Source organism: Bifidobacterium ruminantium DSM 6489 (assembly GCF_000770925.1).
Taxonomy (GTDB): domain Bacteria; phylum Actinomycetota; class Actinomycetes; order Actinomycetales; family Bifidobacteriaceae; genus Bifidobacterium; species Bifidobacterium ruminantium.
Genome location: NZ_JDTK01000008.1, coordinates 1 through 57,671 on the forward strand (window position 1 = coordinate 1; position 57,671 = coordinate 57,671).

Genomic DNA, 57,671 nt, shown 5'->3' on the forward strand with positions numbered 1-57,671 from the left:
CAGGTCCACGCTGTAATCCGACTGATCAATCCTCACAGACTTGGTCGGGGTGACCACGCAATTGCGGGCTTCCCAAGTGCCGGAGGAGGTATTGCCGTTCCAAGCGTAGTTGCCGTCGATCGAAAGACCGGCCGCATCCTCGCCATCGGTGGTGTCGGCAGGATACTTCTTGGTGTTGGTGGCGTTGCCGTCGTTGAAGATGATACGGGCGTTGTCGCCGACGAGATCGTCAGGAATCTCATACTTGTATTCGCCGTCCTGACCGCAGGTGTCGGACGCGGCGACCTTCGTCATCGGTTCGCCCGGCCACTTGGCGTTCTCCTGCAGGGTGGTGGCGTCAGGATCGTCCACATACACGTATGCATACAGGTTGCTCCACGCGTTTGGCTTCTTTGCATAAGCCGTGCTGGTAGCGTTCGGATCCTTCTTTGTACAAGTGAATTCACCGGAAACCGTCTGGCCATCCGCATCCTTGCCCTGTACCTTCACGGTAACAGTGCCACCGACAGCGGTGGAAGCGCCGACGGTGATGGTGTCGCCGTCCTTATAGGAGCCGGATTTGCCTTCGGAAGTGGTATAGGTGGTGTTCGTAGCGTTGCTCGCGTTCAAGGTGACGGTGGTGGTGTTCGTCTTGAACGACTTGGAACCGCTGGCGGAAACCGAAGCGGAGTTGTCGGTGAAGAACACGCTGATCTTGCCGGCGGGAGCGGAACCGGAGGTAATCTTGCCGCCGGAAACGGTGATCTTGCCGCCGGAGACCTGATCGGTGTAGGAACCGTCATCAAGGGTGGTGGTGGTTCCAGCCAGGTTCTGGGTGTCACCCATGTTGGTGATGGTCACACCGTCGTTCTTGGAGTTGCCATCCTTGATGTAACGCTCGACCATAAGGCAGGAGTTCGCGCCGCAATTGCGCATGTATTCCGCGGCCTTGTTGTTGTTCATGGTGTTGCGGAAGTGGTTCACGGCAACGACCTGCGGATCCTTCCAGCTTGGAGAGCCTGCATCGCCGAGCTGGCTCTTCTCCGCGAACTGCGGCTGGCTGCCGCCGGAGCCGACAGGTCGATCGAAGTACAGCGGCATGGTCTGGGAGCGGGAGCCGATTACGCCCCACCCCATAGTCATTTCCCATTCGCTCATCTTCATGGACGCGCCATAATCGTCGGGCTTGTTGGAATAGTTATCGTGCGATTCCACCCAGGAAACGAGATTGTTGCCACCTGCGGCGTTGTCCCAATTGTTGAGGTTGCCAGCATTCAGATTCTTCGAGCTCAACGCGCCGCGGAGCTTGACACCGTAGTAGGAAGCGGTCACAGCGCCACCATGACGGCTGTTGTTGGCGAACAGCTTGGCGTAATCGGCATCATGGGAAATGGAATCCTGCAGCACCTCGCCGTACTGGAATTGGGCGCCGTTGTTCAACACGATATTCCAATACTGGGAGCCGTCATATTCGTCTGGCAGCTCGATATGCTTGGCCGCGTCGAAACGGAAGCCATCCACGCCGTCGTTCACCGCCTGCACGAGGTAATCATGCATCATGTTGGCGGCCTCGGTCTTCGAGGTGTTGATGTCGTACAGGCCGAGCAGCTTGCAGTGTGTCACCTGGTAACGGTTGTTGTAGTCCTGTACGTCGCCGTCGTTGCAGTCGTGATGGTACAGGTCGGACTTCCTCCAACGATCCGCGATGGCATTCCAGGTGGCGGTCATATGGTTGGCGACCACGTCCACGATAATGCGCACGCCGTACTTGTGTGCGGTGGCGCACAGACTCTTCAGATCGGATTCGGAACCCATCACCCAGTTGCCGATGGTGGTGTCGGTCGGCTGGTACACGTAGTACCAGTTCTCGGTGAAGATCTTGCCCTTATTACCGGTGTGGATGGCGGAGATCGGCTCGGTCTGCACAGAGGTGTAGCCAGCTGCCGCGATTTCCGGAATGTGCTGTTCGATCGTCTTGAACGACCATTCCCACGCATGCAGCGTGGCGCCTTCGCTCATCTCCTTCGCCAGACCGTACTTGGCTCGTGCAGCCTGGAACGTGGAGTTCTCCACGGTGTCCGCATAGCTGTCGCGGTTCGTGGCAGCTTGTGCGGCAGTGGTGGTGACGGTGACGCCGCCGATGGCGGTGGCCACTGCAGCCAGGCTTACAGCCAACTTCTTCCAGATGGTGTTCTTCTTATGGTACGCATGGGTTCTCTCATGCGTTGCGGTATGCCAGTGCGCAGAAGAATGCATATCTTCTCCACCGCCTGGCTGATTATCTCTAGCCTTCATCGGCCCTCCCTGATAGAGGGATGCAGACACAGCGGTGGAAGTTGCTGCAAAAGCGCTTCTTCCGTAGTTGTGTTCCTTGTTGTGGCTTTACAACACGGCGCTGTGTCTGATCCCATCTCCTTTGACAACATTCGCATAGTTTTTACGCATTATCAAGAATATCATATTATCGGTTGCCGATGCGGCTTATGCTGCACACGTTTTCAGACCGTTTGTCTAATTTCTTAAAGTGTCGTGTTTCTTACCGTTATTGGCTTTGCGCGTATTGAAGCTTGGCAGGAGGCCGCGGGGTGGTAATTGGTGCTGCCAGCGAGTCGTTGCGAACGTTGCTGCTTGTTGCGATTCGTTGCAATCATATGAAATGTACAGACCGTAAAAGAAAACGTTATCAGATGTAATTCAAACAAGTTTTCCGCAGCGATGTTTGCGCCGCAAATTATGGCAAATGTTATTTGCATAACAGAACCAGAATTCGGTAGGGGGCTGCGGATGTTTTCTTGGAGACTGAATGAAAGGATTATCGTATGTCCGGTCCCGAGGAACGACAGCGTGCGGTGGAGCTGTATCCCGCCACACCGATGGCAACGGCCCAGGTGGCCGAACACCTGGGACACCCGACCAGGCAGTGCCTGGGACGCTGGCTGGCAAGGCCCCCCTGAAAGCCATATAATTACTCTAGCAAGAGAGACGCTGTCAAAGGAGAAGGCATGGGGTTCAGAATCCGCAAAAGCATCAGCTTGGGCAAGGGCGTGCGTGTCAACCTCGGCAAAAACGGCATTAGCAGCGTTACATTCGGTAAGCGCGGAGCGCCACATGTCACGGTGGGAAAGCGTGGCACATATGTCGGAACCAGCATCCCGGGAACAGGCATCAGCTACAGCCAAAAAATTTCAGGAAAGAAGAGCTCCGCATCCAAACCTGCCAAGAACAAAACGAAAGCATCGTCCCCAACGGCTACTGCACAACTGCCTATAGTCACGCAACAATTGGAAACGCCTGCCTCGCCATCCTTCTTCGACACGGGAAGCATGGTCCAAACGAACGGTTCGACCATTTTGTGTCCCGAAAGTACAAGTCCCGACTTCGTAAGTCCCAACAGGACGAACACGAGTTTCGGCGGAACGAACACCCCACCATCCGGCGGAAAACATGCGAAAACCCCGAAGCGGCCAGGAAGCTGGAAACGGTGGATTGTCATCATCCTCGTCGCTGTCGTGGCGCTTGCCGTAGGCAACATGAGCGCTGATCCAACGCAAAGCAACCAGTATAAGGAACTGCAGCAGCAGCTGACTACGCAGAAGAGGCAAAACGGCAAGCTCCAGCAGCAGGTTGATGAGCTCAACCAGAAGTTGGACGATATCCAGGATCTCAAGGACCAACTGGATCAACAGAAAGCCGAACAGGATTCGCAGCAGAAGCAGCTCGACCAACAGAAATCAGAGCAGGAGCAGAAACAACAGGAACAAGACCAGAAGCAGCAAGAACAGGATCAGCGTCAAACTCAGCTCGACGAGCGCGAGAAGAACATAGCGCAACGTGAGGAAGCTAAGAAACAGGCCCAAGAGCAACAGCTGGCGCAAGTCGCTCAGCAACAACAGTCCCAAGCTCCGGCGGCAACGTCATTTGACAGGGCGCATGGCGGCGCATTCTGTTCCACTGCGGGAGCCACAGCGCAATCAGACCGTAGTGCCTCGATACTCACATGCCGGGTGGCATCCGACGGTCGGTTGCGTTGGGGGCATTGATCGCAGGCTAAAGAATCTGCGAATTTGTGCACTGCTGTAAATATCACATGATTTCGATTTTCGACCGATTCATACATTCTCGGAAAGAAAAGTACATTCAATGCAACTATTTTTGTGCATCCATGGTTGAAAGAATGCCAAAATGTCTATTTTGAGATTTGATGATGCCAGTTTCAAGGGCTTCCGTAAGTCTATGACGAGCCAAAGATTCTGCCTGCGAATAGAGCGTTAACTTCTATAATTTCATGGTGAGTATTTGTGGTTTTCAAGGCCACTGATTATTCCCTATCAAGGCCACCGTTATTGCCGAAGGAGGCCAGTGACGGACTGGATCAAGGCCATTGGCCCCTTTATGGTCAGGATTCGAGCATGGACTGTCCGTGCCGTTGCCTCATGTTGAACTCGCCGGTGTCGATCCATACCGTGTTGTGCACGATGCGGTCGAGGATGACGTCTGCGGTGGTACCGTTGCCGAGATGGCTGTTTGATTGCCGAGTAGGTGGCGAAAGCGGTGCTGGCGTTGTCATATGTTCTTTTGTCAAATAAATCTGCGTGCCGGGGGCTGGCGGCGTTCCGCTGAATCTTGTGTAGAACTCGAAGTAACTGCATCGGTCATTGGATTACAGGGCACCGGAAGTGACGGAGACTGAGTATTATCGGAGCTTCGGTACAAGCTGCCTCACTATGAAGGCGGGACAAAAATCAGGCCATATCAATCGGATACAGAGCAGAAAGATCCTATTTTGTGATTTATCCTTATATTTCACACGTAAGCAAAATGGTGGCCGGAAGGAGAGGCAGCGACTTTTGAAGACGCCAGTTACCTTATAACCGGGAGACCAAAGAGTTCGGATCGGAACAGGAGGAGGGGAGAGGCAGTTCTACCTCGTCGCATAAATCTGCGAACCAAACGGCCACAGCGCCAGTTTGGCCATTTTGAACGACTGGATACCGAACGGAATGCCGATGATGGTAATGCAGTTCAGCAGTCCGGCGCACACGTAGCCGATCGCCATCCACACGCCGGCCAGCACGAACCACACAATGTTGACCAGCACCGAGCCCACGCCGCCTCCATAGACCACAGTCTTGCCGAACGGAGTCAACGTCAGCCCCGCCATCTTGAACGCCTGCACGCCCAGCGGGATGCCGACGATGGTGACGCACAGCACCAGTCCGATGACGGCCCAGCCGGCGGCCAGGAACAGTCCACCCAGAATCAGCCACAGAATATTGCCAAGAAGTCTCATGAAAACATGGTAACGAACGTAGGCTGATACAGGCAACATTACGCTATGTGAAAGCGGCTGTTCATGGCATTGCGCTTCATGATTATCGAGGGAATTTTATCTGTTTGCCTGTCATTGCGCGGCATCGCGAGGTTCTGAAGAAAGCCTTCTTAAAACCTCTACCGGTTATTTACGTTGGAAACTGAAAGAAATTCGAGGGGGCATACTATTCTTGGAACGGATGTTATCAACGTAAGATGGAGAAAAATTCAGTGGCTTCTGTAGAGAACGCTAATGCGCAGCAGGCCGTTGCGCCACAAGGGGTGGTTGAAGAAACGGATGACGGCATCACCCTGATGGATTTGCTGAAGATTATCCGCAAGCACCTTGTTGCCACGATCGTCGCTTTTGTAGTCGTGGTGGCGGGCGTGAGCGCCTACACATTCCTGGCGCCGCCGAAATACACCGCTACGGCACAGACCATGGCCACCTACAATGCTTCGGGTGATGGCGAAAGCATTAGCCAGCAGTCCACTGGCGGCACTTACATTTCCAACCAGATCACCTCGTATCCGACGCTGGCCACTACTTCGAAGGTGTTGAAGCCGGTCATCGAAGAGCTTGGGCTGGATAAGACCGTGGCGGATCTTGCGGATCAAGTCACGGTCACCAATCCGACTAATACCGCGTTCGTGAACATCTCCGTCGTGGATGGCGATCCGCAGCAGGCGGCTGATATCGCCAATGCGGTTGCCGGATCGTTGAAGGACGTTATTGAAAAGGACCTGTACTCCGGAACTGAATCACCGGTAAGGGTGTCCATTGTGCAGAAGGCGCAGACGCCGCAAAGCAAGTCTTCTCCGAAGACCGCGCTGTATTTGGCCGTCGGCGTGGTGCTTGGCATCATTATTGGTGTGTTCACGGCGCTTATCAAGGATCTGCTCAATACCAAGGTCGAGGAAACCTCCGAAGTGCGTGCTGTCGTGCACGCCTCCACTCTCGGTTCCGTGCCGACGGATTCCTCTCTTGATGAGAAGCGCCCGGTAGTCGTCAGCCAGCCTAATGGAGCTATCGCAGAAGAATATCGTCGTATCCATACCAATATCGAATTCCTGCAAACTGATCGTACCGAAGGTGTGGGCCAGCTGATTGTCATCACGTCCGCCCAGCCTTCTGAAGGCAAGACCACCACTTCCATCAACACCGCTGCCGCGTTGGCCGAGGATGGTGCGAAGGTGCTGCTCGTTGATGCCGATCTTCGTCATCCTTCCGTGGCGCATCATCTGGGCATCGAAGGCAATGCTGGATTGGCTCACGTGCTTTCCGGGCAGATGCGTCCGAAGGACGTGGTCCAGAGCTATTGGCGTCCGAACCTGCACATCCTGCCTGCTGGCAAGCGCCCTGCCAATGCGGGTGTGTTGCTTGGCTCCGAGACCATGAAGCTCATGGTGGAGCAGGCACTGACCCAGTACGACTACGTAATCATCGATACCGCTCCGTTGAACGTTGCGAATGATGGTGCCGTCTTTGGACGTTGGGCCAAAGGCATTGTTCTTGTTGCCGGACGCGGTGTGTGCGAGAAGAAAGCATTGCAGGAAGGCTTCGATTCGCTGGTCGATGCCAATGTGCCCGTGCTTGGCTTCATCTTCAATTACGCCGATCCGAAGAAGATGCATAATCAAAGCAATTATTACTACTATTACGAAGATGGCGCGCCACGTCGGAAGCGCGGTGGCCATAACAAGAAGCACTGAGTATTCATTCATTTGAATTGAGGGGTGGAATGACGAATAAAGAGAACGCTTCCCGATCAGTGAAAGGTGTTCCGGTGAATCCGTCCAGGGATGTTGTTGACACATCTTGGGATATTCCTCCGTTGTCCTTCCCAGGCTCGGAACCGATTCCGAAGGAATTCTATGAAGATTCCGCGGAAGGCGTTTCCTCCAGTTCCACCCCTCTGGTATCGATTCCGGAGCTTACGGATATTCCGTACGTTCCGGTTGAGAATCTATCTTTTGATGCTCCGGAAACCACGGAATCGCCCGATACGCAGGGCACGATGGTGCAGAACGGAACGGCACCATCCGATGCACCCGAAGAGACGCAGGTGGTCACGCAGACTTTGCCCCTGAACGCCGGAACTCTAACCGATGATGCTCAGGGTATGTCTGCGAGTGACGCCGATGCGTTGACTCAAGTGCTTGATTCCGCGGTCGAGCCTTCAACTGAAATAGAAGATCTTGAACAGCTGGCTGAGGAAGATCCGGAGCATGATCCACTGAAAACCGTTCCTGCTCAGCCGAAGAAAGAGCCTTCCTCGAAGAGCAAGCATACTGCCCTCGCCATTATCGCCGCGGTCGCGGCTGCTGTGATTGCCGTTACCAGCATTCTTGTGGTGCGCAACAAAATCGATACCAAAGAGAAGCGTGCCGCGGTCTCCGTTTGCCAAAAGGCGAAGGATAGATATTTCGACGCCAGCAAGAAACTGCAGGATACCGTCAAACAGGCGGCTGATCTGCAGAAAACCGCATCAAATCAGGTAGCGGATGCAACTACCATTGAGCGGCTGAATAAGGCTATCAACAAGGCTCAGAATCTCGAAGCCGCCAGTGATTGCTCGGTATTCCAATCCGAAACCGCACTGCGCACGCATGCCCGTAATATGAGCAAGCAAGTCGGAGCTATCAAGAAACAGACCAAGGCCGTCACGACTGCGGCTACGGCTGTCGCGTCCAGCAAGAAAGCCCTGAGTGTGACCAAGACGACCGTTTCATTGCAGAAAGCCATTGCCGATGCTCGGACATTGCTTGCCAATTCCGAGGGAGCGGTTGCGGATGAGTCGACGCGTGACGCGCTTGCCAAGGCCATCGATGCGGCCCAGAAGCTCATCGATGGTAAGAGCACCGATATCACTGCCATGCAGAACGCGTCGAAGACGCTTTCCTCGTCCTCTGACGCGGTGAACCAGTCGGTGAACGAGCAGGCTGCGGCCAATGCCCAAGCGAATGCGAATTCCAATTCTGACTCCAACCTGAATACTGATACTGGAACCACAAAACAGCCTGATTATTCGTACACGGGGCAGCCGGAATCTGGTGCTGGCCCGGGTGGTAATAACCCGAATGGCGGTAGCCAGGGTGGCGGCAATGGCGATGGTGGTGCCAACCAAGGTGGTAATAACCCGAATGGCGGTAGCCAGGGTGGCGGCAATGGCGATGGTGGTGCCAACCAAGGTGGTAATAACCCGAATGGCGGTAGCCAGGGTGGCGGCAATGGCGATGGTGGTGCCAACCAAGGTGGTAATAACCCGAATGGCGGTAGCCAGGGTGGCGGCAATGGCGATGGTGGTGCCAACCAAGGTGGTAATAACCCGAATGGCGGTAGCCAGGGTGGCGGCAATGGCGATGGTGGTGCCAACCAAGGTGATAACAGTGACACTGGTGGTAACTAGAACGAAGAATCCGGCGGATCTGATTCAAGTGATGCCGAAATCTCGTGACTGCTGTGCCAAAATCGCCATGACGTGAATGCGAATATCTAATATCGGGTGCGCTCCTTTTTTTTTGGGGGGGGGCTGGTAAATTCGGTATTATGCGCGGTAGAGAAGAGAAGAAGATGAGAGATGAGCATAATGATAGAAGCGACAGGCCGAATGATATGCCTGAAACCATAACGCAGGAGATTCATGTGGTTTCATCTGATTCACGTCGCCGTCGGCATTCGGATGCGCGTGATCAGTCTTCTCAACAGCAGTTCGAGCCAATAACTTTCTCCAATACGCCGTTTCAGACGGAGGAGGATGGTCATCATATCTCCAAGGCGGATGCCGCGCCTCAATGGAGATTCGCTTTTGTGGCCAGCCTCGTGTTCGTTGATTTGGCGGTGATGCTGTTTTCCTTGATCATCAGCCTGCTTATCAACGGCGCTGCGCTTGACGCTATCGGAAGAGTGATGCCGTTTTGGCTGTTCCTCGTTCTTTTCGGTTTGATTTGGCTGCTATGTTTGGTCTTCGCTGGCGCGTATCATCGTCATGTGATGGCGGAGGGATACGAACTGTATGCCAAAATCATCAACGCATCATTGCTGACCATTATTTCATATTGCAGTCTTGCCTTCTTCTTTAAACTGTCTTTGCCGCGGACGGCACTGATTCTCGCTCCGGTAATCGCGTTTTTCCTGGAGATTATTGCCCGATGGCAGATGCGCCAGGCTCTGCATCGCAATCGCAGAAAAGGTTTCTGCAAATATCGCACTGTGGTTGTCGGTTCGTCGGATGGCATCAACAAGGCTCTGCGTACCATGCAGAATTATTCCAATTGGGGATATGAGCCGGTAGCTGTGTGCCCGATTGAAGCGGTGAATACTGAAAAAGACGCGTATGCGATTACGACGTATAATCCGGATTTTGATATTGAAGGCTCGGATAAACTCAAGGTGATCCCGTTCAACTCGGCTTTCCCGCGTGTATGTGAGCATCTTGGCGCACAGGAGATATACGTGGCTGATGTGCTGTCGCGCGATTCCGAAATGCTGCACGGCATGTCTCTGGCGGTTGAATCCCTTGGCATGGAACTTGCGTTGGCCGTGTCTCTGGCCGATGTGAGCGGACATCGTCTTTATTTACGCAACACCACCGAACAGCCTGTGCTGCTTGCCTCTTTACCGCAATACTCCGGTACCGCGAATGTGGTCAAACGTGCGCTGGACATCATTGGCTCCATTTGCGCGTTGGTTATTTCCTCGCCGATTCTGCTTGGTGTGGCAATTGCCATCAAACTTGACGATGGCGGTCCAGTGTTCTTTTCCCAGACCCGAATCGGATTACATGGAAAACCATTCAAAATGTATAAGTTCCGGTCCATGGTCACCAATGCCGAGGAGCTGAAGCAGAAGCTCGCCAAGGAAAGTGGGCAGGAAGACCGTTTCATCTTCAAAATGAAGAACGATCCACGCATCACCAAGGTCGGTCATTTTATTCGTAAGACCTCCTTGGATGAGTTTCCGCAGTTCTACAATGTGCTGAAGGGGGACATGTCTTTGGTGGGGCCCCGTCCGGCATTGCCGGAAGAGGTGGCACGCTATGGATCCTTGTACTCGGCACGTCTGCTGGTCAAGCCAGGCATCACTGGTCCTTGGCAGGTGTCCGGGCGTTCCGATCTTTCGCAGGAACAAAGCGAGTATCTGGACGTGTCCTACATCGAGAACTGGTCAATAGCGGGCGATCTTGCGATTCTAGCCAAGACGGTGATGGTGATATTCACGGGTCGTGGATCGTACTAGATTTTATATGGCGTTTTGCCTCACGATTTCCCTCTGCTCTATGTGATGGAACAGAGGGAAATTTTGTTTAGAAATTCAAAAAAAGGGGTGCTGTGTGGCACAATGGTGCGCTGGAGCATCATATATACGTTTTTTGAAAAATGAGGAGTGAGTTGCATGGGACAGCATATGGCAAGACCTGTGGAGGCAAAGAAATCCCATGTGGTACGCAATGTGGTAATTGCGATTCTGTTGCTGCTGGTGGCATGCGCGGCGGTCGCGGGAGTGTTCGGCTATCAGCTGTACAAATCCGCCATGGCTGCCAAGACGCATGTGTACGCCGTAGTGGACGAGGCCGCCAAATTGAAATCCGGATCAGCCGCCGATATTCTGGCCAATTTGGATGGTTCAATCGCGAAAATGCAGAAAGAAGCCAAATCCGCACAGCAGGAAGTCGACAAGCCAATATGGAATATGGCAAGCAAGCTACCGATTTATGGCTCTGACATCGCATCGGTACGCACTACGGTCGGTGTGTTGAATGATTTTGCCAATGGCACTCTTCCGCAGCTGCAGCGGTCTGCTGACCAGCTGTTCAACTCCAATCTTTCCGATGGAAATGGCGGATTGAATGTGGAACCCATGATTACGGCGGCAGAAGGGCTTAACACCACGACCAAAACGATGCGTGCTCAGTCGGACACCTTGAACAAGTTGCCGGAAGCCCATCTCGGTGTGATCAACAAGGCTCTGACCGAAGGCAAGACCCAGTTCAACACTCTTGCCGACAAAGTCGATGAACTGACGGGAATCATCAATATGATGCCTTCCTTCCTTGGCGCCAATGGAACACGCAACTATGTGCTGCTGGCTCAGACCAATTCGGAAATCCGTTCTTCCGGTGGCCTGTGCGGTTCCGCCGGTTCCTTTACTGCCGATCATGGCAAGATCACGGTCGGTGAGTTCCACCCGGATGCCGAATTCCATGGATCGGCAGTCGACCAGCTGCATGACGATGACGCTTATGTGTTCTCGGACCTGTGGTTCGGACAAGTCATCCACAACATAACCTCCACGCCCAATTTCCCACAGTCCGCCCGCATGGCTTCGGAATTGTGGCAGCAGCAGTCCTTCGGGTTTCAAACCGATGGCGTGATGTCCTTGGATCCGGTGGCGTTGCAATCCATGGTTGCGGATACCCAGCCGGTGACCATGCCGGATGGCCGGGTGCTGGATGGCAGCAACACCGCCTCGTTCCTGTTGAACGGAGTGTATAAGGAAGTGGCGGTTGCCGATCAGGACAAGTATTTCTCTTCCGTGGCCGAGCAGGTGGTGAGCAATCTATTCTCGGATATGAATTCGCAGAAGCTGATGAAATTGGCCAGCACGCTGATGAAAATGGGGGAGCAGCGCCACGTTTATTTCTGGTCCTTCCATGATGAGGATCTCGCCGCTTTGCGCTCGGCAGGTGTAACGGGCGAAATCTCCTCGGACAAGACCAATCCGGTGACCGGTCTTTATTTGAACGAAATGGCCGCGTCTAAGATCGATTATTATATCGATCGCAAGACCGTGGTAACCCGGACCAACGGCAATACGTATCACGTCACCACCACTTTCACCAACCGCTTGCAGCCGGGAGAAGTGGCGGCATTGCCTGAATATATCAAGGCGAATGGCAAGACGGGAATCGCCAGCAATGATCTGATGATTTATGCCCCGGCAGGCGGCTCTGTGGCGAACGTTGAGACGTCTGCCGGAACATCCTTCAGACGTTATTCTGTTGACGATCATGATGTGTATAAGACAAGCATCAGCATCGCGCCCGCATCAACAGTGACCGTTACTTGGGACGTGACCGTGGCGGATGGCGCTCAGCCACTGAAATTCGATCAGACGCCGACCATCACCGATCCGAACGTCACATACCAGTATTGACGGCGGATGTTGGAATATTTAGATTATTCCAGATTATTCAAATAAATAATGGGGGTATTCCTTCTAAAAATAGAAGGGGTGTTCCCATTTTTTTTGAGTCAAAAGAGAATACCGTGATTCGAGATTTTTGCGTAGTTGCTGTAAAGTACCTCTTGTAATTATCGTTATGTATTTAAGGGGGATGTAATGTCCATTCTTGATGGATTTGAAGCGATTGGAGAGGAAATCACGAGTAAAATAACCATGACGGTCATGGAATCATCCGTGCGCTTCTCCAAAGGGGCCGTTGAGGCGCTTGGCCGTCCCGCGTACGTGAAGCTGCTGGTTAATGACAAGCAGAAGAAAATCGCCATCCAAGTATGCGATGCAAAAGACGAGAACGCCATCAAATTCTGCGGGAACAATCGGAATAAAACTGGCAACACGAGCTCGGATATCACCAGAAAAGCCTCTTCCGTGACCATTCGCAACACGGATGTGCTGGTCGCCGTGCAGAAGTTCTTTACGTTCTCCGAGGTCGCCGACGATCAAATCGCCTATTTTGCGATGGACGGTGAATTCTATCCGGATGAGAAGGTTATTATTTTCGCCACGAACGAGGCTACGAGCGGAGTGGCAGGCAAGCGTGGCCCTCGCAAAGGTTCGAAGCACGCGACCAAGAGCGAGAAATAAATGAATTTAGTATTTGCTTTGTCTGAACAATAATCCAGCAAAGCGGATACAAACGATACGCGCTCGAATTATACGACATCAAATCAAAATGTCGTACAATTCGAGCGCGTATCGTTTAAGGCTGCATATTTCTTCTAGACGGCGTCAGTAGCGTCAGTAGGATTTGTGCGCGAGCCAGTACGCGTATGCGCCCTGGATGGAACCGTAGCGCTGGGCGCAGTAACCCCAGAACCACTTGAGCTGGGTCTGGTAGTTGGTGGCCCAATCGGCGCCTGCGCTGACCATCTTCGATCCCGGAAGCGCCTGCGGCAGACCGTATGCGCCGGAGCTCGGGTTGGTGGCCGACACGTTCCAGCCGGATTCGTGCGAGATGATGTACACGGTCGCGGTGAAGTCCTCTTCGGTGTAGCCGTTGGACAGCAGGTAATCGTGGGCCCACTGCTGCATTTCGCCGGCAGGAACGGTGGTGCCGATGGTCGCCGCAGCGGTGGACGGCGTGGTGGAACCGGTGCCCACGAGGATCACCTTGTCAGTAGGGGCTTTCTTCACGAACGAGCTGATCATATTGGAGGAGACGACCTTGCCGCCAGACTTGGTGACGAGATTCGTGGTCTCCATCACGCCTTCCTGGCCTTCGGTCTCAACCTTCTCCTGACCCTTCGGCAGGGAGGAGGTCTCCTTCTTCACCGTGTTGAACGGAATCGCGGTGTCTGTCACAGCGACGGAAGCACCAGCGCGATTGATGGTGATGACGGTTTTCTCGTTGACTTTCGTAGTCAGTGCCGGTGAGACGGTGTCTTCCGGATCCAAAGTGATATCGCCGGCATCCAGCACGGACTTCACGTCGGTGAAATCGGTGCCGGGAACCACTCGGGTCTTGCCGTTGATCTTCACGGTGACATACGAGGTGTTGCCCTTCAGCGCCTCACGCGCGTTGCCACGGGAAGCCTCGTTGGCATCGGACACGGAATACGCGGAAACCGATTGGGGCTTCTCTTTGCTTGCATCCGCGGTTGCGTACAGGTTATGGGACACGAAGCCGCCGGTGGCCAACAGCCCTACTGCCGCGACCGTTGCGGCAATCTTCACCAGCTGCGACTTGCTCGGCAGAGACAAGGTAGCCGGCTGGGCATGTCTTTTGTGGTTAGCCATTCTGCTCCTACATAGCTTACAGTTCCTCGGCGGATTCAAACGCTTTTCGAACGCGTGCGCGCGGCCACATGGGCTCCGCCGGAAAACGCACAACTACATATAGTCTAGCGCATTCCAAGGAATTCGATCGCCGAACGAGGAAAACGTTGTCATTCCGCGGAAACACCGGAGGGGGTATCTGGGCCATCGTCCGAAGCGCTCATGTCGAGCGCCTTGGCCTGTTTGATAAGCGCGTCCAGATCGGAGGCACGCAACGCTCCGGCCTGCTGGAACACGATCTGCTGGTTCTTGACGACCATCAGCGTCGGCACCGCCTGCACCTTGGCAGCGGAGGCCAGATCGGGATTCTGGTCGATGTCCACCTTGGCGAAGTAGACATCCGGATTCTCCTCGCTCGCCTTCTCGAACGTCGGGCCGAACGCGCGGCACGGACCGCACCATGTCGCCCAGAAATCGACGAACACCAGATCGTTTGATTCGACGACCTGGTTGAAATCCTGCGAAGTGACTGCATGCGTTGCCATATCCGTTCCTGCTTTCTGACGTTCTTTTCGACGTTCCGATGTTTCGTTATCTCGACGTGCTTCGACTTTTCGATTTTTTCGATTTTCGATGCCGCGTATGCCGGCATATGCGATATGCCCGGCCGGCTCGTGACTCGAATCCCCGCCCGCGAAAAGTATATAGCCGCGCGCTGCGCCGACGCAATGCCATATTCGATTGCGCTACCGGAGGAATCGAAATCGAGTGAAATTCACATACCGTGCGCGATAATGGAACCATGCCAGTGATGAATGATGAAGTGCCCGACGAGGGCGATTTCGACGCCAACCGCCATCGCGGGGAATTCGATGACATAACACCGGAGGATTTCATCCGCGGAATGGGAAACCCACCCGGATGGCTGTCATCCGACGGGATCAACCACATGCGGCGGCAGATACCGATCCCCTACGTCGTGGTGGTGCCGGTGCGCACCGACGATCTCGGCCGCGTATCACAGGTCGGCTCGCTGCTGCGCGTCAGTGACGACGGCGGCATCGAACGCACACTCATCGCAGGACGCGTCCTCTACCACGAATCGCTGCGGGAAGCGGTAGCACGCAACGTGGCGAAAGACCTCGGCGACATCGCCCTACCGCAGCTGCCGATCAGCCCACAGCCGTTCACCGTGGCCGAATTCTTTCCCACACCAGGACTGTCGGATTACTACGATCCGCGCCAGCACGCGATCGCGCTGTGCTACGTGGTGCCGATCGCAGGCGACTGCAAACCGCAGGATGAGACGCTCGACGTGGAATGGGTGGACCCCAACAGCGACATCCTCGACACCTTCGTAGGGCAGATGAGCAACGGCTATGGCACCATCGTGCGCCAAGCGCTCGCATGGACCGGCAGGTAGAAGCACGGAGGAGAAGACATGGCGATCGAACTGAAGAACACCATCTATTGCAATGGCGAAGGCACGCCGGTGGTGCTCGTGCATGGATTCCCGGTGGACCACCGCATGTGGGACGCATGCGCCAAGGCATTGGAACGCAAGGCTGTGGAACAAGGTGTGAAACATTTTCCGATTTGGGCTCCGGACATGCCCGGCGCTGGCGAAGGGCCGATTCCGTCGGATGAGGACAGCGGCGGCAAGGATGCGGACGGCGCATTCCCATACGGACTTGACCGCATGGCGGACGCATACGTGGACCTCCTGCATAAGGCCGGCTGCGACAAGGCGATTTGGGTGGGCCTGTCGATGGGCGGCTATCTGATTCTCAACATCCAGCGGTTGCATCCGGAAGCAGTGGCCGCGCTCGCATTGTGCGACACGAAGGGCGATGCGGATTCTGCGCAGATGCGTGCAAAGCGCGTCGCCATCGCCGAGGAATGCGAGACGACCGGCACGCATGAGCCGGTAATGGGATTCGCGGTGCCGTCGGACGCCGATTCCACGGTGAAGCGATCGGAGGCGTATTGCAGGCAGTTCGAGACGTGGATCAATGAGCAGCCGGCTGCGGGTATCGCATGGCGTGAGCGTATGGCGTCGGGACGTCCCGATCTCAACGACGTGCTGCCGGGAATCGACGTGCCGGTTGCCGTGATCTGCGGCGACAAGGATCCGTCCAGCCCGCCGGCCGTGATGAAGCCGGTTGCCGATGCTATGGCGAAGACCGACGTGGCGATGACGGTGATCGACGATTGCGGACATTTCAGCGCATACGAGCATCCCGACCAGGTGGCCGCGGCGCTGCTGGAACTGGTGAAGCGGGTCGGCTGACGTCATATCGTGTGTACATCGCACGCATATAGAACGTATATAAATCGTATATAAAAAATATGTACTTCGCATATATGACGGATATACTATTTATATAAATCTTATATATAAATCGCAGTGAAATCATCGTAACGAAAGAAGCGAGAAACCATGAGCATGTTCTCACCACTGGCGCTGACGCAGGCGCTGCCGTTCCTGCCGCTCGCCCAAGGCGACATCGACTACGAAGTGGCGCGACGCGGCGAGCCTGACCTGTTCGCCAAAGTGCTGGCGGAACCGGCCACGAAAGTCATCCTCGTCAAGGATGGCAAAGTGGCGGTGCCTCACGGCCAAGGCGCGATCGCCGACTATGCCAACGTGAACATGCGCCTCGCGCAGCTTCCGGGCGCCTATGTTTCTGCGGAGCTCGAATCGCATCCGTCGGCGCTCGCCATGTTCCTCGGCACCTACGGCGGACGATTGGGAGGGCACGTGGTCGCCGTGGACGTGACACGCGTGCGGCCCGCATCCGAATCCGCCGCGATGGCCGAAACGACGCGCGGCGGCGGTGTGGACGATGCGTTCGCCGAAGTGCGGCCGAGCCGATCGCAAGCGAAGACCACGAAATCGCTGCTCGAAAACGCGGCGACGCGATTCGATTGGGTCGATCTGCGCGGATTCGCGCCGCATGCCAGCGCGCGCGAAGCCGGTCAGGCCACATCCGCGATCTCCCTGAGCGTATGGCATGCGAGGCAACGTCACTGCCCGACCTGCGGAGCCCCCGTCGAACCGGCGCTCGGTGGATGGGCGCAGCGTTGTACGAGCGAAGCGGATGGCAATCGTTTGCTTTTCCCGAGGATCGAACCGGCTGTCATCACCGCGATCGTCGACCATGACGACCGCCTGCTGTTGCAGCACAACAGCGCCTGGGAAAACAGCGGCCTGTACTCGGTGTCGGCCGGATTCGTGGAGGCCGGCGAGAATCTGGAGCACGCGTGCCGGCGCGAGGCCAAGGAGGAGGTCGGCATCGAGATCGGAGAGCTCAAGTATCTCGGGTCGCAGCCGTGGCCGTTCCCCGCGTCGCTCATGATGGCGTTCAAGGGTGTGGCGGTCAATACGGACGTGTGCGTGGATGGCGAGGAGACGCTCACGGCGCGATGGGTGACGCGCGATGAGTATATGAACGAGCTGGTTTCGGGACGTATGGAGGCTCCGGGCAAGGCCACGATCGCGCGTTACATGATCGAGGAGTGGCTCGGCCACGATCTGCCGTAGTGCGCCGTGCGGTTGTCGTAGGTTTGCCATGCGATTGCCGTACAATGGCGGCATGAGCGAAGACAACGACACCAAGCTGAACCTCGACGTGCCCGAGCACCTCGAATACTCCGATGAACACGTGTGGGTGGACGCATCCGTCGAACCCGCCATGGTGGGCGTCACCGAATATGCCGTCGGACAGTTCGGCGAACTGGTGTACGTCGACCTGCCCGAAGTCGGCACCCAGGTCGAGGCGGGCGACGAAGTGGCAGAATTCGAGTCGTCCAAAGCCGTCACGGCACTGGTCTCCCCGGTCGCGGGAACAATCCGCTACGTCAACAGCGAAGCCGCCGACGATCCGAGCATCGTCACCGGAGATCCGTACGGCGAGGGCTGGATCTTCAAAATCGAACTCGAGGACGATGAGCCGGATTTGCTCACCGCTGACGAGTACGCAAAAATCGTGGCCCAGTGACCCACTTCGGCCAGTTCCAGGGCGTCTTCTAAATTTTGCTGTGGCGTAATCGTTTGTTCGAACGTGACTCCTATAGTGTGCGTATGAATGAAATTCAGCCGTTGCCGCAGTTTCCGCCGCACCTCAATCGGCACGCCGATTCGCAGCGGACGGATGGAAGGAACGATGCGCCGTCCGATGACATGGCCACCGTGCCGATTCCTGCGCGCAAGGTAGCCACCACTTTCGACACGGCCTCCAAGCATGAGCGGATTGAAGCCAAGCCGCTGCTGACCAGGCTGTTCCGTCATGCCGTCACCGGCACGTTCGGCATCTGGCTGAAATTCTCCACCGCGCTGGTGCATGCCCTGGACTGGTATCCGCGCGTGGAACCGTATGTCGGCTACGGCACCGAGCATTACTCCCGCCTGATTTGTCGCACCGTGTACGGACCGTTCAAAAGGCAGGCCGGACGGCTGTCCCGCGGCATCCGCGGCATGCTGATGGTGCCGTCGCCGCATACCAAGGTGTGTCTCGCGATCGACGACGTGCCTATCGAAACCGTGCAGGTGGGCGCGTCCGAAGTGTACGACGCGGTTGACAGCCATCCCGACACCTCCAGCGAATTCGTGGCGTCCGACGATGCCGGATACCTCGACCTCGTCGCCGAGCATTCGCTCGATCCGGGCATTCACAACGTGTCGTACAAAGTGCGCAGTCGCAAGCCGGTGGACGCCAATCTATTCACCATTCCAAGCGGCACCAAGGTGGGCGTGATCTCCGACGTGGACGACACCATCATGGTCACGCAGGCGCCGAGCTTGGTGAAGGCCGCGTACAATCTGCTGCTGCTCAACCCCCGCAAGAAGGTGCCGGTGCCCAGCATGAACCTGCTGTTCACCCGCATCGCGGACATGTTCCCGGACGCCCCGTTCTTCTACCTTTCCACGTCGCCGTGGAACGTGGAAAGCTCGATCCGGCATCTCATCACGAACCATGGTTTTCCGGAAGGGCCTTTGCTGCTGCGCGACCTTGATCCGCGTCCGAAGACGTTCATTCCGTCGGGCGTGCAGCACAAGCTTGAATTCGCCGAGCAGCTGATGGCGGATTTTCCGGATATGAAGTTCATTCTGATCGGCGATGACGGGCAGAAGGATCCGACCACGTACGCCACAATCGCGCGACGGTATCCGGGACGCGTGCTGGCGATCGCCATTCGGCAGCTGTCGCCGCGCGAAGTCGGGGGAACGCTCGGCTCCGTCGCGGGACGTGCGTCCACGCAGCCGACGCCGGTCACCGATGTGCCGGTATTCATGGGAACGACCGGATCGAACATTATGAAGACGATGCTGCCGTACCTGCGTTCCGTGCGTTTCGACGATTAATGGCGATTCCGCCTGCCGGAAACGGCGGAAACATACGATGCGGGCCGGTATGGCAGGCCGGTATAATCGCGTGCATGAGTGAATTTCGGGGCATGAACGACCCGTCCGCATCGGAGCAGGATGGGTTCGGCGCGATTCCGCGCGCGAAACGGGTGCCGAAGGAGCGCACCTTCCATGGCGACACCTTCATCGATCAATACGAATGGCTGCGGGACAAGCAATCGCAGGACGTTCAAGACTACGTGGCGGCACAGAACCGCTATTGCGAACAGCGTATGGCACCGCTCAAATCACTACGGAAGACGCTGTTCGAGGAATTCAGGTCGCATGTGCAGGAAACCGACATGTCCGTGCCGACGCGCATGGACGGCTACTGGTACTTCACCCGCACCATGCAGGGGCGGCAATACGCCACGCAATGCCGGGTGCCGATCCGCGGCGCGGACGATTGGGATCCGCCGACAGTGGAGGCCGGCGTGCCGCTCGACTGTGAACAGGTGGTGTTCGATACGAACGCCGAGGCGCAAGGCCACGATTTCTTCCGCATCGGCGGCATGGACATTTCCAAGGACGGCCGTTGGATGCTGTACGGCACCGACACGACTGGTGACGAACGCTACGATTTCCGCATCCGCGATCTTGAGACCGGCGACGAGCTGGAGGAGCGGTTCGAAGGCATCGGCGGAGCCTGCTTCACACCGGACGCGCAATGGGTGTTCTACGTGCTGCTCGACGACGCGTGGCGTCCGTACGCGGTGATGCGCCACCGTGTCGGCACCCCCGTGACCGATGACGTGGAGGTCTACCGCGAGACGGACGAACGCTTCTGGGTGGGCATCGGACTGTCCTTCGACGAACGGAACATCGTGATCGGCACCGGGTCGAAAACCACCACCGAGGTGCTGATGCTGCCGGTGGACACCCCAGAGGGCTCGTTCCGGGCCTTCATTCCGCGCGAAACCGACGTGGAATACGATGTGAGCTTCGCCTGCTTCGAAGGCGCGGGGGAGCATGGCGAGGATATTCCGCTCGCCGTGGTGTACCACAACGCGTTGAATTCGAATTTCGAGATCGATGTGATCGATATGCGGACGCACGAGCCTCCATACCGGCTGGGTGAAGGCGTGCGCGTGGCGGTCGGATCGCCCTACGGTTGCGAGCATGGCGACGACGTGGACCCCGGCGCCTCCTCCATGCCGATCGGCACCCCGTATTCAAATCCCTGCAATCCCGCCATTCTGCAGGGCGCGCACGGCTTGGGCATCGAGGGTATCTCGATCCATCGGCATTTCGTCGCATTGCAATACCGCGCGGAAAGCCTGCCGCACATCGCGGTGATGACGAAACGGGCCGCCGCCGAGGATTTCCTGGCCGGCCGGCCATGGCGGTTCACCGAACTGGTGCCGCACGCGCTGGAGGACGATTGGGACGTCGACGAATCCGTGGACGAGATCAACGAGGAACGCGCCGAGATCTGGGGCAAACTGGACGCGGCCGCCGCCGCGCAAGGCAAGGGATCGGCCGTGCATGGCGTCTCGCGTCGGGCGATGACGTCGTCGGACGGCGCCACCGCCGACCGCATGCCGGGGGAGACACGACGCCTGTATTCGATCGGCGTGGGTGGCAACCCCTCGTATGACGCGCCGCGCATGCGCTACTCGTTCGCCAGTTACACGCGCCCCGGCGAACTGCACGATTACGATCCGGACACCGGCGAGGACCGTCTGCTCAAACGCGCCACCGTGCTGGGTGGTTTCGATCCGCGCGACTACATGGAACGCCGGGTGTGGGTCACCGCGCGCGACGGCGAACGCATCCCCGTCTCGCTGGTATGGCGACGTGACGTGCCGACTTGCGATTCCGCCATGTTCATCACCGGCTACGGCGCATACGAGATCAGCTCCGATCCGGGATTCGCGGTGTCACGCATCAGCATGCTCGACCGCGGCGTGCTGTACGCCGTGCCGCACATCCGCGGCGGCGGCGAAATGGGACGCGCCTGGTACGAGCAGGGGCATCTGCTCAACAAGAAGCATTCGTTTGAGGACTTCATCGACGCCACGCGCGCGCTGCAGCACGCCGGACTGGCCTCGCCGCTGCGTACGGTGGCGAACGGCGGCTCGGCGGGCGGCCTATTGATGGGGGCGGTCGCCAACATGGCTCCGGAATGCTATGCGGGCGTGGAGGCGGATGTGCCGTTCGTGGACGCGCTGACCTCGATCCTTGATCCTTCGCTGCCGCTGACCGTCACCGAATGGGACGAGTGGGGCGATCCGCTGCACGACGCGGATGTGTACGCGTATATGAAGTCGTACACGCCATACGAGAATGCGCCAGATAGTGAAAATGATGAAAGAACTGCCGTTTTTCCGAAAATTTTCATTACCACATCCATGAACGACACCCGCGTGCTGTATGTGGAGCCGATGAAATGGCTGGCTCGGCTGCAGCATGCCGGTGTGGACGCCGTGGCGAAAATCGAGGTGGAAGCCGGCCATGGGGGTACGTCCGGGCGGTACAAGCAATGGGAGGAAGTCTCCTATGAGAACGCTTGGTGCTTGTCGATGATGGGCATCGGCAGCTGACTGGCCGCCGACTGTCGGAATGGGCTGTCCATTTGCTGAGCTGTTTTAGTCCGATAGGTGAATCACTGACTAGAGTCGCGTGCTATGAGTGATTCTGCAAAGAAGTACACCATCGCCGTCATTCCGGGCGATGGCATTGGCAAGGAAGTGACTCCGTGGGCCCAGAAGGCTCTGGAGAAGGCGGCCGAAGGCGTCGCCGAATTCGAATATGAGAAGTTCGATCTGGGTGCCGAGCGCTATCTGCGTGACGGCGCGATTCTTCCGGAAGAGGAAGAGGAGCGCATCAAGAAGACCGACGCCATCCTGCTGGGCGCCGTCGGCGATCCGCGCATCAAGGCGGGCATTCTGGAACGCGGCCTGCTGCTCAAGCTCCGCTTCGACCTGGACCAGTATGTGAACCTGCGTCCGTCCAAGCTGTACAAGGGCGTTACCTCGCCGCTCGCCAACCCGGGTGACATCGACTTCGTGGTCGTGCGTGAAGGCACCGAAGGCCTGTACTGCGGTGCCGGCGGCGCAGTGCGCCGTGGCACCCCGAACGAGGTGGCCACCGAAGTGTCCATCAACACCGCCTATGGCGTGGAGCGCGTGGTACGTTACGCCTTCCAGCTGGCCATGAAGCGCAGGAAGCATGTGACCCTTGTGCACAAGAAGAACGTGCTCGTCAACGCCGGCGACATGTGGCAGCGCATCGTCGACAAGGTGGCCGAGGAATACCCGGAGGTCTCCCACGACTACCTGCACATCGACGCGACCACCATCTTCATGGTGTCCAACCCGTCCCGCTTCGACGTGATCCTGACCGACAACCTGTTCGGCGACATCATCACCGACGAGGCCGGTGCGGTGGTCGGTGGCGTCGGATACTCCGCCTCCGGCTGCATCAACGCGTCCAACGAATACCCGTCCATGTTCGAGCCGATCCACGGTTCCGCTCCGGACATCGCCGGCCAGAACAAGGCCAATCCGACCGCGGCCATCCTGTCCGCCGCCATGCTGCTCGAGCATCTCGGATTCGACGATGCCGCCAAGAAGATCCATACCGCCGTGGAAGCCGACATCGAGGAGCTCGGCTCCACCACGCGTTCCACCGACGAGGTCGGTCGCGACATTCTGGCGCGCATGTGAGACGACATATAAAGATACGTGACGGCATGTGACGGTTCGAAAAGCCGAGAAATCGGCTGATTCCGACTTCCGTCCCATCCTTTGAGACGCCCACCGAAAAGGGTTTTTCCCGAATTGGCGGGCGTCTTCGCATATTCGGGGATTTTTCAGGGGCCGCCTAAGGTGGAATCGGGTGGAAATGGGCAAACTTTGGGATATTGTTGAGACATGAGTGATAACAACGCCGATTTCAACGGCAACGGTCAAATCAACAATCCAACGTCGGGTGACGCGACCCAGGCCGATTTCGGCCAGTCGTATGATGCCTCGCAAAGCGATGCGCAGATGTATGCTCAGGAAACGCAGCTGGACACCTCGCTCCACGGGCAGCACGCTGCCTATGCCCAGTCCGCATCGCCGGCCCCGTCCTACGATTCCAACGCAGGCTCCTATGCCCAGCCCGGCTACAACCAATATGCCCAGCCGGATTATGGCCAGCCGGCATACGGCCAACAGCCGTCCTATGATCAGCCGAATTATAGCCAGCCGGCTCCGTCCTACGATTCCAGCGCATCGTCCTATAGTCAGTATGCGCAGCCGTCCCAGCAGCCGGTCGCCCCGGCTCCGGTCTATGATCCCAACGGTGCCTACGGACAGCAGTCCTACGGTCAGCCCGCTTATGGCCAGCCCTCCTATGGCCAGCCGAATTACGGTCAGCAAGGCTACTCCTACAACCAGTCCGCCTATACGCAGCAGCCCGCCTATGGTCAGCCCGTTCCCATGGGGTACTCGCAGAAGTCGAAACTGGCCGCGGGACTGCTTGGCATCTTCCTCGGCGGCCTCGGCGTGCACAACTTCTACCTGGGCAACACCGGCAAGGCCGTCGCGCAGCTGCTGCTGACCATCATCGGCTGGATCATCTTCATCGGCCCGGCCATCGCCAGCATCTGGGGTCTGGTGGAAGGCATCATGATCCTCGCTTCCCATCCCGGTTCCCAGTGGCATCGTGACGGCAAAGGTGTAGAGTTGCAGGATTGATGATCCGAGGACTATACAAACAGCCGGGCGGCAAACTCGTGGGAGTTTCCGTCCGGCTTTCCCATGCGCGGCGAATGGAAGACACGCACGCCGTCGAATGCCATATCGACGGCGATTTCTTTCTTGACGGCGATGAAGACGATACGTGGCGGATGCTGCGTTCCATGGAAACCGCGTTGGAACGATGCGCCTCCGAACATGCCGGAAATCCGACGGCGATGCAAGACGCCGCGGCCATCGCCATCGAAAAAACAATGCTGGACCATCCAGACGCGCGCATCGTCGGCATGGACGCGCAGGGCATCGCCATCGCATTCCGCAGGGCGATCGACGGCATGACGGCCGACGGCGATTCGTTCGCGATTCCAGCATCGTCAAATGGCGTGCACGGCAGAAATTACGCCGATAGCGAGGTGCCACGAGCACGTCGGCAGGACGCACGTCGGCAGGAATCGCGGTCCGAAACGGACAGCGACCGAAGCGAATACGCGCGACGGTGGCGCATGCTGCGGCCGCGCATCGTACATGATACCCCGCGAAGCCCGCAGGAGCAGATGAACGTCGACGCCGCATGGGCTCGGGAAGTGGCCGAAGGAACCCGCGAACCCATCCTGCGCATCTGGGAATGGGCCGCCCCGGCCGTGGTCATCGGCAGATTCCAATCGCTTGAGGACGAAGTCAACGTGCGTACCGCACACTCGGAAGGATTCCAGATCGTACGCCGATGCACCGGCGGGGGAGCGATGTTCATCGAGCCGGGCAACACCATCACGTACTCGCTGTACGCCCCGCTCGATTTCGCCCACGGCATGAGCATCGAGGAATCCTACAAGCTCTGCGACCACTGGCTCGTCGAAGCCCTGCGCGGACTCGGCCTCGACGTCCGCTTCGCCGGAATCAACGACATCGCCACCCAACACGGCAAACTCGGCGGAGCCGCGCAGCGCCGCTTCGCACCCGTGAACGGCGGGCCGGGCGCCATACTGCATCACGTCACGCTCGCCTACGACATTGACGCGGAGAAAATGACACGCGTGCTGAACGTGTCACGCGAGAAAATGTCCGACAAAGCGGTGAAATCCGCTGTGAAACGCGTCGATCCCATGCGCTCGCAGACCGGCATGAGCCGCGACGAGGTGGTTGCATGGCTGGTCGCCGCGGCCAGGCGAGTTACAATATAGCCCGATATAGCCCGAATGGTCGAAGGTGCCCGGCTTGGCAGGCATTGGATGGCGCCGACGATGGGGGGGGGGTAACGAAAGCGCGTCGGAACGGAGGCACATCGATGGTCACCTCGAATGGAGTCAACGGAATCAATGACTTCGACGGTTTCGACGATGAGCGTGAGACGCTGCTGCACACCGCGTTGTTCAAGCAGGTCTCGCCCGAAGAGGCGGAGGAGCTGCTGCCGCACCTGCGTCACGCCGAATATTCGAAGGGCGATTTCATCTTCCGCGAGGGGGATACCGACCATCGCATGTACCTGCTGGAAGAAGGCCGCGTCAAATTGATCCGTCAGGCTTCCGACCGGCGCGTGCAGCTGCTGAGCATCCACGCGTACGGCGAGGTGCTGGGCGAGATTCCGGTGTTCGACCCGCATGGCGGACCGCGCACGGCTTCGGCGGTGGCGATGACCAACGGCACGCGCGTCGTCTGGCTGGAACGCGACGCGTTGTTCGCCTGGCTCGACGAGCATCCGCGCGTGGCCGTGGACATGCTGCAGGTATTGGCACATCGCATGCGCAGCAACAACGAGCGTATCTGCGATCTGGTGTTCATGGACGTTCCCGGACGCCTCGCCAAAACGCTGCTCAATCTGGCGGCGCGGTTCGGAGAGCCGGTCGAAGCGGGCCTGAAGGTTCCGCACGATCTGACGCAAGAGGAGATGGCGCAGCTTGTCGGCTCCTCGCGCGAGACGGTGAACAAGGCGTTGATGGATTTCGTCAACCGCGGATGGATAGCAAGGGAAGGCCGGTCGATCATCATCTACCAGCCGGGCATGCTGATCCGTCGATCACGTAGATGATTCCATGCAGATGATTTTCGGCTGATTTCCAGCTTTTCCTGAGAAAACGGCGGTTTTGTGAGAAACCCGTGGCGTCTGTTGGCGCGTGTTCGTTTAGTAGACCCGCCACTTTAGAATGGGCGTCATGCCCAAAAAGAAGAAGACCCTGACCGTTCAACGCGTGCTCGCCCTGGTAATCGCATACATCATGCTATGCGTGGGCGGCGGTATTGTGACGAGTATTTTCTTCCTTCCCGCCGTGTTCGGCGCCAATAGCGTGGTCAAAGCCGTCGTTCCATCGCTTACGGTGGAAGGCATTGATTTCGATGTGACCAGTCTTCCGCAGAAATCCACCATGTACGCCTCCGACGGCAAGACGAAGATCACGGAATTCTGGGATCAGAACCGCGAAGTCGTGCCGCTGAAGAAAGTCTCCAAAGTCATGCAGCAGGCCGTCGTGGCCCGTGAGGACAAGCGATTCTTCGAACACGGAGGCGTGGATGTGCAAGGCGTGTTCCGTGCGTTCGTCCAAACCTACGTCAAAGGCGGTGACCAGCAGGGCGGTTCGTCGCTGACACAGCAGTATGTCAAAAACGCCCTGATCATGCAGGCTTCCCAGGACAACGACCCGATCTCCCAATACCATGCGTCCGAAGACACCATCGCCCGCAAAATGCGTGAAATGCTGATCTCGGTGCAACTGGAGAAGAAATACTCCAAAGCCGAGATCCTGCAGGGCTATCTCAACATCGCGCAGTTCGGCGGCAACAGCCTGTATGGTGTGCAGGCCGCTGCCAAGCGCTACTTCGGAACCACGGCCGACAAGCTGAACGTGGTGCAGGCCGCGACCATCGCAGCCATCACCAAGAATCCGAATTCCTACGACCCGTCCGTCGAAGCGAACCAGAAGGAATCGGAAAAGCAGCGGAACATCGTGCTGCAGCTGATGCACGACCAAGGCTACATCTCGACCAAGCAATACAAGGAAGCGGTCAATACGCCGCTGAAGGACACCCTGAACCTGCAGTCCAACTCGACCGGCTGCATGGCCGCCGAATACGACGCCGGCTACTTCTGCGACTACGTCGTGCACAAGATCCTGAATTCCAAGGAGTTCGGCAAGACCCAGGAGGATCGTGAGCGGCTCCTCAAGGAGGGTGGCCTCAAAATCGTCACCACGCTCGACCTCGACGCCAACACGCTGCTCAACGAGACGGCACGGAAGACGATTCCTCCGGAGGATCCCTCCGGAATGGAAATCGTCATGGCATCAGTCAAACCGGGCACCGGCGAAGTACTGGGATTCGGCTTGAATCGTACATACGATGCGACCGACGCCGGTCTGACCGATCAGACGAAGGACGCTATGAACTACGCCGTCGACTACGTGGATGGCGGCGGACGTGGCTTCTCCATCGGCTCCTCGTGGAAGCCGGTGAACCTGGTCGCATGGATGGAGGCGGGACATTCCGTCAACGAGAATCTGCAGACCACGACCAGATACCCCACATCCCTGTTCGCCTGCGACCGGTACAAGGGCGGCACGGACGTGTGGTCGCTGACCAACGCCATCACCAACAACACCGTGAACCCCGAGACCCCTGCGCTCGCTTTGGCGCGATCCCATAACACCACGCAGGCGTCTATGGCCTCCGTCATCGGCCTGTGCAAGATCGCCGACACGGCGACCGAACTTGGCTACCACGATGCCTACACCGGCGAGACGCTTGACAAGACGGCGTCCTTCGTGCCGGCAATGCTGGTGGGCAATGTGAACGTCTCACCGCTGACCATGGCGAGCATCTTCGCCGTGTACGCCTCGAACGGCGTGCAGTGCAATCCGATTGCGTTGAGGAAGGTCACCACGGTGGACGGCGACGATTTGAAGGTGCCGTCGGCGAACTGCCATCAGGCGGTTGACCCGGAGATTATCCAGACTCTCGCTTGGGCCATGAACCAGGGTGTTGTCCGTACGGATGGCGCAGGCCAGGTGGCGAAGCTCGCGAACAATCGCAAGACCTTCGCCAAAACCGGTACCCATGAGGATCAGTATGTGACGACGGGCGGCTTCATTCCAAACCAGATCGCCACGTTCGTGCTGGTCGGCGATGTGCAGAATCCTGTGCAGAACCCGATTGCGAACATCGCCATCAACGGCCAATACCACAGCTATTGGGATGGTTCGACCATCGCGGCCCCGGCCTGGCGCGACTTCATGAACGCGTACGCCGAACGAAAGCAGCTGCCGATCGACAATGATTACGGCCAAGCGGCGTCCAAGTATTCCGCGACCTCCAGCAGCGTCACGCCGATCGGCGGAGGTAAGAAGACCACGCCGACGCAGCAGCAGTCGACCATCATCCAACAGCAGAATCAGTCGATTCAGCAATCGCAGCAGAACCAGCAATCGCAGCAGACAACGCAGAATCGACAGTGACGCCGTGGTGAATCGCGGTTCCGTCGTGTTTGCGATGTTCACGTCACAGGCAAAGTGAACAGTCCATGAACGCCCGCCCCAACAGGCGGGCGTTCTGCTTACAATGCAAGTGATGTCGTTCCATTGGTTATTGGCTCCAACGGTTCCATTGGCGCCAATCGTTGGAAGCACGGCGCGAGATCGATGGTTTTGGAATTGCTAAGGAAGAGATGACGATGGGCAAGAGCGAGAAGAACAACGATGTCAAGAAGGACGGGACGATCAGGTTGTTCGATCCGATGACGTTGTGCGGCGTGACCATGCGCAACCGTATCTGGCTGCCGCCGATGGACACGTATTCCGCGCTGGCGCAGGACGGCAGGCCGACGCCGTTCCACTACCAGCATTACGTGTCGCGCGCGATGGGCGGCTTCGGCATGATCATCATGGAAGCGACGGCCGTCTCGCCGGAAGGCCGCATCTCGCCATGCGATCTGGGATTGTGGGACGACGCGCAGATGGAGGCATGGCGTTGGATTGTCTCCGATGTGAAGGCCACCGGAACGACGGTGGCCGTGCAGCTCAACCATGCGGGACGCAAGGGCTCCACGGGCTGCCATCCGATCGGTTTTGAGGGTCGGAGCGTGCCGAGGGAGAATGGGGGATGGGAGACGGTCTGCCCGAGCGCCGACGCGTATGGGGCGCTGGCGCGTCCGCGCGCGCTGAGCGTCGATGAGATCCACGCCATCGTCGGACAGTTCCGCGATGCCGCTTGGCGCGCATCGGATATCGGCTTCGACGCGGTGGAAATCCATGCGGCGCACGGTTATCTGCTGTCCCAGTTCCTTGACCCGCTCATCAACAGGCGTGACGACGAATACGGTGGCACGTTCGAAAACCGCGTCCGCATGCTGGTCGAGGTTGTGGACGCTGTCCGTTCCGTCATTCCGGAGACCATGCCGCTTCTGGTCCGTGTCTCCGCCACCGACTGGGCCGCAGGTGGCTGGGATCTCGATCAGACCGTCGATCTGGCCAAGATTTTGAAGGCGCATGGCGTGGACTTGATTGACGTGTCCACCGGCGGTCTGATTCCCGATGTGACCATTCCGGTGAAGCCCGGCTATCAGGTGCCGTTCGCCGAGCAGGTGCGGTCGCGCGCCGGCATCCCGACCACCGCGGTGGGACTCATCACCAAGCCGAAGCAGGCCAAGAAAATACTGAAATCGGGTGCGGCGGATGCCGTGGAGATCGGCCGCGTGGCACTGCGCGACCCGTACTGGCCGCTACGCGCCGCGCATAAGCTGGATGTGCCGGTCGACAAGGCGCCATACCAGTCGCCGTATCTGCGTGGCGCATTCCGCTGATCGCATCGCCGTTTTTCTGTTTGCGGGCAATATTTGCGGGCGCGCCGCCGACGTCTCTTCTGTCGGCTTGCGCGCCCGCTTGATCGTTTTGGTAATCGCGATTGAAAGGAAATCGCGATTACAAGACCTGCGTGGCCTACGCGTCGATGCCGACGGCCTCGCTGACATGCTCGAAACCGTCCTTCCGGAGCAGTTCGGCGAGCCCGCGCTTCAACACGGTGATCTGCTGCGGGCCGCGGTACATGAGGGCGCTGATGAACATCACCAGCGACGAGCCGCTGCGGATCTTCTCGTACGCCTGTTTGGGGGTGAAGACTCCGCCGATGCCGGCGATCGCGAACCGGTCGCCATACTCGCGATAGACCTGCCTGATGTGCTCGTTGCTGGCCGCATAGCAAGGCGAACCGGACAGGCCGCCCTCCCAATCGCGCGGAATGTTCATGCCGGTGCGGTCCTTCTGCAGGTTCGCTATCGACAGACCCTGCACGTTGTGCTCGGCCAGCACGTCAAGCAGATCCTTGAATTCGGGCCACGTCTTGTTCAACGGCATTTTGACGAGCGTCGGCTGCGGACGGTCGATCTTGTCAAGCTCGGTGAACAGCTTGTCAAGCGCTTCCGGGCTTTCGTTGAACGGTTCGCCCGCCATCGTGTTCGGGCAGGAGATGTTCACTTCGACCATGGCGGTGCGGCCGGCCGCGCGGCGCATCGAAATGCAGTAATCCTCGATGCCCTCGTCCAGATCGCCGGTCTTGTCGTCGTTCGTGCGGGCGATGGACACCGAAACCTGCATGTTTTTGGCCTTCGTCCACGCGTTCTCGGCCCGCGGAATCACCACTGCGGAACCTTCGTTGGCCAAGCCGACGTGCACCATCATCGAATCGTATTCAGGCAGACGATGGAACCACGGGCGAGGATTGCCGGGGCATGGACGGGAGGTGGTGGAGCCAACCGTTTCGAAGCCGAAGCCGACGTTGTCGAGCAGCACCGGCATCTCGCAATCCTTGTCGAGGCCGGCGGACAGGCCAAACGGGTTGGCGAAGTCGACGCCCATCACGTTGGTCTCCAATATCGGATCGGTGTAGTCGAGCATCTCACGGCACAGCCACATCAGCGGTGGAATGTTGCGCGTGACCTTGCAGAATTCGATCATCTGGCTGTGCGCCACGTCGGGCGTGTGATTGAAGACGAAATGCGGTTTGATGATGTGTTTGTAGCCGAAGGTGAAGAGGTCGGTGGTGGCTTTGTTCACGGCGTCGTGCCAAAAGTTTTCGGAAACGTATGTCATGGTTCCTTATTCTCGCACGTTTTCATTGGTTTCGCATGGCATTTTGGGCAAAAGCCGATGTGTGTCGGTGCGGCGGACAGGACGTTCGTTTTTGTTCGTTTTAGGCTGAATTTGAGTCGATTGTGGTGCGGCTTTGCGCGAAACACGCGCGAAACGCTCAACTCAGTTGTATTTTTGAGTGAACATGTGCGATAATGTTCATATGATTTCGTCGCAACGCCAGCATTTGATTTTGAGCCGTCTGCGTACCCGTGGTGCGGTGCGCATCACTGCACTGTCCAAGGAATTGGGCGTCTCCGCGATGACCATCCGCCGTGACATCGCCGATCTGGCGGACAAGGGTCTGCTGAAGCGCGTGCACGGCGGCGCCGTCAGCACCAGCACGCTGCTGAGCGAACCGCTGTTCTCCGTAAAGTCGCAGATGGACATCGGTCTGAAGGACGCAATCGCACAGGAAGCCGTCAAATACGTGGCCCCCGGAGACGTGATCGCCATCGGCGGCGGCACCACGGCGTACGTGTTCGCACAACATCTGCTCGAATCGCAGCAATCGTCGGGCATCACCATTCTTACCAACTCCATTCCGGTGGCGGAGCTGGTGCAGGCGCTCGAATCGAAAGACGTGGAAGTCATCGTCACCGGCGGCGTCACCACGCGCTCCAACTCGCTCGTCGGGCCGATCGCAGACAAAGTGGTCGCCTCACTGCGCGTCAACACCGTATTCCTGGGCACGCATTCCGTGTCCATTCCGCGTGGCTTCCTTATGCCGAACTCGCTGGAAGCCGCAACCGATATGGCGATGATGGACATTGCCGATCGCACGATAATTTTGACCGACCACACCAAGTGGAGCTGCACGTCACTGTCGCTGTTCGCACGTTTTGACCAGGTGGATACAGTCATCACCGATGACGGATTGGACCCCGATTCGGTGTCGAAAACAAGGGATTTGGTCAAAGAACTCGTTCTGGCACGCCAGGCCGAGCCGGTTCAGGAAGGTGAATAATCACATGAGTGATTTCGTCAACTACACTCCGGGAGAATATGCGAAGGAGCATATCCGTATCACGCCGACCACGCTTGCCGATGGCCGCGACTTCTTCTATCTCGATGACGATTCGGAATACGTCTCCGGCGTCAAGACTCGCGAACTGAAGGATCCGCGCCAACTTCCGTACCGTTTCTCCAATCAGCTCAACGCGGCCGGCGAGGAGGTGCCGTACGCGGCTCCGGAAATGCGCCGCGACCCGCTGACCGGCGATTGGATTCCGATGGCGACCGCACGTATGAACCGTCCGATCACCGCCGGTCCGGGCGCGACGGCCAAAGGCAATCCGCTGGCCGCGCGCAAGCCAGGCGATCCGTACCAGGACGGCGAAGTGCCGGACACCGACTACAACGTGGTCGTGTTCGAAAACCGCTTCCCGTCGATGGTGCGCGTGCCGGGCCGTTCCGAAGCCGTGGAATACGTCAACGGTAACCCGCTGTGGGAGAAGAAGCTCGCTGCAGGCCGCTGCGAAGTGATCTGCTTCGACCCGGATGAAGACGGCCTGCCGGCGGACCTGCCGGTCTCCCGCCTGCGCACCGTCGTGGAAGCATGGGCGTTCCGCACCGCCGAAATCTCCAAGATGGAGGGTATTGAGCAGATCTTCCCGTTCGAGAACCACGGTCAGGAAATCGGTGTCTCCCTGGCTCACCCGCACGGCCAGGTCTACTGCTATCCGTTCATCGCACCGAAGATGGAAGCCGAACTCAAGCAGACCGAAGCCTACCATGAGAAGACCGGCGGCAACCTGCTCAAGGATCTCATGAACTCCGAAATCGAAGCCGAGGAACGCATCGTCATGCGCAACCACAGCTGGGTCGCCTATGTGCCGGCCGCGGCACGCTGGCCGCTCGAGGTTCATGTGGCCCCGGTGCGCGACGTGCTCACCCTCGACGAGCTCAACGACCAGGAACGCTGGGATCTGGCCGTCATGTACTCCACCCTGCTCAAGCGCGGCAACGCGTTCTTCGACAAGGGCGACGGCAAGGGCATGGACCTGCCGTACATCGCAGCATGGCACCAGGCTCCGATCCATGACAAGCGCCGTGAGAACTACCGCCTCAACCTGCAGTTCTTCTCGTTCCGCCGCGCCGCCAACAAAATCAAGTACCTGGCCGGCTCCGAATCAGGCATGGCCGCATGGGTTTCCGACACCACGCCGGAACTCATCGCCAAGCGCTTCCACGAGCTCGGACCAATCGATATCGAAGGCTGAAAGCCAATAAAACCCAAAGGACAAAACACCAATGACTGCTGTTGAATTCATTGAGCCGCTCTCGCACGACGAGGGTGTGAAGAACGCGACCGACCTGTTCCGCGCCACCTACGGTGAGGAACCGGCTGGCGTATGGGCCGCACCGGGCCGTGTGAACCTGATCGGCGAACACACCGACTACAACGCGGGCCTGTGCCTGCCGATCGCACTGCCGCACCGCACGTTCATCGCGCTCAAGCCGCGTGAAGACACCAAGGTGCACGTGGTTTCCGACGTTGATTCCGGAAACGTTACCGAAGCCGACCTCGATGGTCTGCAGGCCGGTGGTGTGGAAGGCTGGGCCGCCTACCCGGTAGGCGTGGCCTGGGCATTGCGTGAAGCCGGCTTCAATGCGGTGCAGGGCTTCGACGCGGCATTCTCCTCCTGCGTGCCGCTCGGTTCCGGTCTGAGCTCCTCCGCAGCCATGACCTGCTCCACCGCCTTGGCGCTGGATGATGTGTACGGTTTGGGTTATGGCGCATCCGATGCCGGTCGTGTGACGCTGATCAACGCCGCCATCAAGTCGGAAAACGACATGGCGGGCGCGTCCACCGGTGGCCTCGACCAGAACGCATCCATGCGCTGCACTTTCGGCCATGCGTTGCGTCTTGACTGCCGTCCAGAGCTGAGCCCGCTGGAGAACGTCTCCCAGCAGGAATTCGATCTCGACAAGTACGGTCTGGAACTGCTGGTGCTTGACACCCAGGCTCCGCATCAGCTCAACGACGGCCAGTATGCCCAGCGTCGCGCCACTTGCGAGAAGGCCGCCGAAATCCTCGGCGTGGCCAACCTGCGTGTGGTCGCCGACAGCATCGCCAAGTCCGACGATCCGTTCCAGGCGCTCAAGGAAACGCTCGACAAGCTGGAAGACGACACGATGAAGAAGCGCGTGCGCCACGTCATCACCGAAATCGCCCGTGTCAACTCCTTCGTGCGTGCCTTCGCCAACGGCAAGATCGACGAGGCCGGTCGACTGTTCAACGTGTCTCATGATTCGCTCGCCGCGGACTACGAAGTGACCGTGCCGGAACTCGACACCGCGGTGGACGTGGCGCGCGCCAACGGCGCGTACGGCGCCCGCATGACCGGCGGCGGCTTCGGCGGCTCCATCATCGCGCTGGTGAACAAGGGCCAGGGTCACGAGATCGCGCAGAAAATCGCCGACCGCTTTGAGCAGGAAGGCTTCAACGCACCGCGCGCCCTGCCGGCATACGCGGCGGCCGCTGCAAGCCGCGAGGTCTGATCGTAGCGCTCTACGCTGAAAACGCGCGTTGGCGCACGCCTTTCCATGGACGTGCGCCAACGCGCGTTTTTCGTATGTGATTTACTCGTGGACCAGATTGGTAGTTGGAATGAACGTAAACCTTGTGATACGAGGATTTGGCGCTACTCGGATTGCGGAGCGTTCATCCATACGGAAGATGATTGCGCGTTCAAGATGGCATTGGCGAAATGTGATTTTATGCGCAGAATCTCTATTCTAGAATTCGACTTTATGTCGAAAACGGCATATATGAAATATGATTTTGTGCAGTAAAATAGTGAAATGAAATTGCGATTTATGCTAGATGGATGGTGGAAACGTTGAAACGAAAAGCATATGACGACCTGCTTGCCTGGAAATCAGGCAAGACCAAGCAGGCGCTTCTCGTCACCGGTGCTCGTCAGATTGGCAAGACGTATCTCATCCGTGAATTCGGCCGTGCGGAATACGACCATTTCATTGAATTCAATCTCGCGTTGGATGATGCGGCGCGTGAGTCGTTCGCGGCCGCACGTAATCCGGGAGATCTTCTACTTCGCATTTCCATCGCGGCATCCGAGCCTTTGGTGCCGGGAAGCACGCTGATTTTCATCGATGAGATTCAGTATTGTCCCGATATCATCACATTGGTGAAGGCATTGGTGGACAAAGGCGAGTACGACTACATCTTTTCCGGTTCACTGCTTGGAGTCGAACTGGAAAATGTGCGCTCATATCCGGTCGGGTACATGTCGGAGCTTTTTATGTATCCGATGGATTTCGAGGAATTCTGCTGGAGCATGGGGCTCGCGGGGGAAGCGTTCGCGATGGCGCGCGAATCGTTGCGGAACGAACAACCGGTTCCCGAGTATCTCAATGAACGCTTGCTGGGGCTGTTCCACCGGTATTTGCTGACAGGTGGCATGCCGGATGCGGTCGGCGCGTTCGTCCGGGATGGAACCATAGACAATGTGCGCCGGATCCAATCCGATATCAGACGTTTCTACAATCGGGACATCACCCAATACGCGCCGAAAGACCGTAGACTGGTCATTCAGGAAATCTATCGGCTGATCCCAAGCGAGCTGAACAACTCCACCCGTAGATTCAAGGTCGGCGACGTTTCCCAAGTGAAACGATACAGCCAGATCGAAGATGAATTCCTGTGGTTGTCGCGGGCCAACGTCGCATTGCCCGTATACAACGTTGAGGAACCGAGAAGCCCGTTGCTCGCCTCCCGGGAGCGCAAGCTGCTCAAATTGTTTTATTCGGATGTCGGATTGCTGACCGGCACATACGACAAACAGGCCACTCTCGGTATACTCGATGGTCTCGGAGCCGAAGGGCGCATGAACTATGGCGGCGTCTATGAGAGTGTGGTCGCCCAAGAACTGACCGCACATGGATTCGTTCCATACTATTTCACCGGCAAAAAGACGGGGGAATTGGATTTTCTCATCGAAGACGAATCGGGCAGGGTTCTTGCTCTGGAGATCAAATCCGGCTCGAGATTCCGCTCCCACGCGGCTTTGAACAAGGCGTTGGACATGCCCGGGTATGCGATCGATGGCGCGTATGTTTTGGCGGAGACCAATGTGGCACGTGAAGGCAAAGTGCTCTATCTGCCCATATACATGGCAAGTCTTCTGCAGCGTCCGCGGGTGGTATGACGCGCGTCGCCACTGGATGTTCCGCCGACGCGACACGCCCGGACGACTTACGAAGCGATTCCAGACGTGGTAGCGTGACGACGTTCTTGAAAACCGCATGGCCCAGCCGAATTTTCCCGGTCGGGCCATGCGGTTTTTTGATGCCTGAGGCATCAATGTCGTCGAGAGAGGAAAATCGCTGTTGCAAGAGACAACGCAACGCATCCCATCACACCATGACCAACCCCGTTTCGAGCATCCGCACAAGGTGATGCTCGGCCTGTATGCAGGCGCGTTCCTGGGCATGCTGTCCGAAACATCCATGAACATCGCGCTGCCGGACCTGTGCGACGCGTTCAACATCACCACCGGCACCGCGCAATGGATGGTCGTCGGCTACATGCTCGCCATCGGCATCGTGCTGCCGTGCGTGGGCTTCCTACTCAAATGGATCAAGGCGAAGACCCTCGTGCTCGTCGCGCTCGCCTGCTTCCTCGTCGGCTCCGTGCTGTCCGCCGCGGCGCCGGTGTTCGCGCTGGTGCTTGCCGGACGAATCATCCAAGGTGTCGGCACTGGCATCGTGCTGCCGACCATGTACGCGGCCATCATGCGCGTCTTCCCGCCGGCCAAGATCGGCGCCGCCAACGGCGTGGCCGGCCTGGTGATCATGTTCGCCCCGGTGATCGGCCCGACGCTGGCCGGCCTGATTATCGGCGCATGCTCCTGGCGCGCGATCTTCGTGCTGTTCGCCGTCGTCGCCGCTGTCGCCATCGCATGTACCGCGGCCACGTTCGTCACGCCGATCGAAACGACCCATCCGAAGGTCGACATGCTGTCGGTGATCGCCTCCGCGATCGGCTTCGGCTGCTTCGTGGCCGGCGTGAGCCTCGTCGCCGACATGGGCTTCAACGCGCTGGTCGTGACGCTGCTGGTAATCGGCGTGGTGGTCGTCGCATACTATGCGTACCGCCAGCTGCACATCGACGATCCCGTGCTGGATCTGCGCGCGCTCGGCATCGCCTCGTTCCGCACGCCGGCCCTGATGGTCACCTGCTCGTTCGCCTGCACACTGGCGATCATGTACCTCGCCCCGCAGGAACTGCAGCGCGGGCTGGGACTTGACAGTTCCGTGGCCGGCATGCTGATGCTCGCCGGCGGCGTGGTCAACGCGATCGTCTCGTTCCTGTCCGGCCGTCGGTACGACCGCATGGGCGCGGCTCCGCTCGTCCGCGTCGGCGCCGTGGTGGCCATCATCGGCTCGCTGCTGTTCCTTGCGATCGGTGTGACGACCGCTCCGGCGTTCTTCATCCTCGCGCATGTGGTGTTCATGATCGGCATACCGCTCATGCAGCAGCCCGCGCAGTCCGCGGCGCTGAAGGGTCTGCCGCGCGAGCTCGCCGCCGACGGCTCCACCATCCTCAACACCATGCAGCAGGTGTTCGGCGCGATCGGTGCCTCCATCGCCACCTGCCTGCTCGGCATGGGCTCCGGCTCCACCGCCGCAGAGGGATTCGTGGCCGGCTCGCGGTACGGCTATGTGTTCGGTCTCGTGCTGATCGTACTGGTGCTGGCGCTGTCCTTCCTGCTCAAGGAACAGCATGGCGCACGGGACTGACCGCGTATATATAAGATATATACGAAGTATGCATGTAGTATATATGTTCTGATCCAATGCGAAACAGCAAACGGACACAACCGTCTCAGTATGTAACGCAAACAAGCATCAAGGCACGTGTTTTGGCACGTGCCTTTTCTATACTGAAGGACACGTCCGGCAATCGCCGGGACGGTAATTGGATATTCGCACCTAACGATTAGGGAGTTCCATGAACAAGGCAATCATCACCGTCGTCGGCCAGGACACTGTCGGCATCATCGCACGCGTCTGCACCTACCTTTCCGCGCACAAGGTCAACGTACTCGACATCTCCCAGACCATCATCGACGGCTTCTTCAACATGATGATGATTGTGGACTATTCCAATACGGACAAGGAATTCGGCGAGGTTGTGGACGACCTCGACAAGCTCGGCGAGGAGATCGGCGTGCGCATCCGCTGCCAGCGCGAGGAGATCTTCACCAAGATGCACCGCGTCTGATCCGCGGCGCACGTGAGTCATCCAAGCAACCGAAGCTACGAATCGTACCAATCGTAAGGAAGAACCATGCTGAATATCATGGAGGTCCACGAGACCAACAAGATGATCGAGCAGGAGAAGCTCGACGTGCGCACCATCACCATGGGCATCAGCCTGCTGGACTGTGCGGCCGACAGCGTCGACGAGGTCTGCGAGAACATCTACAACAAGATCACCACGTATGCCAAGGATCTCGTATCCACCGGCAAGGCCATCGAACGCGACTACGGCATCCCGATCGTCAACAAGCGCATCACCGTCACCCCGATCTCGCTGGTCGGCGCAAGCTCCTGCAAGAGCTCCGAGGATTTCGTCAAAATCGCGCACGCGCTTGACCGTGCGGCCAAGAAGGTCGGCGTCGACCTGATCGGCGGCTACTCCGCGCTTGTGTCCAAGTCCATGACCCCGGCCGAGGAGATGCTCATCCGCTCCCTGCCGCAGGCGCTCTCCGAAACCGACATCGTATGCTCCTCCGTGAACGTGGGCTCCACCAAGACCGGCATCGACATGAACTCCGTCGAGCTGCTCGGCCATATCATCAAGGACATCGCGCACGCCACCGCCGACAACGACTCCTACGGCTGCGTGAAGTTCGTGGCGTTCTGCAATGCCCCCGACGACAATCCGTTCATGGCCGGCGGCTTCCACGGCGTGACCGAAGGCGACGCCGTGATCAACGTCGGCGTCTCCGGCCCCGGCGTGGTCTCCCGCGCGTTGGACGAGGCCAAGGGCAAGGACTTCGAGTTCCTGTGCGAAACCATCAAGCGCACCGCGTTCAAGATCACGCGCGTCGGCCAGCTGGTGGCCCAGGAAGCCTCCCGCCGCCTCGGCATACCGTTCGGCATCATCGATCTCTCGCTCGCCCCGACCCCGGCCGTGGGTGATTCCGTTGGCGAAGTGCTGGAGAAGATCGGCCTTGAGCAGGTCGGTGCCCCGGGCACCACCGCGGCGCTCGCCATGCTCAACGACCAGGTGAAGAAGGGTGGCATCATGGCGTCCTCCTACGTGGGTGGCCTGTCCGGCGCGTTCATCCCGGTCTCCGAAGACAAGAACATGATCGATGCGGCCACCAACGGCTGCCTGAAGATCGAAAAGCTTGAGGCCATGACCTGCGTGTGCTCCGTCGGTCTTGACATGATCGCCATCCCCGGCGACACCACCGCATCCACCATTTCCGGCATCATCGCCGACGAGGCAGCCATCGGCATGGTCAATCAGAAGACCACCGCCGTGCGCGTGATTCCGGTGGAAGGCAAGGGCGTGGGCGAGATGGCCAACTTCGGCGGCCTGATGGGCTACGCGCCGATCATTCCGGTGAACCAGACCAGCTGCGAGGCCTTCGTGACCCGCGGCGGCCGCATCCCGGCACCGATCCACTCCTTCAAGAACTGATCGATTGATCGCGCCGCGTATTCGCGTTCGTCCCTGCTTCGGCCCCTCTGCGGAGGGGCCGTTGTGGTATTCCGTGCGATGAGATGGCTGCGGTCTCGGTGGGGGAGAGCGGGTCCGCGCATAGAGGTTTGCGATGCGGGCGTACAGATGAATATGGAGCGTGCAAGCGCGGATTCACAGGAAACTCGCAGAAAAACATGGTGGTTCCTGAAGGTTTGGGAGGTTAACTATGTCTCAGCTGCAAAAAGCCCCGAACCGCAAGGTTCCCGATAATTGAATCCCCATTCTTCTCTCTTCCTTCTCTCTTCTTCTCTCTTCTCTGAGCCCGGAGGCCTCCACTTCCGGGCTTTTTTGTTGATCATTGATTTCTTGATGCTGGTGCCGCATAGATTGAAATCAATCGTCTCTTGTATAACAGTAGTGTATATAAGTTATACATACTATTAATATGTATACTACTGTTATAGAAATATCCTTATGAGAAACAGGGGTACGAATGTTCGTAGGACGAGAACACGAGCTTAACGTGATGCGCCGGCTGTATGAACGTCGTGGTTTTGAAATGGTCGTACTATACGGACGCCGGCGAATAGGCAAAACCTCCCTTATCGAGGAATTCGCAAAAGATAAGCGAGTCCTGTTCTTTACGGCATTGCAACAAAGCGATCTGCTGAACCTGCGTGGATTCTCCGCGGCCATAGCCGAATTCTACGGGCAGCCTTCGGAAATGCCGCCCTTTGCCACATGGCAACAAGCCTTTGGCTACATAGCCAAGCGAGAACAGGAATCCAGCACGCCGATGATATTGGTATTCGACGAGTTTCCTTATGCGGCACTCGCCAACACCTCCCTTCCTTCGGCTCTGCAAATCGCCATCGACCATGATCTCAAGCGGACCAATGTGATGCTGGTTCTTTCCGGCAGCAATGAAGGATTCATGGAAAGCAAAGTGCTCGGCGCGAAGAGCCCGCTGTTTGGCAGACGCACCGCACAGATTCGCCTGCAACCCTTCAGCTATCTGGATGTTGCGAAATTCCTGCCGAACACCCCGCCGGTTGAGCAGGTAGACTATTACGCCACCTTCGGTGGCACACCGTATTACCTGAGTCAGCTCGACGAATCGGCCGGCTATCAGTCCAACGTCATCAACCTCTGCTTCGACAAGCTCGGCACGCTGTATGAGGAGCCGATGATGCTGTTACGTGAAGAGTTGCGCGAGCCGGCCATCTATTTTTCTGTGATGCAGGCCATCGCAAACGGCGAATCGACGCCCAAGGCGATCGCGGAGCATTCCGGAGTCGAGCATGGCAACATCAACCTGTACCTGCAAACACTCAACAATCTCGGCCTTGTCGAAAAGCGAGTGCCGTTCGGCGAAAAACCGGAACGCTCGCGCCGCGGCATGTACACCATCAAAGACCCCTTCTTCGCATACTGGTTCCGCTTCGTGGGGCCCAACATGGGCGCCGTGGAACAGAATGCGGGCAGTATCGCCGCACATAGGTTGGCTCTCGGCGAAGCGTTCGCTACCTATGTAGGCCAGCAATTCGAAACGATCTGCGCCCAATGGCTGGCCTATGTCAACGCCGCCGGAAAGCTTCCGTTCCTCGCCACTTCCTTCGGGAAATGGTGGGGGACCAACCCAACGAAACACGAACAGACTGACATCGACGTGATCGCGGCCGACGCCTCATCGAAGACCATACTGCTTGGCGAGTGCAAATGGCGCAACAATCTTGACGAGACCGAGACCATCGAGGCTTTACGTGACCGTGTCGGATTAGTTCGAGGATTCGCCACCACTCATCTGGCGGTATTCACCAAAAAACCTTTGAGCAAAGCCACACGAGCGAAATATCCCGAACTCATCGCCGAATCGGTAGACGATTTGTATAGTGCGTTGTAAATCCTATTCAGCAGCATGCATTTGTCCGTTTCCGGTTCATCTGGCGGATCTATTGCCCTGTCCAAGTCATAACCATCCGGATACCATGTCATAACCCATCCGGATAGGCGAGATAGAAGTCTAGATATGGTGCAATGGCTGAAAACAATAATCGCGGTGAAAGTGACGAATGATGCTACTTTCACCGCGATTGTTGAGAGGTGTTGGGAGGTTGCGTTAGAGCTTTTCTCCTCACGCCCCGGTTGCAATTATGGACGAGCCTTGCGGCTCGCCTGTATTGCTTCCTCGCTCGGCACTGTCGTGCCTCGCTCGGCGGGGCTACTTGGAAGCGCACTGCGCTTCCAAGTCACGCCCCGGGAAGTAGGGATTGTGGATCGGCCTTTGGCCGGGCCGTCATGTTTCCTCGCTCAGGCCTGTCGGCCTTCGCTCGGCGGGGCTACTTGGAAGCGCACTGCGCTTCCAAGTCACGCCCCGCCAGCAAATCCCAGTTGGCGCCAGGCTTCGTAGATGGCGATGGAGGCGCAGTTAGTAAGATTCAGGCTGCGCAGGCTCGGGCGCATCGGCAGACGCACCTGCTCGGCCACGTATGGACCGGCCATGATGTCCATCGGATCGGGGATATTGCCCGGTTCCGGGCCGAACAGCAGAATGTCGGTCGGCCTGTATTCGATGTCGGTGTACAGCTTGGTGGCGTGCGCGGTGAATGCGATGATGCGCGAATCGGGCATCGATTCCACCAGATCCTCGAAATTCGGGTGCAGCACCACATGCGCCATGTCATGGTAGTCGAGTCCCGCACGGCGCAGCTTGGTATCCCGCAGATTGAAACCCAAAGGTTCCACCAGGTGCAGAATCGTGCCGGTCACGGCGCACAGGCGGATCGCGGAACCCGTGTTGCCCGGAATACGCGGGGAGTAGTAGCACAGGTGCGGGGTGGAGGTCTCCGCCTTGGCCGCATCCTTCGCGCTCAGCATGGCGTCCACCACGGAAATCGGGTTGCCATGCGCGTCGGTCACCAGCTCGTCCGGGCCGTAATTGGACTTGCGGTACCCGTATTCGAACATCTTCTCGACCTTGGCCTCCGCCGCGGCGGTTTCGGCGTTCGGCGTTGCGCCCCGCGCGGTATCGGTATGCTCTTCATTCGTCATAAATGCTAAGAATAGGAACGATGAACGACACGAACACCATGCATGCGGCCCTGCGCGGCAACGCCACGACAATCGCCATTGAAACCGATGCCGACGAAATCGAAACGGCGCTCGCACAATGGTGGCACGACAATACGCGCGACCTGCCATGGCGATTCGGCCGCACCACACCGTGGGGCGTGCTCGTCTCCGAAGTGATGAGCCAGCAGACGCAGATGGGCCGTGTCGTGCCGTACTGGACGGCATGGATGGAACGGTGGCCGGACGCGGCCGCGCTCGCCGAAGCTCCCAAATCCGATGTGATCACCGCGTGGGGCAGGCTTGGTTATCCAAGACGGGCATTGCGATTGCGCGAATGCGCCCATGTCGTCGCATGCGATTACGCCGACGAGCTGCCGCGTACCTATGACGAATTATTGGCATTGCCTGGCATCGGCGATTACACGGCCAGCGCGGTGCTGTCGTTCGCTTTCGGCGAACGTATCGCGGTTATCGACACGAATATCCGTCGTGTGCTGTCGCGCGCGTTCGTCGGCGTCGAATCGTTCGGCGGAGCGGCAAGCCCGGCGGAACGCGCGCTGGCGAAACGGCTGCTGCCGGACGATGGCTTCGCGAAATGCCGTCGATTCGATCGGCCTTCCGTCGTATGGAACCAATCCGTGATGGAACTCGGCGCGACCGTGTGCACCGCGAAATCGCCGTTATGCGACGCCTGTCCGATTGCGGCGCAATGCGCGTTCCTGCGCAACGGAAGGCCAGGATTGGGGGAGCGGCGCACACGTCCCCGCCAACGGTTCCAGGGAACGGATCGTCAGGTGCGCGGACTGGTGCTGAACGCGTTGCGCGGATTACCGGACGGCGAGACGACGCTTGATCGCGGAAGCGTCGAAAAGCTCTGGAAGGATCATGTGCAGCTCGACAAATGCATCGCGTCGCTTGACGAGGACGGGCTTATCGAAATCCTGCCCGGAGGAGGCGTGCGGCTTCCTGACTGAGCCCACCTAGGCTTGCCTAAGCCTGTTTGAGCCCGCCCAGACCTGTCCGAACACGAAAACGATGCGCGCGGTGCATACGCAAACCGCTTGGAACACGGCACGCTAGACTGGGAGCCATGGCTCAAAAGACCTCTCCACGAACCGGTAAAAATCGTACGGAAAAACAGCAGGCGGTGTATCGTCGCCGTCGCATCGTCGTAGGCGTCGCCTTGGTCGTGGTGCTGAGCTTCATCGTATTCTGCCTGTATTCGCTTTCCCAAGGCATTGTGGCGGTCAACCGCGAAATCCATCACGCCGACGTGTACGCGATCTCCCGCAAGGAAGTGCCGACGCCGACCGGACAGCAGAAGAAAAGCAGCGTCCCCGATTGCGACGCGTCCGACATCGCGTTGTCGGTCACGCCGGCCGCGTCGAGTCTCGGCGTGGGTGATTCTATGGATTTCGCAGTATCCGTGAAATACAACGGCACAAGCAAGGCCGGCTGCCTGATCGACGTCTCCCAATCCGGCACGGTGCTGACGATCAAATCGGGCAAGGATGTGATCTGGAAATCGGACGTGTGCCCCGTGAATTCGGATTACCGTCTGCTGGTCAAGGGCGACGAGGTCAAGCAGACGATCACATGGCCGGGCGTGCGCTCCGGATCGGCATGCGCGGACGCGGCCGATTTGCCGAAGGTGGATCGGGGCGTGTACTCCGCCCAACTGTCGGTCAAGGGGCATGCGAAGACCAAGTCGGAGCCAGTCGGTATCACCGTGGAGTGAAAATCTATAGGGTATGCTATTCTCTTGACTTTGCGTAGATGCGTGTCATATAGCGGGCACGCTGACAAGGAAGAAGCGCCCGCGTATTCGGCATATGGTGGCCAATGAGAGCGCTTCCGGGGAAACATATCGATACGATTAGCGAGCGATAAGGAACGTCCATTGGCTGAGGCTACGACGAACACCACCACCATCATCGCACGCGCCGACCAGCACGACATTGATCTGCATAAGGCGTCGGACCGTGTGAATTTCGGCTCCATCCGCGAGCCCATTGATGTACCCTACCTGTTGGGTGTACAGACCGATAGCTTTGATTGGCTCATCGGCAACGAACGCTGGAAGAAGCGCGTCGAGGAGGACGAGGCGAACGGCACCAACACCGTGCCGCACACCTCCGGACTCGATGAGGTCTTCCAGGAGATCTCCCCGATCGAGAACTTCGCTCAGACCATGAGCCTGACCTTCTCTGATCCGTACTTCGAGGAACCGCGCCACACCGTGCAGGAATGCAAGGAGAAGGACTACACCTACTCCGCGCCGCTGTACGTCAACGCGGAATTCGAGAACGGCGACACCGGCGAAATCAAGTCCCAGACCGTGTTCATGGGCGATTTCCCGCTGCAGACCCCGCACGGCACCTTCATCATCGGCGGCACCGAGCGAGTGATCGTGTCCCAGCTGGTGCGTTCCCCGGGCGTGTACTTCGATCGCACCCAGGACCGTACCTCCGACAAGGAGGTCTTCGGCGCGAAGATCATCCCGAGCCGTGGCGCATGGCTCGAGTTCGAGATCGACAAGCGCGACGTCCTCGGCGTGCGTGTGGACCGCAAGCGCAAGCAGTCTGCCATCGTGTTCCTCATGGCCATCGGCATGACCAAGGATGAGATCGCCGACGCTTTCAAGGACTACCCGCTGGTCATGGACGCGCTCGCCAAGGAGACCGTGCAGACCCAGGACGAGGCTCTGACCGACCTGTACCGCAAGATCCGTCCGGCCGACACCCCGACTCCGGAAGCCGGCAAGAACCTGCTGGACTCCTTCTACTTCAACACCAAGCGCTACGATCTGGCCCGCGTCGGCCGCTACAAGATCAACCGCAAGCTTGGTCTGGAAAGGGACATCAACGACCGCAGCCTGTCCCGTGAGGACATCATCGCCACCATCAAGTACTTGGTCACCCTGCATGCGGGTGATACCAAGTTCCCGGGCAAGCGCGACGGCAAGGATGTCGACCTGCGCGTGGATGTCGACGATATCGACCACTTCGGCAATCGTCGTATCCGTCAGGTCGGCGAGCTGATTCAGAACCAGCTGCGCACCGGCCTGAGCCGTATGGAGCGTGTGGTTCGCGAGCGTATGACCACCCAGGATCCGGAGGCCATCACCCCGCAGTCCCTGATCAACATCCGTCCGGTGAACGCCACCATCAAGGAGTTCTTCGGCACTTCCCAGCTGTCCCAGTTCATGGACCAGAACAACCCGCTGGCTGGCGTGACCAACAAGCGTCGTCTGTCCGCTCTGGGTCCCGGCGGCCTGTCCCGCGACCGCGCCTCCATGGAGGTGCGCGATGTGCACCCGTCCCACTTCGGCCGTATGTGCCCGATCGAATCCCCTGAAGGTCCGAACATCGGTCTGATTGGCTCCCTGGCAACCTTCGGCCGCATCAACCCGTTCGGCTTCATCGAGACCCCGTACCGCAAGGTCGTCAACGGCCACGTCACCGACGAGGTCGAGTACATGACCGCTGACCGCGATGCCGAGCACGTCATCGCCCAGGCCAACCAGGAGCTCGACGAGAACGGCAACTTCGTCAAGAAGCAGGCCCTCGCCCGAGTCGGCGAAGAAGAAGCGGTCGATGTGCCGGTCAGCTCCGTCGATTACATGGACGTCTCTCCGCGTCAGATGGTGTCCGTTGGCGCATCCCTGATTCCGTTCCTGGAGCACGATGAGGGCCACCGAGCGCTGATGGGTACCAACATGCAGCGTCAGGCCGTGCCGCTGATCGAATCCGAGCGTCCGCTCGTGGGCACCGGCGCCGAATGGCGTGCAGCCGTCGATTCCGGCGACGTCATCCTGGCCGAGAAGCCGGGCGTGGTGACCTACGTGTCCGCCGACATCATCCGCACGATGAACGACGATGGCACCACCAGCTCCTACAAACTGGCCAAGTTCCAGCGCTCCAACCAGACCACCTGCTACAACCAGGTCCCGCTCATCCACGACGGCGAACGCGTGGAAGCCGGCACCGTGCTGGCTGATGGTCCGGCCACTCAGAAGGGCGAGATGGCACTGGGCAAGAACCTGCTTATCGCCTTCATGCCGTGGAATGGCTACAACTATGAGGACGCCGTGATCATCTCCCAGCGCCTCGTGCAGGACGACACCCTGAGCTCCACCCACATCGAGGAGTACGAGATCGACGCCCGCGAGACCAAGCTGGGCGCCGAAGAGATCACCCGCGACCTGCCGAACGTCGGCGAGGACGCGGTGGCCAACCTCGACGAGCGTGGCATCATCCGCATCGGCGCCGAAGTCGAAGCCGGCGACATCCTGGTCGGCAAGGTCACCCCGAAGGGCGAGACCGAGCTGACTCCGGAAGAGCGTCTGCTGCGCGCCATCTTCGGTGAGAAGAGCCGTGAGGTGCGTGACACCTCGCTGCGCGTGCCCCATGGCGAGACCGGTACCGTCATCGCGGTCAAGGAGATCACCCGTGAGGATGCCGAGGAGGACGGCGACGAGCTGCCGAACGGCGTCAACCAGATGATCCGCGTCTACATCGCCCAGCATCGTAAGATCACCCAGGGCGACAAGCTCTCCGGCCGCCACGGCAACAAGGGCGTCATCTCCCGCATTCTGCCGGAAGAGGACATGCCGTTCCTCGCCGATGGCACCCCGGTCGACATCATGCTCAACCCGTTGGGCGTGCCTTCCCGAATGAACCTCGGTCAGGTGCTGGAACTGCACCTCGGCTGGATCGCACACGCCGGCTGGGACATCTCCCTCGATCCGGATGCCGAGGCCGCTTGGAAGAAGTACGTGCCGCAGGGCGCCGAAAAGGGCGCTCCGGGCACTCCGGTGGCCACCCCGGTGTTCGACGGCGTCCGTCCGGAAACCATCAAGGGCCTGCTCAGCTGCACCCTTCCGGACCGCGACGGCAACAAGCTCGTCGGCCCCGACGGCAAGGCGACCCTGTTCGACGGCCGTACCGGCGAACCGTTCCCGAAGCCGATCTCCGTGGGCTACATGTACATGCTGAAGCTGCACCACCTGGTCGACGACAAAATCCACGCCCGTTCCACCGGTCCGTACTCCATGATCACCCAGCAGCCGCTGGGCGGCAAGGCTCAGTTCGGTGGCCAGCGCTTCGGCGAGATGGAGGTGTGGGCCCTCGAGGCCTACGGTGCCGCCTACACGCTGCACGAGATGATGACCACCAAGTCCGATGACGTCGACGGCCGCGTGCGCGTCTACGGCGCCATCGTGAAGGGCGACAACCTGCCGCCGGCAGGCATCCCGGAGTCCTTCAAGGTGCTGCTCAAGGAAATGCAGTCCCTGTCCCTGAACGTCGAAGTGCTCAACGCCGAAGGCGTGGCCATCGACATGAAGGACGAGGACGACGATCCGTCCAACGCCTCCGACGACCTCGGCTTCAACATTGGCGCGCGTCCCGACGCGCAGGCCAAGGAGGAGCAGGCCGCAGAGGAGCCCGAATTCCAGTGATCGAACGGGACGGCCGCGACGCATGACAAGCGCCGCGTCGCGGCCGTCCCCCCCCCCGACAAACGTGATAAGCATTAAGAATCGATAGACAGGACAATAGAGTGCTGGACGTCAACGAATTTGACAAACTGAGGATCGGACTGGCCACCGCCGACGACATCCGTAACTGGAGCTACGGCGAGGTCAAGAAGCCGGAAACCATCAACTACCGTACCCTGAAGCCGGAGAAGGATGGCCTGTTCGGCGAGCAGATCTTTGGACCTACCCGCGATTGGGAATGCGCCTGCGGCAAGTACAAGCGCGTGCGTTTCAAGGGCATCGTCTGCGAGCGCTGCGGCGTGGAAGTCACCAAGAGCCGTGTGCGTCGTGAGCGCATGGGCCACATCGAGCTCGCCGCTCCGGTGACCCACATCTGGTTCTTCAAGGGTGTGCCTTCCCGTCTGGGCTACCTGCTGGACATCGCTCCGAAGGATCTGGAGAAGGTCATCTACTTCGCTGCCTACATGGTCACCAAGGTGGACGAGGAGCAGCGTCACCAGGATCTGCCGGATCTGCAGCAGGAGTTCGACAACGAAATCGCCAACCTCGAGAAGCGTCGCAACGCCGAAATCGAGGATCGTGCCAAGAAGGTCGAAGCCGATCTGGCCGAGCTCGAGGCCGAAGGAGAGGCCAAGGGTTCCGCCCGCGCCAAGCTGCGTAACAGCGCCGAGCGAGAAATGGCCGCCATCCGTACCCGTTACGACGAGCAGATCCAGCGTCTGAGCGCTGTGTTCGACCGCTTCAAGAACCTGAAGCCGGGCGATATGGAAGGCGACGTCGACCTGTGGCGTGAGATGGAGGATCGCTATGGCGATTACTTCGAAGGCTGCATGGGCGCCGAAGCTATCAAGAAGCGTCTGCAGGACTTCGACCTCGAGGCCGCGGCCAAGCAGCTGCGCGAGGAGATCGACACCGGCACCGGCCAGCGCAAGGCGCGCGCCCTGAAGCGTCTGAAGGTCGTCAACGCGTTCCTGACCACCGGCAACAAGCCGGAGGCCATGGTGCTCGACGTGATTCCGGTCATCCCGCCGGATCTGCGCCCGATGGTGCAGCTCGACGGTGGCCGCTTCGCCACCTCCGATCTGAACGACCTCTACCGTCGTGTGATCAACCGTAACAACCGTTTGAAGCGACTCATCGAGCTGGGCGCTCCGGAGATCATGCTCAACAACGAGAAGCGCATGCTCCAGGAAGCTGTCGACTCCCTGTTCGACAACGGCCGTCGTGGCCGTCCGGTCACCGGCGCTTCCAACCGTCCGCTGAAGTCCCTGAGCGACATGCTCAAGGGCAAGCAGGGCCGTTTCCGTCAGAACCTGCTTGGTAAGCGTGTGGATTACTCTGGCCGTTCCGTGATCGTGGTCGGTCCGTCCCTGCGCATGCACCAGTGCGGTCTGCCGAAGCCGATGGCGCTCGAGCTGTTCAAGCCGTTCGTCATCAAGCGCCTCGTGGATCAGGGCTTCGCGCAGAACATGAAGAGCGCCAAGCGTCTTGTGGATCGCGCCGATCCCGAAGTGTGGGGCGTGCTTGAAGAGGTCATCTCCGAGCATCCGGTGCTTCTGAACCGTGCGCCTACGCTGCACCGTCTGGGCATCCAGGCCTTCGAGCCGATCCTGGTGGAAGGCAAGGCCATCCACCTGCCGCCGCTTGCCTGCGCCGCGTTCAACGCCGACTTCGATGGCGATCAGATGGCAGTCCATCTGCCGCTGTCTGCCGAAGCCCAGGCCGAGGCCCGTTCCCTGATGATGGCTTCCGACAACATCCTGAAGCCGGCCGATGGCCACACCGTGACCATGCCGTCCCAGGACATGATCCTCGGTCTGTATTACCTGACCACCGTCACCGACGGAGCCAAGGGACAGGGACGTGTGTTCTCCTCGCTGGAAGAGGCCGAAATGGCCCTCGACAAGCATGAGATCGACATGCAGGCCAAGGTGCTCATCCGTCTGCCGAAGGACTTCGTCCTGCCGAAGGATTGGGAGCCGGGCGAGGTCAAGGTCGTTGATCCGGAACCGGGTAGCCCAGACGTGGTCAAGGAGGAGCGTTTCCATGACGGCTCCATCCTGTTCGCCACTTCCTATGGTCGTATCCTGTTCAATGGCACGCTGCCGGTCGATTATCCGTTCGTCAACGAGCAGGCGCCGAAGAAGCGTCTGAGCAAGATCGTTGACGACATCGCGACCCGTTACTCCACCGCCCAGGTGGCCGCCACGCTGGACGCGCTGAAGGATCTGGGCTTCACCCGCGCACCGTGGTCCGGTGTGTCCTTCGCGTTCTCCGACGTTATCCAGCCGCCGGAACTTGACGATTACATCGAGAAGTACGAAGGCGAAGCCGACAAGGTCAACGAGAACTACGAAATCGGTATGCTTACCGAAGAGGAACGCCGCCAGGAGCTGGTGGACCTCTGGACCAAGTGCACCAGCGAGGTCTCCGAGGCCGTCGAGAAGCACTTCGATTCCAAGAACAACCTGGCCATCATCGTGCAGTCCGGTGCACGAGGAAACATGATGCAGATCAACCAGATCGCAGGCATGCGAGGCCTGGTAGCAAACCCGAAGGGCGAGATCATTCCTCGACCGGTCAAGTCCAACTACCGCAAGGGTCTGTCCGTGCTGGAATACTTCATCTCCCAGCACGGCGCTCGTAAGGGTCTGGCCGATACCGCACTGCGTACCGCAGAGTCTGGTTACCTGACCCGTCGTCTGGTGGACGTCTCCCAGGACGTGATCGTGCGCGAGGAGGACTGCGGCACCAAGCGTGGTTTGGTCATGAAGGTCGGCGAACGCGATGCCGACGGCAACCTGCATCTGGTCAAGGCCGCCGACGGTGGTCCGTACTCCCGTCTGCTCGCCTCCGATGTCATCGATCCCGCCGACGGCGAGACCGTGCTATACAAGGCCGGCGACGCCCTGTCCATGGACGTGCTCAATGATCTCGTCGCCCACGGCGTGGAAGAGGTCAAGGCCCGTTCCGTGCTAACCTGCGAATCCAAGCGTGGCGTGTGCGCCAAGTGCTACGGCTGGTCCCTGGCCACCAACAAGCTGGTGGACGTCGGCGAGGCCGTCGGTATCGTGGCCGCTCAGTCCATCGGCGAGCCTGGTACCCAGCTGACGCTTCGTTCCTTCCACTCCGGTGGCGTCGCATCGGCTTCTGATATCACCCAGGGTCTTCCTCGTGTCACCGAGCTTTTCGAAGCCCGTACCCCGAAGGGCGAGGCCCAGATCACCGAGTTCCCGGGCGTGGTCAAGGTGGAGGACACCGAGCGTGGCCGCCAGGTGACCTTGACGCCGGACGACAGCTCCATCGAGCCGATCGTCTACACGGTGACCCGTCGTGCGCCGATGCTTGTCAAGGATGGCGAGCACGTCGAAGCCGGCACCCAGCTGACCGAAGGTTCCGTCGATCCGAAGAAGATCCTGCGTATCCTCGGCCCGCGCGCCGCGCAGGTCAACATCGTGGAAGGCGTGCACACCGTGTACCGCTCCCAGGGTGTGGATATCCACGACAAGCACATCGAGGTCATCGTGCACCAGATGCTGCGTCGTATCACCGTGATCGATTCCGGTGACACCGCCCTGCTTCCGGGCGAGCTCGTGGATCAGGCACGCTTCAAGGCCGCCAACATGGAGGCCGTGAAGAACGGTGGCAAGCCCGCCGCCGGCCGTCCGGAGCTGCTGGGCATCACCAAGGCCTCCCTGGCTACCGATTCCTGGCTGTCCGCCGCATCCTTCCAGGAGACCACCCGCGTGCTCACCGAAGCCGCCCTGAACCAGAAGGTCGATGACCTGAAGGGTCTCAAGGAGAACGTCATCATCGGTAAGCTCATCCCGGCAGGTACCGGCCTTGCCCGTTACCGCAACGCCACGGTGGAGCCCGACAAGGCCATCCGCGACACCATCTACCCGAACTTCGGTCTGGGTGGGGAAGGCGCCGACACCTCCTTCGGCGATGCCGATTTGTCCGATGTGGACTTCTCCAACATCGATTTCGGCGATCTGAAGCTCGGCGACGACTTCAATCCGGATGACTTCCTGAACGATAACGGTGGTCAGATGGATCTGGGCGACACCACCGTGTGACGCCGACCGCGCGATAGTCGAAAGACGAATCGTCCTACATGACGAGGGGGCGGAACCGACCGATACTGGTCGGTTCCGCCCCCTCGTCGTATTTGCTGCGGAAACACGACGAGATGCGCAATGGGGATACTTTAATGGGGATCTAAAGCGGATATTGCGGATATAAAAAAACGGGAGCCGACCTGTCGATCGACTCCCTGAATCGCAGCAATCGAAATGCTGCCTGGAATCACTTGATCTTTTCTGAAAGCGTTTCGTCCAAGGACGTGAGCGCCTTGGACAGGTCGGCGTCGTTCGCCTCCTGCTCCAAGGTGTTTGTATCCAGCGACTTGATGTCGTCAAGCTCGGTCAAATCATTGCTGAGCTGACGGAATTTCTTGTATTTGCTGGAGCCATACTCAAGATTGCTGACGTCGAGTTCGACTATCTCATCGACGATGTCCTTCGCGTCCTCCGCGTGATTCCTCATCGATTTGCCGTAATCGGCATACGATTTGATGGACGATTGGGCCAGGTCGCCGGCCGCCGTGGAGCATTCTCCGAGCATCTTGGAATACTCGCGGTAGTACGAGGACATGTCGGAGTAATCGAAATCAGGAAGTTTCGTGCATGTCTGGGCCATTTTCATGTACACGGGGAGGGTCTGCGTCAGCCCGCCGACGTACTTCTCGTATTTCGCGTAGCTTTGCGTGTAGAGCTGGTATTTCTCGTTGACGTCCTTGTCCTTTTTCACCGCCTTCAGCGCGGCGAGCCCATCACTGTCCTGCTTGAAGGTGTTCAGCTTCTTTTGGACCTTCCTGTAGGTGTATGCGGAATCGTTATCTTCCGAATACAGTGCCGAGCTCAGTTCCTCGTTGATGGCGTTGTAGCTTTTCTCCAGCGCCTCCACTTGGGATTGGGCTTCCTTGTAGTCGGAACGGCTCACATGGTTCGTGACGAACAGCACCGCCACCAACGCGATGACGACGACCGCGGCCACCGCTCCGATGATGATGACGGGCATCGGCGGTTTCTTGGATGCCGCGCCAGGCTGCTGGAGAGGCGGGTTTCCAGGCATCGGCGGACGTTGCCCGTATGATTGCGGCTGTCCGTACCGGGGTGATTGCGGTGACTGGGATGGCTGGGGCATCGGCTGGGGCTGCTGGGATATTGGTTGCGGCTGCCCATACGGTTGCATTGGTTGCGGCTGCCCATATTGGGTAGGCTGAGACATTTGCGGCTGCTGCCCGTATTGCGGAATCGGTTGTCCATATCGCTGTGTTTGCTGCGATTGCGGCGGCTGGGGTATTGGCTGTTGCGGCTGTCCATATTGCGTACCAGGCTGTGCACCATACTGCGTTGGCTGAGGCATCGGTGCCTGCTGCCCGTACTGGGGAGCTGGTTGTTGTTGACCGTGGTTCGGCGTCGGCGCCTGCGGAGACTGGCCGTACTGCGGCTGTCCGTAAGGGGTCTTATTGGCCATAGGATATCCTTGTCCTGCCTTCTTCTTTTGGGGTTGAATTCGCGAATGCGGAAAACAATGAATCGGCATTTCGTCGCTATTCTCGTCGCTATTGACGATGTCCAGATTAGCGACATGCTTCGGGAAAGGCCCTAGCCGTATTACAGGGTGGATATGTCGTCATGAATATCACGGAAATCTTTACAATAGGGGTATGAGTTTTCTACCTTATCCGCCGCCACCCGAACCGGGATGGTACGACGATGATGCCACAGTGATGTCTCAACCCGCATCTGAGCCGTCCCTTGGCGCAGATGATTCCGCAGCCGTGACGCAGTCGCAATCCGCGGCACTGGAAACGTCTACGCCTCAGGAAGCGCCTGTGGTGCAGAATGAAGCGGCACAGAACGCTTCTGACCTGCGGAATGACGATGAGGAGATGGACTGGGACGGCACGGTGCTGTCCTCCGCGTTCACCATGAAGCAGCCCAAGCGCGAGTACGTGCTGGACAACGAGCAGACCGGTCAGCAGGTGGTCGTGGACAGGAGCGTGCTGTTGGGACGCAAGCCTTCCGCGGATGTGCCGGAAGGCGCCAAAGCTGTCAAATTGGAAGACCCGACGCGTACCATTTCCCGCAATCACGCGGCGATCAGCTTCGATCAGAACGGCACGCTGTGGATCGAGGACTACGGGTCGCTCAACGGCACGTACATCATCCGCGACGATGTGGAGACCAAGGTGGAGCGTCAGCCGATGGAATTGGAGGCGCCGTGCACGGTGCGCATCGGCGACCAGTTCTTCACGTTCTCCGAACAGTAGTGTTGTTCGAGCGCGAGTAATACGAAGCGGGCTGCAGTGGGATTTCCACTACAGCCCGCTTTTTCCATATCCAAAAGGAATGGCGGAACGCTACTGACGCAGGCGGATGGCCGCGTTGACGGCCGAATCATTCAGCTGTCCAAGCCAGGCGAGCAATTCCGGATAGATGTTCGGATTGCGGGCAAGGCATGGACGCAGCTCCGGTGTCTCACTGGCGATGCGCGCCATCAGCATCTGATCCGTGGTGGTCAAGGCGAGCTCCGCAGTGAATCCGGCCTGTTCTGCCGGGACCCCCTGCGGCGCGACGTATTGCTGCTGGACATTCTGCTGCTGGACGGCGGAATAGTCGGCCACCTCGGACAGGTTCTCGGGATTCGTGTATGGATCGATGTATTCAGTCGAGACATCATTGGACGCTGAAAGATCCGCGCTTTGCACGTACTGCTGCTGAGCGACGGGCTGCTGGGCTGCGACAGGCTGCTGAGCAACGGCCTGCTGCTGTGCGACAGCATCGGCTTCCTCCTGCGGTTGAACGCCTTCCTGAGGAACCGGCCAGCCCATCGCCACAAGCTGCTGGCGGGCGCGTTCGTCGCCGAATTCGGCGACCCAACGTTTCAGTCCCGGGTATGCGCGCGGATTGGCGACGACGTTCGCGCCGAACTCCGGATTCTCATAAGCGATCTTGGCTAGGAGCACGGGATCCGCGTTCGGATCCTGCACGGCCGCCACCGCGGCATCGAAATCGATCATCATATTCTCCTTGTTCTCGTGGCTTTTTCTTAATCCTATTGAACGATCTTATTGAACGACCCGCAATGTTTGCAGCGTTCTATCCAACATGTCGTTGATGTCCTCGTCATCGCTGATTTTGCTGACGGTCCAGTCGTTTCCGGTAGGGACGTCGGCGTGGAGATCAACCACGATGACGGTGACGTTGTCGTTGCCGCCGGCGTCCAGCGCGGCGCGCACCAGCATGTCCGCGGCCATCTGCGGATCGGCGTACGCGGCCGCGATGCCGGCGAGCTGTTCGCGGCTGATCTGCGCGTGCAGTCCGTCGGAGCAGATGATGAATCGACCGTCGGCACATGCGGCGTACCAATCCGGTCTGATACCGGCGGGAGCGCCGATACATTGCGTGATGATGTTGCGCGGAATGCATCGGCTTGCCTCGTCGGGCGTCATCTCGCCCGAATCGATGGCGTTCTGCCGTTCCGAATGGTCGCGGGTGATGCAGGTCAGCGAATCCGCCATCCAAGCGCCGTTCTCGTCGGCGCGCATATGGTAGGTGCGCGAATCGCCCACGTTGACGATGTAGCAACGTTCGTCGGGGGAGACGGTTCCATCCTCGAATCGCATCGGCAGCAGTACGCCGCTGATCGTGGTTCCGGCCACGCCTCCGAGTTCCTCGCCCAGCCGCAGCACGTCCTGTTGCGCGAGAAGCAGCGTGTCGTCAAGCATGTCGAGATCGCGCGTCGGCTGGTCGGCAAGCCGCGCGAACCGTTCGGCGACGGTGGAACTCGCTTGTTTGCCGCCTTTGCCGCCACCCATGCCATCGCACACCACGTACACGCCGTGACCGATGAAGGCGCTGTCCTGATTGTCTTTCCGGCGCAATCCGATATCGCTGTTCAGACCGACCTCAATGCGTTCAAGGCTCATAGGTTTCGTCCTTTCTTCCCGATCCGACGGAAGTGGAACACGTCCGCGAGGGAAAGCTTCGCCCGCCATCTGCGGAGCATCGGCAGCGAATCGAGTATGAATCTTCGCTCTTCGATGACGTCGTGCCAGTACCGTTCCACCTGGCTCTGTGCGACCTCGTCTCCGGAGAACGACGCGTAATCGGCCTGCTTGCCCAAAGCGAGCAACGCTTCGGTATCGATGCCCATCTGCTTGGAGATGGACGCCGCCTGCTCGTTTCGGGTGCCACGGATGTCAAGGCCGCTTTGCCGGGCGAGGGCCGCGACGGCCTGCCATCCCGCTGCGACGCGCTGCGACGCGCTGCCATGCCTGCGCGCTCTCGCCAAGGCTATCGCCTTGATGGCAAGCAGCAGACCGCATACGATGAGCACGGTCCAGACGGGGCTGCCGTAGATGGCGACCTTTTTTGCGATTCTGCCGAAGCGCTGCCAGAACAGGTTCGCCGACGTCTCGTCGGCCATGCTTCCGCCGATTGACGATCTGCCCTTGGCCTGGGTGTCGTCGCGCAGCGGATCGGTGAGCGGCACCGGAGGCTGACGCACCAGGGTCTGCGGATTCGGCGGAGTCAGATTCTGGTTCTCGTCGGGGATCTTCGTCTCCTTCGGAGTTGGATGGAACGCCACCCAGCCGTAGCCGTCCAGCTTGATCTCGACCCATGCCGTCATGTCGTTGCCGGTGAATTTCGTGACGGTCGACTTGCCGTGCTTCTCGGTGCGGTCGTTGCTGATATCGCCCTCATCGTTCTTCGGCAGGAAGCCGAGCACCACGCGGCTCGGCAGGCCGAGGCTGCGGGCCATAAGCGCCATCGCGGACGCATACTGCTCGCTGTCACCGACCATGGCGCTGCCGGCGAGCAGCTGGTTGATGCGGTAATTGCCATGACCGGCATTGGACGGGTAGTCGCCGGTTAATCCATGCGAAAACCA

General features: G+C 58.9%; 42 protein-coding genes (1 of these 42 running past the window's edge). 31 read left to right on the forward strand and 11 right to left on the reverse strand.

Features of this window, described 5'->3' with window-relative positions:
- Positions 1-2,235 (reverse strand): starch-binding protein (locus tag OU26_RS04465; RefSeq protein ID WP_160257598.1); only part of this gene is annotated, 2,235 nt, incomplete at its 3' end.
- A gap of 776 nt (positions 2,236-3,011) precedes the next feature.
- On the opposite strand from OU26_RS04465, the gene OU26_RS09865 reads away from it, so the two are divergent.
- On the forward strand, positions 3,012-4,019 hold the full coding sequence (locus tag OU26_RS09865; RefSeq protein ID WP_237743730.1) for a DUF4236 domain-containing protein: 1,008 nt from the start codon (positions 3,012-3,014) through the stop codon (positions 4,017-4,019).
- Positions 4,020-4,375: 356 nt separating this feature from the next.
- On the opposite strand, the gene OU26_RS10050 is transcribed toward OU26_RS09865, so the two are convergent.
- Entirely contained in the window at positions 4,376-4,546 is a 171-nt protein-coding gene (locus tag OU26_RS10050) for a hypothetical protein (RefSeq protein ID WP_193345870.1), read from the reverse strand.
- 354 nt (positions 4,547-4,900) lie between these two features.
- Positions 4,901-5,269 (reverse strand): YccF domain-containing protein, encoded by a 369-nt coding sequence (locus OU26_RS04480; protein ID WP_026647246.1) that lies wholly within the window; start codon positions 5,267-5,269, stop codon positions 4,901-4,903.
- A gap of 326 nt (positions 5,270-5,595) precedes the next feature.
- On the opposite strand from OU26_RS04480, the gene OU26_RS04485 reads away from it, so the two are divergent.
- The 5 genes from OU26_RS04485 to OU26_RS04505 all read left to right on the forward strand — a co-directional run bounded on the left by OU26_RS04485 (position 5,596) and on the right by OU26_RS04505 (position 13,117).
- Positions 5,596-7,002: a tyrosine-protein kinase domain-containing protein gene (locus tag OU26_RS04485; RefSeq protein WP_026647247.1), complete on the forward strand. Its 1,407-nt coding sequence runs from the start codon at positions 5,596-5,598 to the stop codon at positions 7,000-7,002.
- A 29-nt stretch (positions 7,003-7,031) separates the two neighbouring features.
- Positions 7,032-8,699, forward strand: coding sequence for a hypothetical protein (locus OU26_RS10055; RefSeq protein ID WP_152571319.1), 1,668 nt, complete (start codon positions 7,032-7,034; stop codon positions 8,697-8,699).
- A 206-nt stretch (positions 8,700-8,905) separates the two neighbouring features.
- Positions 8,906-10,528 carry a sugar transferase gene (locus OU26_RS04495; protein WP_026647185.1) on the forward strand — a complete coding sequence of 541 codons (1,623 nt, stop codon included), beginning with the start codon at positions 8,906-8,908 and terminating at the stop codon, positions 10,526-10,528.
- Positions 10,529-10,684: 156 nt separating this feature from the next.
- Positions 10,685-12,445, forward strand: coding sequence for a DUF4012 domain-containing protein (locus tag OU26_RS04500; protein WP_026647186.1), 1,761 nt, complete (start codon positions 10,685-10,687; stop codon positions 12,443-12,445).
- A gap of 243 nt (positions 12,446-12,688) precedes the next feature.
- A complete protein-coding gene (locus tag OU26_RS04505) occupies positions 12,689-13,117 on the forward strand; it encodes a hypothetical protein (RefSeq protein ID WP_237743732.1) in 429 nt (142 codons plus the stop codon).
- Between the two features lie 153 nt (positions 13,118-13,270).
- On the opposite strand, the gene OU26_RS04510 is transcribed toward OU26_RS04505, so the two are convergent.
- Entirely contained in the window at positions 13,271-14,269 is a 999-nt protein-coding gene (locus OU26_RS04510; protein WP_026647188.1) for an aggregation-promoting factor C-terminal-like domain-containing protein, read from the reverse strand.
- Positions 14,270-14,418: 149 nt separating this feature from the next.
- On the reverse strand, positions 14,419-14,793 hold the full coding sequence (gene trxA / locus OU26_RS04515; RefSeq protein WP_026647189.1) for a thioredoxin: 375 nt from the start codon (positions 14,791-14,793) through the stop codon (positions 14,419-14,421).
- Positions 14,794-15,050: 257 nt separating this feature from the next.
- Here trxA and OU26_RS04520 point away from each other — a divergent pair, with 257 nt between their 5' ends.
- The 12 genes from OU26_RS04520 (at position 15,051) to OU26_RS04575 (ending at position 30,125) form a co-directional block, all read left to right on the forward strand.
- Entirely contained in the window at positions 15,051-15,671 is a 621-nt protein-coding gene (locus OU26_RS04520) for a DUF4916 domain-containing protein (RefSeq protein WP_026647190.1), read from the forward strand.
- Between the two features lie 18 nt (positions 15,672-15,689).
- The gene (locus OU26_RS04525) at positions 15,690-16,538 is read left to right on the forward strand and encodes an alpha/beta fold hydrolase (RefSeq protein WP_026647191.1); all 849 of its coding nucleotides are present in this window, start codon (positions 15,690-15,692) and stop codon (positions 16,536-16,538) included.
- Between the two features lie 150 nt (positions 16,539-16,688).
- The gene (gene nudC / locus OU26_RS04530) at positions 16,689-17,792 is read left to right on the forward strand and encodes an NAD(+) diphosphatase (RefSeq protein WP_026647192.1); all 1,104 of its coding nucleotides are present in this window, start codon (positions 16,689-16,691) and stop codon (positions 17,790-17,792) included.
- Positions 17,793-17,844: 52 nt separating this feature from the next.
- Positions 17,845-18,249 (forward strand): glycine cleavage system protein GcvH, encoded by a 405-nt coding sequence (gene gcvH, locus OU26_RS04535; RefSeq protein WP_026647193.1) that lies wholly within the window; start codon positions 17,845-17,847, stop codon positions 18,247-18,249.
- A 182-nt stretch (positions 18,250-18,431) separates the two neighbouring features.
- Positions 18,432-19,613, forward strand: a complete 1,182-nt coding sequence (locus tag OU26_RS04540; RefSeq protein ID WP_237743738.1) for an App1 family protein — start codon at positions 18,432-18,434, stop codon at positions 19,611-19,613.
- A 92-nt stretch (positions 19,614-19,705) separates the two neighbouring features.
- Positions 19,706-22,198 (forward strand): S9 family peptidase, encoded by a 2,493-nt coding sequence (locus OU26_RS04545; RefSeq protein ID WP_051593013.1) that lies wholly within the window; start codon positions 19,706-19,708, stop codon positions 22,196-22,198.
- A gap of 84 nt (positions 22,199-22,282) precedes the next feature.
- Entirely contained in the window at positions 22,283-23,323 is a 1,041-nt protein-coding gene (locus tag OU26_RS04550; RefSeq protein WP_026647195.1) for a 3-isopropylmalate dehydrogenase, read from the forward strand.
- A 207-nt stretch (positions 23,324-23,530) separates the two neighbouring features.
- Positions 23,531-24,340 (forward strand): TM2 domain-containing protein, encoded by an 810-nt coding sequence (locus OU26_RS04555; RefSeq protein WP_026647196.1) that lies wholly within the window; start codon positions 23,531-23,533, stop codon positions 24,338-24,340.
- Positions 24,340-25,521: a lipoate--protein ligase family protein gene (locus tag OU26_RS04560; protein ID WP_026647197.1), complete on the forward strand. Its 1,182-nt coding sequence runs from the start codon at positions 24,340-24,342 to the stop codon at positions 25,519-25,521. Before OU26_RS04555 ends, OU26_RS04560 begins: the two co-directional genes overlap by 1 nt.
- A 104-nt stretch (positions 25,522-25,625) precedes the next feature.
- A complete protein-coding gene (locus OU26_RS04565; protein ID WP_051593012.1) occupies positions 25,626-26,366 on the forward strand; it encodes a Crp/Fnr family transcriptional regulator in 741 nt (246 codons plus the stop codon).
- 115 nt (positions 26,367-26,481) lie between these two features.
- Positions 26,482-28,782 carry a transglycosylase domain-containing protein gene (locus OU26_RS04570; RefSeq protein ID WP_026647183.1) on the forward strand — a complete coding sequence of 767 codons (2,301 nt, stop codon included), beginning with the start codon at positions 26,482-26,484 and terminating at the stop codon, positions 28,780-28,782.
- A gap of 215 nt (positions 28,783-28,997) precedes the next feature.
- Entirely contained in the window at positions 28,998-30,125 is a 1,128-nt protein-coding gene (locus OU26_RS04575) for an NADH:flavin oxidoreductase/NADH oxidase (protein WP_026647182.1), read from the forward strand.
- Between the two features lie 136 nt (positions 30,126-30,261).
- On the opposite strand, the gene OU26_RS04580 is transcribed toward OU26_RS04575, so the two are convergent.
- Complete coding sequence (locus tag OU26_RS04580; RefSeq protein WP_026647181.1) at positions 30,262-31,410, reverse strand: quinone-dependent dihydroorotate dehydrogenase; 1,149 nt, start codon at positions 31,408-31,410, stop codon at positions 30,262-30,264.
- Positions 31,411-31,612: 202 nt separating this feature from the next.
- On the opposite strand from OU26_RS04580, the gene OU26_RS04585 reads away from it, so the two are divergent.
- The 8 genes from OU26_RS04585 (at position 31,613) to OU26_RS04625 (ending at position 42,038) form a co-directional block, all read left to right on the forward strand.
- Complete coding sequence (locus OU26_RS04585) at positions 31,613-32,416, forward strand: DeoR/GlpR family DNA-binding transcription regulator (protein WP_003806741.1); 804 nt, start codon at positions 31,613-31,615, stop codon at positions 32,414-32,416.
- A 4-nt stretch (positions 32,417-32,420) separates the two neighbouring features.
- Positions 32,421-33,671 (forward strand): galactose-1-phosphate uridylyltransferase, encoded by a 1,251-nt coding sequence (gene galT, locus OU26_RS04590; RefSeq protein ID WP_026647180.1) that lies wholly within the window; start codon positions 32,421-32,423, stop codon positions 33,669-33,671.
- 31 nt (positions 33,672-33,702) lie between these two features.
- On the forward strand, positions 33,703-34,953 hold the full coding sequence (gene galK, locus OU26_RS04595; protein WP_026647179.1) for a galactokinase: 1,251 nt from the start codon (positions 33,703-33,705) through the stop codon (positions 34,951-34,953).
- Between the two features lie 329 nt (positions 34,954-35,282).
- On the forward strand, positions 35,283-36,623 hold the full coding sequence (locus OU26_RS04605; RefSeq protein ID WP_051593011.1) for an ATP-binding protein: 1,341 nt from the start codon (positions 35,283-35,285) through the stop codon (positions 36,621-36,623).
- A gap of 181 nt (positions 36,624-36,804) precedes the next feature.
- A complete protein-coding gene (locus OU26_RS04610) occupies positions 36,805-38,217 on the forward strand; it encodes an MFS transporter (RefSeq protein ID WP_237743733.1) in 1,413 nt (470 codons plus the stop codon).
- A 211-nt stretch (positions 38,218-38,428) separates the two neighbouring features.
- Entirely contained in the window at positions 38,429-38,701 is a 273-nt protein-coding gene (locus OU26_RS04615) for an ACT domain-containing protein (protein ID WP_026647175.1), read from the forward strand.
- A 66-nt stretch (positions 38,702-38,767) separates the two neighbouring features.
- Positions 38,768-40,132: a PFL family protein gene (locus OU26_RS04620; protein WP_026647174.1), complete on the forward strand. Its 1,365-nt coding sequence runs from the start codon at positions 38,768-38,770 to the stop codon at positions 40,130-40,132.
- A 496-nt stretch (positions 40,133-40,628) separates the two neighbouring features.
- Positions 40,629-42,038, forward strand: coding sequence for an ATP-binding protein (locus OU26_RS04625; protein ID WP_026647173.1), 1,410 nt, complete (start codon positions 40,629-40,631; stop codon positions 42,036-42,038).
- Positions 42,039-42,502: 464 nt separating this feature from the next.
- Here the strand turns inward: OU26_RS04625 and OU26_RS04630 are convergent, their stop codons facing one another.
- A complete protein-coding gene (locus OU26_RS04630) occupies positions 42,503-43,186 on the reverse strand; it encodes a tRNA (cytidine(34)-2'-O)-methyltransferase (protein ID WP_081815657.1) in 684 nt (227 codons plus the stop codon).
- 38 nt (positions 43,187-43,224) lie between these two features.
- Here OU26_RS04630 and OU26_RS04635 point away from each other — a divergent pair, with 38 nt between their 5' ends.
- The 4 genes from OU26_RS04635 to OU26_RS04650 all read left to right on the forward strand — a co-directional run bounded on the left by OU26_RS04635 (position 43,225) and on the right by OU26_RS04650 (position 52,786).
- Positions 43,225-44,181, forward strand: coding sequence for an HhH-GPD family protein (locus tag OU26_RS04635; RefSeq protein WP_420312121.1), 957 nt, complete (start codon positions 43,225-43,227; stop codon positions 44,179-44,181).
- Between the two features lie 116 nt (positions 44,182-44,297).
- Positions 44,298-44,945, forward strand: a complete 648-nt coding sequence (locus OU26_RS04640) for a hypothetical protein (protein WP_026646815.1) — start codon at positions 44,298-44,300, stop codon at positions 44,943-44,945.
- Between the two features lie 162 nt (positions 44,946-45,107).
- The gene (rpoB, locus tag OU26_RS04645; RefSeq protein ID WP_026646816.1) at positions 45,108-48,668 is read left to right on the forward strand and encodes a DNA-directed RNA polymerase subunit beta; all 3,561 of its coding nucleotides are present in this window, start codon (positions 45,108-45,110) and stop codon (positions 48,666-48,668) included.
- 101 nt (positions 48,669-48,769) lie between these two features.
- Entirely contained in the window at positions 48,770-52,786 is a 4,017-nt protein-coding gene (locus tag OU26_RS04650; protein WP_026646817.1) for a DNA-directed RNA polymerase subunit beta', read from the forward strand.
- A 229-nt stretch (positions 52,787-53,015) separates the two neighbouring features.
- Here the strand turns inward: OU26_RS04650 and OU26_RS10060 are convergent, their stop codons facing one another.
- Positions 53,016-54,248, reverse strand: a complete 1,233-nt coding sequence (locus OU26_RS10060) for a hypothetical protein (RefSeq protein WP_152571320.1) — start codon at positions 54,246-54,248, stop codon at positions 53,016-53,018.
- A gap of 193 nt (positions 54,249-54,441) precedes the next feature.
- Between OU26_RS10060 and OU26_RS04660 the strand changes: the two genes are divergently transcribed.
- The gene (locus OU26_RS04660; protein WP_026646819.1) at positions 54,442-55,047 is read left to right on the forward strand and encodes an FHA domain-containing protein; all 606 of its coding nucleotides are present in this window, start codon (positions 54,442-54,444) and stop codon (positions 55,045-55,047) included.
- A gap of 90 nt (positions 55,048-55,137) precedes the next feature.
- Here the strand turns inward: OU26_RS04660 and OU26_RS04665 are convergent, their stop codons facing one another.
- The 3 genes in view from OU26_RS04665 to OU26_RS04675 are tightly spaced (at most 45 nt apart) and all read right to left on the reverse strand, a layout consistent with a single transcriptional unit that may run on beyond the window.
- Positions 55,138-55,800, reverse strand: a complete 663-nt coding sequence (locus OU26_RS04665) for a variant leucine-rich repeat-containing protein (RefSeq protein ID WP_033498917.1) — start codon at positions 55,798-55,800, stop codon at positions 55,138-55,140.
- 45 nt (positions 55,801-55,845) lie between these two features.
- Entirely contained in the window at positions 55,846-56,706 is an 861-nt protein-coding gene (locus OU26_RS04670) for a PP2C family protein-serine/threonine phosphatase (RefSeq protein ID WP_026646821.1), read from the reverse strand.
- Positions 56,703-57,671, reverse strand: partial view of a transglutaminase TgpA family protein gene (locus OU26_RS04675; RefSeq protein ID WP_026646822.1) — the 3' end only. It continues 1,449 nt past the right edge of the window; 969 of the gene's 2,418 nt are visible here — the last part of the coding sequence; the start codon falls outside the window, past its right edge; it ends in the stop codon at positions 56,703-56,705. Before OU26_RS04675 ends, OU26_RS04670 begins: the two co-directional genes overlap by 4 nt.

Coding starts and splice junctions, on each gene's coding strand:
- OU26_RS10050 (WP_193345870.1), bottom strand. CDS start 4,546: ATGACAACGCCAGCACCGCTTTCGCCACCTACTCGGCAATCAAACAGC.
- OU26_RS04480 (WP_026647246.1), bottom strand. CDS start 5,269: ATGAGACTTCTTGGCAATATTCTGTGGCTGATTCTGGGTGGACTGTTC.
- OU26_RS10055 (WP_152571319.1), top strand. CDS start 7,032: ATGACGAATAAAGAGAACGCTTCCCGATCAGTGAAAGGTGTTCCGGTG.
- OU26_RS04495 (WP_026647185.1), top strand. CDS start 8,906: ATGCCTGAAACCATAACGCAGGAGATTCATGTGGTTTCATCTGATTCA.
- OU26_RS04500 (WP_026647186.1), top strand. CDS start 10,685: ATGGGACAGCATATGGCAAGACCTGTGGAGGCAAAGAAATCCCATGTG.
- OU26_RS04505 (WP_237743732.1), top strand. CDS start 12,689: ATGACGGTCATGGAATCATCCGTGCGCTTCTCCAAAGGGGCCGTTGAG.
- OU26_RS04510 (WP_026647188.1), bottom strand. CDS start 14,269: ATGGCTAACCACAAAAGACATGCCCAGCCGGCTACCTTGTCTCTGCCG.
- trxA (WP_026647189.1), bottom strand. CDS start 14,793: ATGGCAACGCATGCAGTCACTTCGCAGGATTTCAACCAGGTCGTCGAA.
- OU26_RS04520 (WP_026647190.1), top strand. CDS start 15,051: ATGCCAGTGATGAATGATGAAGTGCCCGACGAGGGCGATTTCGACGCC.
- OU26_RS04525 (WP_026647191.1), top strand. CDS start 15,690: ATGGCGATCGAACTGAAGAACACCATCTATTGCAATGGCGAAGGCACG.
- nudC (WP_026647192.1), top strand. CDS start 16,689: ATGAGCATGTTCTCACCACTGGCGCTGACGCAGGCGCTGCCGTTCCTG.
- gcvH (WP_026647193.1), top strand. CDS start 17,845: ATGAGCGAAGACAACGACACCAAGCTGAACCTCGACGTGCCCGAGCAC.
- OU26_RS04540 (WP_237743738.1), top strand. CDS start 18,432: ATGGCCACCGTGCCGATTCCTGCGCGCAAGGTAGCCACCACTTTCGAC.
- OU26_RS04545 (WP_051593013.1), top strand. CDS start 19,706: ATGAACGACCCGTCCGCATCGGAGCAGGATGGGTTCGGCGCGATTCCG.
- OU26_RS04550 (WP_026647195.1), top strand. CDS start 22,283: ATGAGTGATTCTGCAAAGAAGTACACCATCGCCGTCATTCCGGGCGAT.
- OU26_RS04555 (WP_026647196.1), top strand. CDS start 23,531: ATGAGTGATAACAACGCCGATTTCAACGGCAACGGTCAAATCAACAAT.
- OU26_RS04560 (WP_026647197.1), top strand. CDS start 24,340: ATGATCCGAGGACTATACAAACAGCCGGGCGGCAAACTCGTGGGAGTT.
- OU26_RS04565 (WP_051593012.1), top strand. CDS start 25,626: ATGGTCACCTCGAATGGAGTCAACGGAATCAATGACTTCGACGGTTTC.
- OU26_RS04570 (WP_026647183.1), top strand. CDS start 26,482: ATGGGCGTCATGCCCAAAAAGAAGAAGACCCTGACCGTTCAACGCGTG.
- OU26_RS04575 (WP_026647182.1), top strand. CDS start 28,998: ATGGGCAAGAGCGAGAAGAACAACGATGTCAAGAAGGACGGGACGATC.
- OU26_RS04580 (WP_026647181.1), bottom strand. CDS start 31,410: ATGACATACGTTTCCGAAAACTTTTGGCACGACGCCGTGAACAAAGCC.
- OU26_RS04585 (WP_003806741.1), top strand. CDS start 31,613: ATGATTTCGTCGCAACGCCAGCATTTGATTTTGAGCCGTCTGCGTACC.
- galT (WP_026647180.1), top strand. CDS start 32,421: ATGAGTGATTTCGTCAACTACACTCCGGGAGAATATGCGAAGGAGCAT.
- galK (WP_026647179.1), top strand. CDS start 33,703: ATGACTGCTGTTGAATTCATTGAGCCGCTCTCGCACGACGAGGGTGTG.
- OU26_RS04605 (WP_051593011.1), top strand. CDS start 35,283: ATGGTGGAAACGTTGAAACGAAAAGCATATGACGACCTGCTTGCCTGG.
- OU26_RS04615 (WP_026647175.1), top strand. CDS start 38,429: ATGAACAAGGCAATCATCACCGTCGTCGGCCAGGACACTGTCGGCATC.
- OU26_RS04620 (WP_026647174.1), top strand. CDS start 38,768: ATGCTGAATATCATGGAGGTCCACGAGACCAACAAGATGATCGAGCAG.
- OU26_RS04625 (WP_026647173.1), top strand. CDS start 40,629: ATGTTCGTAGGACGAGAACACGAGCTTAACGTGATGCGCCGGCTGTAT.
- OU26_RS04630 (WP_081815657.1), bottom strand. CDS start 43,186: ATGACGAATGAAGAGCATACCGATACCGCGCGGGGCGCAACGCCGAAC.
- OU26_RS04635 (WP_420312121.1), top strand. CDS start 43,225: ATGCATGCGGCCCTGCGCGGCAACGCCACGACAATCGCCATTGAAACC.
- OU26_RS04640 (WP_026646815.1), top strand. CDS start 44,298: ATGGCTCAAAAGACCTCTCCACGAACCGGTAAAAATCGTACGGAAAAA.
- OU26_RS10060 (WP_152571320.1), bottom strand. CDS start 54,248: ATGGCCAATAAGACCCCTTACGGACAGCCGCAGTACGGCCAGTCTCCG.
- OU26_RS04660 (WP_026646819.1), top strand. CDS start 54,442: ATGAGTTTTCTACCTTATCCGCCGCCACCCGAACCGGGATGGTACGAC.
- OU26_RS04665 (WP_033498917.1), bottom strand. CDS start 55,800: ATGATGATCGATTTCGATGCCGCGGTGGCGGCCGTGCAGGATCCGAAC.
- OU26_RS04670 (WP_026646821.1), bottom strand. CDS start 56,706: ATGAGCCTTGAACGCATTGAGGTCGGTCTGAACAGCGATATCGGATTG.